The 45,142-nt window shown below is 48.3% G+C and carries 45 protein-coding genes and 2 pseudogenes; 29 read left to right on the forward strand and 18 right to left on the reverse strand.

The annotated features are described in order from the left end of the window. Nucleotides 1-109: 109 nt before the first annotated feature. A pseudogene (locus MJ769_RS14820) lies at nucleotides 110-312 on the reverse strand (adenylosuccinate lyase); the annotation flags it as partial. 88 nt (nucleotides 313-400) lie between these two features. Between MJ769_RS14820 and MJ769_RS13870 the strand changes: the two are divergent. From MJ769_RS13870 to MJ769_RS13890, 5 genes are all read left to right on the forward strand, one after another. Continuing rightward, a complete protein-coding gene (locus tag MJ769_RS13870) occupies nucleotides 401-2,065 on the forward strand; it encodes a CTP synthase (RefSeq protein ID WP_239237733.1) in 1,665 nt (554 codons plus the stop codon). Between the two features lie 8 nt (nucleotides 2,066-2,073). Further along, nucleotides 2,074-2,925 carry a 3-deoxy-8-phosphooctulonate synthase gene (gene kdsA, locus MJ769_RS13875; RefSeq protein WP_239237734.1) on the forward strand — a complete coding sequence of 284 codons (852 nt, stop codon included), beginning with the start codon at nucleotides 2,074-2,076 and terminating at the stop codon, nucleotides 2,923-2,925. A gap of 18 nt (nucleotides 2,926-2,943) precedes the next feature. Beyond that, entirely contained in the window at nucleotides 2,944-4,227 is a 1,284-nt protein-coding gene (eno, locus tag MJ769_RS13880) for a phosphopyruvate hydratase (protein ID WP_239237735.1), read from the forward strand. Nucleotides 4,228-4,270: 43 nt separating this feature from the next. Further along, nucleotides 4,271-4,594, forward strand: a complete 324-nt coding sequence (gene ftsB, locus MJ769_RS13885; protein ID WP_239237736.1) for a cell division protein FtsB — start codon at nucleotides 4,271-4,273, stop codon at nucleotides 4,592-4,594. An 890-nt stretch (nucleotides 4,595-5,484) separates the two neighbouring features. Continuing rightward, entirely contained in the window at nucleotides 5,485-7,317 is a 1,833-nt protein-coding gene (locus tag MJ769_RS13890; RefSeq protein WP_239237737.1) for a GGDEF domain-containing protein, read from the forward strand. Between the two features lie 519 nt (nucleotides 7,318-7,836). Here the strand turns inward: MJ769_RS13890 and lipA are convergent. From lipA to MJ769_RS13920, 6 genes are all read right to left on the reverse strand, one after another. After that, nucleotides 7,837-8,775 carry a lipoyl synthase gene (gene lipA / locus MJ769_RS13895; protein WP_239237738.1) on the reverse strand — a complete coding sequence of 313 codons (939 nt, stop codon included), beginning with the start codon at nucleotides 8,773-8,775 and terminating at the stop codon, nucleotides 7,837-7,839. A gap of 57 nt (nucleotides 8,776-8,832) precedes the next feature. Continuing rightward, nucleotides 8,833-9,462, reverse strand: coding sequence for a lipoyl(octanoyl) transferase LipB (gene lipB / locus MJ769_RS13900; protein ID WP_239237739.1), 630 nt, complete (start codon nucleotides 9,460-9,462; stop codon nucleotides 8,833-8,835). 4 nt (nucleotides 9,463-9,466) lie between these two features. Then, entirely contained in the window at nucleotides 9,467-9,733 is a 267-nt protein-coding gene (locus MJ769_RS13905; protein ID WP_239237740.1) for an HP0495 family protein, read from the reverse strand. A 120-nt stretch (nucleotides 9,734-9,853) separates the two neighbouring features. Beyond that, nucleotides 9,854-10,711 carry a D-amino acid aminotransferase gene (locus MJ769_RS13910; protein WP_239237741.1) on the reverse strand — a complete coding sequence of 286 codons (858 nt, stop codon included), beginning with the start codon at nucleotides 10,709-10,711 and terminating at the stop codon, nucleotides 9,854-9,856. 22 nt (nucleotides 10,712-10,733) lie between these two features. Beyond that, nucleotides 10,734-11,873, reverse strand: a complete 1,140-nt coding sequence (locus MJ769_RS13915) for a D-alanyl-D-alanine carboxypeptidase family protein (RefSeq protein WP_239237742.1) — start codon at nucleotides 11,871-11,873, stop codon at nucleotides 10,734-10,736. A gap of 106 nt (nucleotides 11,874-11,979) precedes the next feature. Further along, a complete protein-coding gene (locus tag MJ769_RS13920; protein WP_239237743.1) occupies nucleotides 11,980-12,864 on the reverse strand; it encodes an HDOD domain-containing protein in 885 nt (294 codons plus the stop codon). A gap of 762 nt (nucleotides 12,865-13,626) precedes the next feature. On the opposite strand from MJ769_RS13920, the gene MJ769_RS13925 reads away from it, so the two are divergent. From MJ769_RS13925 to MJ769_RS13965, 9 genes are all read left to right on the forward strand, one after another. Continuing rightward, a complete protein-coding gene (locus MJ769_RS13925; protein ID WP_239237744.1) occupies nucleotides 13,627-14,052 on the forward strand; it encodes a DUF1924 domain-containing protein in 426 nt (141 codons plus the stop codon). Nucleotides 14,053-14,066: 14 nt separating this feature from the next. Further along, entirely contained in the window at nucleotides 14,067-14,585 is a 519-nt protein-coding gene (locus MJ769_RS13930) for a diheme cytochrome c (protein WP_239237745.1), read from the forward strand. A 12-nt stretch (nucleotides 14,586-14,597) separates the two neighbouring features. Continuing rightward, nucleotides 14,598-15,263: a cytochrome b/b6 domain-containing protein gene (locus MJ769_RS13935; protein ID WP_239237746.1), complete on the forward strand. Its 666-nt coding sequence runs from the start codon at nucleotides 14,598-14,600 to the stop codon at nucleotides 15,261-15,263. A gap of 74 nt (nucleotides 15,264-15,337) precedes the next feature. Beyond that, nucleotides 15,338-16,018 (forward strand): response regulator, encoded by a 681-nt coding sequence (locus MJ769_RS13940; protein ID WP_239237747.1) that lies wholly within the window; start codon nucleotides 15,338-15,340, stop codon nucleotides 16,016-16,018. A 1-nt stretch (nucleotide 16,019) separates the two neighbouring features. Beyond that, entirely contained in the window at nucleotides 16,020-17,351 is a 1,332-nt protein-coding gene (locus tag MJ769_RS13945) for an ATP-binding protein (RefSeq protein WP_239237748.1), read from the forward strand. A 337-nt stretch (nucleotides 17,352-17,688) separates the two neighbouring features. Continuing rightward, nucleotides 17,689-18,669: an efflux RND transporter periplasmic adaptor subunit gene (locus MJ769_RS13950; protein WP_239237749.1), complete on the forward strand. Its 981-nt coding sequence runs from the start codon at nucleotides 17,689-17,691 to the stop codon at nucleotides 18,667-18,669. Further along, nucleotides 18,669-21,752: an efflux RND transporter permease subunit gene (locus MJ769_RS13955; protein WP_239237750.1), complete on the forward strand. Its 3,084-nt coding sequence runs from the start codon at nucleotides 18,669-18,671 to the stop codon at nucleotides 21,750-21,752. Before MJ769_RS13950 ends, MJ769_RS13955 begins: the two co-directional genes overlap by 1 nt. Further along, nucleotides 21,745-22,047 carry a DUF3240 family protein gene (locus MJ769_RS13960; RefSeq protein ID WP_239237751.1) on the forward strand — a complete coding sequence of 101 codons (303 nt, stop codon included), beginning with the start codon at nucleotides 21,745-21,747 and terminating at the stop codon, nucleotides 22,045-22,047. Before MJ769_RS13955 ends, MJ769_RS13960 begins: the two co-directional genes overlap by 8 nt. Next, entirely contained in the window at nucleotides 22,044-23,300 is a 1,257-nt protein-coding gene (locus tag MJ769_RS13965; protein ID WP_239237752.1) for a TolC family protein, read from the forward strand. Before MJ769_RS13960 ends, MJ769_RS13965 begins: the two co-directional genes overlap by 4 nt. Before the next feature lie 98 nt (nucleotides 23,301-23,398). On the opposite strand, the gene MJ769_RS13970 is transcribed toward MJ769_RS13965, so the two are convergent. Then, the gene (locus MJ769_RS13970) at nucleotides 23,399-23,752 is read right to left on the reverse strand and encodes a YajD family HNH nuclease (RefSeq protein ID WP_256445728.1); all 354 of its coding nucleotides are present in this window, start codon (nucleotides 23,750-23,752) and stop codon (nucleotides 23,399-23,401) included. A gap of 53 nt (nucleotides 23,753-23,805) precedes the next feature. Here MJ769_RS13970 and MJ769_RS13975 point away from each other — a divergent pair. Both MJ769_RS13975 and cysK read left to right on the forward strand, forming a co-directional pair. Continuing rightward, nucleotides 23,806-23,910, forward strand: a pseudogene (locus MJ769_RS13975) (IS5/IS1182 family transposase); the annotation flags it as partial. 273 nt (nucleotides 23,911-24,183) lie between these two features. Next, entirely contained in the window at nucleotides 24,184-25,119 is a 936-nt protein-coding gene (gene cysK, locus MJ769_RS13980) for a cysteine synthase A (protein ID WP_239237753.1), read from the forward strand. Between the two features lie 199 nt (nucleotides 25,120-25,318). Here cysK and xerD read toward each other — a convergent pair whose 3' ends face one another. The 7 genes from xerD to MJ769_RS14015 all read right to left on the reverse strand — a co-directional run bounded on the left by xerD (nucleotide 25,319) and on the right by MJ769_RS14015 (nucleotide 30,254). After that, the gene (gene xerD, locus MJ769_RS13985; RefSeq protein WP_239237754.1) at nucleotides 25,319-26,215 is read right to left on the reverse strand and encodes a site-specific tyrosine recombinase XerD; all 897 of its coding nucleotides are present in this window, start codon (nucleotides 26,213-26,215) and stop codon (nucleotides 25,319-25,321) included. A gap of 195 nt (nucleotides 26,216-26,410) precedes the next feature. Then, the gene (locus MJ769_RS13990; RefSeq protein WP_320412167.1) at nucleotides 26,411-26,914 is read right to left on the reverse strand and encodes a methylated-DNA--[protein]-cysteine S-methyltransferase; all 504 of its coding nucleotides are present in this window, start codon (nucleotides 26,912-26,914) and stop codon (nucleotides 26,411-26,413) included. A 499-nt stretch (nucleotides 26,915-27,413) separates the two neighbouring features. Further along, entirely contained in the window at nucleotides 27,414-27,794 is a 381-nt protein-coding gene (gene rplS, locus MJ769_RS13995; RefSeq protein ID WP_239237755.1) for a 50S ribosomal protein L19, read from the reverse strand. Further along, nucleotides 27,791-28,567: a tRNA (guanosine(37)-N1)-methyltransferase TrmD gene (gene trmD / locus MJ769_RS14000; RefSeq protein WP_239237756.1), complete on the reverse strand. Its 777-nt coding sequence runs from the start codon at nucleotides 28,565-28,567 to the stop codon at nucleotides 27,791-27,793. Before trmD ends, rplS begins: the two co-directional genes overlap by 4 nt. 9 nt (nucleotides 28,568-28,576) lie before the next feature. Then, nucleotides 28,577-29,098: a ribosome maturation factor RimM gene (rimM, locus tag MJ769_RS14005; RefSeq protein WP_239237757.1), complete on the reverse strand. Its 522-nt coding sequence runs from the start codon at nucleotides 29,096-29,098 to the stop codon at nucleotides 28,577-28,579. 13 nt (nucleotides 29,099-29,111) lie between these two features. Then, nucleotides 29,112-29,366 (reverse strand): 30S ribosomal protein S16, encoded by a 255-nt coding sequence (gene rpsP / locus MJ769_RS14010; RefSeq protein ID WP_239237758.1) that lies wholly within the window; start codon nucleotides 29,364-29,366, stop codon nucleotides 29,112-29,114. Between the two features lie 75 nt (nucleotides 29,367-29,441). Further along, nucleotides 29,442-30,254, reverse strand: a complete 813-nt coding sequence (locus MJ769_RS14015) for a cytochrome C assembly family protein (protein WP_239237759.1) — start codon at nucleotides 30,252-30,254, stop codon at nucleotides 29,442-29,444. 72 nt (nucleotides 30,255-30,326) lie between these two features. Between MJ769_RS14015 and ffh the strand changes: the two genes are divergently transcribed. Both ffh and MJ769_RS14025 read left to right on the forward strand, forming a co-directional pair. Continuing rightward, complete coding sequence (gene ffh, locus MJ769_RS14020; protein WP_239237760.1) at nucleotides 30,327-31,676, forward strand: signal recognition particle protein; 1,350 nt, start codon at nucleotides 30,327-30,329, stop codon at nucleotides 31,674-31,676. Between the two features lie 339 nt (nucleotides 31,677-32,015). Further along, nucleotides 32,016-32,594, forward strand: a complete 579-nt coding sequence (locus MJ769_RS14025) for a hypothetical protein (RefSeq protein WP_239237761.1) — start codon at nucleotides 32,016-32,018, stop codon at nucleotides 32,592-32,594. A gap of 131 nt (nucleotides 32,595-32,725) precedes the next feature. Here the strand turns inward: MJ769_RS14025 and MJ769_RS14030 are convergent, their stop codons facing one another. Then, nucleotides 32,726-32,965, reverse strand: coding sequence for a hypothetical protein (locus MJ769_RS14030; protein ID WP_239237762.1), 240 nt, complete (start codon nucleotides 32,963-32,965; stop codon nucleotides 32,726-32,728). Nucleotides 32,966-32,995: 30 nt separating this feature from the next. On the opposite strand from MJ769_RS14030, the gene MJ769_RS14035 reads away from it, so the two are divergent. From MJ769_RS14035 to MJ769_RS14080, 11 genes are all read left to right on the forward strand, one after another. Beyond that, entirely contained in the window at nucleotides 32,996-33,460 is a 465-nt protein-coding gene (locus MJ769_RS14035; RefSeq protein WP_239237763.1) for an MEKHLA domain-containing protein, read from the forward strand. Nucleotides 33,461-33,855: 395 nt separating this feature from the next. Continuing rightward, nucleotides 33,856-34,197, forward strand: a complete 342-nt coding sequence (locus tag MJ769_RS14040; protein WP_239237764.1) for a hypothetical protein — start codon at nucleotides 33,856-33,858, stop codon at nucleotides 34,195-34,197. Between the two features lie 312 nt (nucleotides 34,198-34,509). Next, the gene (locus MJ769_RS14045) at nucleotides 34,510-35,076 is read left to right on the forward strand and encodes a LemA family protein (protein ID WP_239237765.1); all 567 of its coding nucleotides are present in this window, start codon (nucleotides 34,510-34,512) and stop codon (nucleotides 35,074-35,076) included. 111 nt (nucleotides 35,077-35,187) lie between these two features. Beyond that, nucleotides 35,188-36,087, forward strand: coding sequence for an E3 ubiquitin ligase family protein (locus tag MJ769_RS14050; RefSeq protein ID WP_239237766.1), 900 nt, complete (start codon nucleotides 35,188-35,190; stop codon nucleotides 36,085-36,087). A 328-nt stretch (nucleotides 36,088-36,415) separates the two neighbouring features. Continuing rightward, nucleotides 36,416-36,550 (forward strand): hypothetical protein, encoded by a 135-nt coding sequence (locus tag MJ769_RS14475; protein WP_256445730.1) that lies wholly within the window; start codon nucleotides 36,416-36,418, stop codon nucleotides 36,548-36,550. Next, nucleotides 36,532-38,178, forward strand: coding sequence for a glycosyltransferase family 39 protein (locus MJ769_RS14055; RefSeq protein ID WP_239237767.1), 1,647 nt, complete (start codon nucleotides 36,532-36,534; stop codon nucleotides 38,176-38,178). Before MJ769_RS14475 ends, MJ769_RS14055 begins: the two co-directional genes overlap by 19 nt. Continuing rightward, nucleotides 38,175-38,546: a DMT family transporter gene (locus MJ769_RS14060; protein ID WP_239237768.1), complete on the forward strand. Its 372-nt coding sequence runs from the start codon at nucleotides 38,175-38,177 to the stop codon at nucleotides 38,544-38,546. Before MJ769_RS14055 ends, MJ769_RS14060 begins: the two co-directional genes overlap by 4 nt. Then, nucleotides 38,543-39,664 (forward strand): DegT/DnrJ/EryC1/StrS family aminotransferase, encoded by a 1,122-nt coding sequence (locus MJ769_RS14065; protein WP_239237769.1) that lies wholly within the window; start codon nucleotides 38,543-38,545, stop codon nucleotides 39,662-39,664. Before MJ769_RS14060 ends, MJ769_RS14065 begins: the two co-directional genes overlap by 4 nt. A 99-nt stretch (nucleotides 39,665-39,763) precedes the next feature. Beyond that, nucleotides 39,764-40,702, forward strand: a complete 939-nt coding sequence (locus MJ769_RS14070; RefSeq protein WP_239237770.1) for a glycosyltransferase — start codon at nucleotides 39,764-39,766, stop codon at nucleotides 40,700-40,702. Next, complete coding sequence (locus tag MJ769_RS14075; RefSeq protein WP_239237771.1) at nucleotides 40,699-41,625, forward strand: formyltransferase; 927 nt, start codon at nucleotides 40,699-40,701, stop codon at nucleotides 41,623-41,625. Before MJ769_RS14070 ends, MJ769_RS14075 begins: the two co-directional genes overlap by 4 nt. A 118-nt stretch (nucleotides 41,626-41,743) precedes the next feature. After that, on the forward strand, nucleotides 41,744-42,640 hold the full coding sequence (locus tag MJ769_RS14080; RefSeq protein ID WP_239237772.1) for a polysaccharide deacetylase family protein: 897 nt from the start codon (nucleotides 41,744-41,746) through the stop codon (nucleotides 42,638-42,640). A 249-nt stretch (nucleotides 42,641-42,889) separates the two neighbouring features. Here the strand turns inward: MJ769_RS14080 and MJ769_RS14085 are convergent, their stop codons facing one another. Then, a complete protein-coding gene (locus MJ769_RS14085; protein ID WP_239237773.1) occupies nucleotides 42,890-44,530 on the reverse strand; it encodes a diguanylate cyclase in 1,641 nt (546 codons plus the stop codon). Between the two features lie 450 nt (nucleotides 44,531-44,980). Then, nucleotides 44,981-45,142, reverse strand: a 162-nt coding sequence (locus tag MJ769_RS14825; RefSeq protein ID WP_445083101.1) for an Hpt domain-containing protein, incomplete at its 5' end; no start/stop codon positions are given.

Consider the following 45,142-nt stretch of genomic DNA (forward strand, 5'->3'; position numbering starts at 1 on the left):
CTCCTTACAAATAAAAAACCCTCTCCTTCGTGAGAGGGTTTTTTATTTGATGAAAGTACAGATGAAAATTTTTAGAATAAAACGTTTATATTTAGATATGCTTTGCTAATTATCCGGCCTTACCTGTATAGGTAGCTGGTGTGACCTTACATAAGCGTTGCTTTTTTGTTTCAAGAATGCCTAACGTGTGAATGCATGCAGGCTGTCGCGGCTGATGCTGCCTTTGCCGCGTGCCAGTTTTTTAAGTTCGTCGTAGATGTTTTCAATGCTATAACGCCACATTACAGTTTGGATTGGTTCAGCTAGTACTTCTCAGCTGTTGCTTAAATCTTTTAGACGGCAGCTCACAGTGAATTTATCGTTTTGTGAGCGTTAGGAATTTACGGTATCATTGTACCTCATGATTAAATACATTTTTATTACTGGTGGAGTGGTGTCCTCCTTAGGCAAGGGTATTGCAGCGGCGTCACTTGCGGCGATTCTTGAATCACGTGGCCTTAAAGTAACTTTACTTAAGCTAGATCCTTACATAAATGTTGATCCTGGTACCATGAGCCCATTCCAGCACGGCGAGGTGTTTGTTACAGAAGATGGTGCAGAAACTGACCTTGATTTAGGACATTATGAACGTTTCGTTTCAGCCAAAATGCGCAAGGCCAATAATTTTACAACTGGTCAGATATATGACAGCGTGATCCGCAAGGAGCGTCGCGGTGAATATCTCGGAAAGACGGTTCAGGTCATTCCGCATATAACTAATGAAATTAACGCGTTTATTGAACGTGGTGCAATGGCTTCATATGATGGCAATGCCGATGTGGCTATCGTTGAAATTGGTGGAACGGTAGGGGATATTGAGTCTTTGCCATTTTTGGAAGCAGCCCGGCAAATGGGATTGCGTCATGAGCGTAGTAATACGGCTTATGTGCATTTAACACTGGTGCCATACATTGCCAGTGCGGGTGAGTTAAAAACCAAGCCGACGCAACACAGTGTACAGAAACTTCGTGAGATTGGTATTTTTCCAACCGCTTTGTTATGTCGTGCAGATCGTCCGATTCCTGATGAGGAGCGTGCCAAAATTTCATTGTTTTCGAATGTACGTGAAGAAGCAGTGATTTCAATGTGGGATGTGGACAGCATCTATAAAGTTCCACAGATGTTGAATGAACAGGGTCTGGATCGCATAGTATGTGAGCAACTGGGGTGGTCACATCTTCCACCTGCTGATTTGTCAGTCTGGGCCAAACTTATTTGTTCACTGGATCATCCGCAGCATGAAGTTACCATCGGTATGGTAGGCAAATATGTTGAATTGACTGAGTCATATAAATCTTTAATTGAAGCTTTGCGACATGCGGGTATACACACTTCAACGCGTGTCAATATTGAATATATTGATTCAGAAATTCTCGAATGCGGTGGTATAGATGGTCTAAGTAGTCTCGACGCAGTTTTAGTTCCGGGGGGGTTTGGTAAGCGTGGCACCGAAGGAAAAATTGCCGCGATACGCTATGCCCGCGAAAATAATCTGCCTTTCCTTGGTATTTGCCTAGGCATGCAACTTGCAGTGATTGAATTTGCGCGTCATGTGGCAGGTATGATGGATGCAAACAGCACAGAGTTTAATCCAGAATCAGAACATCCGGTGGTGGCGCTTATTACAGAATGGCGCGACAGCGATGGCAAAGTTGAGAGTCGCAGTACTGATTCCGATCTGGGCGGTACCATGCGCTTGGGTGCACAGCGGTGCCCTATCAAACTACATACCTTGGCTGCGACAATCTACGGCGCTGAAGTCAATGAACGTCACCGCCATCGCTATGAGGTTAATAATTACTATGTGGCTGCGCTTGAAAAAGCCGGTCTGGTGATTTCTGCGCGCACGCCGAGTGAGGCTTTACCTGAGATAATGGAGTTACCGCAAGCTATGCACCCATGGTTTATTGGCGTACAGTTCCATCCTGAATTTACTTCTACGCCGCGCGGAGGCCATCCCCTTTTTAAAGCTTTTGTCGAAGCGGCTATTGAATGTCATATGTCATCCCTTTCTGCAAAAAAATAGCGGCCATTATGAAACTGTGTAATTTTGAAATCGGCTTGAATAAGCCATTATTCCTAATTGCAGGGCCTTGTGTAATTGAGTCCGAGCAATTGGCGTTGGACACAGCGGGGCAAATCAAAGAGATTTGTCTGAAGCTGGGTATCCCTTTTATTTACAAATCATCTTATGATAAGGCAAATCGCAGTTCTGATAAATCTTTTCGTGGCTTTGGAATAGATACGGGTCTGAAAATTTTAGACAAGGTGAAGACTCAAATTGGTGTGCCGGTGTTAACTGATGTGCATAGCATTGAGGAAATCGCGCTGGTTGCTGCAGTGGTTGATGTTCTGCAAACGCCTGCTTTTTTGTGCCGTCAGACCGATTTCATTCATGCCGTTGCAAGTTCTGGACGCCCCGTGAATATAAAGAAGGGGCAATTCCTTTCACCATGGGACATGCAAAACGTGGTCGCAAAGGCGCGTGAGGCTAGCTGTCAGGATAACATTATGGTATGTGAGCGCGGTGCATCATTTGGATATAACAATCTGGTGTCGGACATGCGTTCCTTAGCCGTAATGCGTAACACCGGCTGTCCGGTTGTATTTGATGCCACGCACTCTGTGCAGTTGCCTGGCGGGCAGGGTACAGTAAGCGGCGGACAGCGTGAATTCGTGCCAGTGCTGGCGCGAGCGGCTGTAGCGGCTGGCATTTCTGGGTTGTTCATGGAAACGCATCCCAATCCCGTGCAAGCATTGTCGGATGGGCCGAATGCTTTTCCACTTGGGTACCTGGAGGAACTGTTGCACACCTTGATAATTTTGGATGTTGCAGTTAAAGAACAAGGTTTAATCGAAGAAAGCATAGATTTGTGCAATGTATAGCGAATGAAGGAATAAGTGATGAGTGCAATTGTTGATGTTGTAGCGCGTGAGATTTTGGATTCCCGTGGAAACCCCACGGTCGAGGTAGATGTATTGTTGGAGTCAGGCGTTATTGGCCGTGCAGCTGTGCCTTCTGGTGCATCCACTGGTGACAAAGAAGCGGTTGAGCTTCGTGATGAAGACAAACAACGATACTATGGTAAAGGCGTGTTGAAAGCGGTGGAGAACGTTAACACCGAAATTGCCGAAGCTATAATCGGTTTGGATGCCGCAGAGCAAGCATATATTGATCAGACTATGATTGATCTGGATGGTACCGAAAATAAATCTCGACTCGGTGCAAATGCAATCTTAGCGGTATCCATGGCTGTGGCCAAAGCTGCTGCGGAAGAGTCTGGTCTGCCGTTGTACCGTTATCTGGGTGGCTCGGCGCGAATGGGAATGCCCGTACCCATGATGAACATCATCAACGGCGGTGCTCACGCCAACAATAACATTGACATGCAGGAATTCATGATTATTCCGGTTGGTGCAGCCAGCTTCCGTGAGGCGTTGCGTTGCGGAGCAGAAATATTCCACGCGTTAAAGGGTCTGATTGACGACAAGGGCATGCCAACTACTGTTGGTGACGAAGGTGGTTTCGCACCCAATTTGCCTAATAACGAAGCTGCATTGCAGTTGATTATTGAAGGTATAGAGGCAGCAGGTTACGTGCCTGGTATGGATGTAGTGATCGGTGTGGATTGCGCTAGTTCGGAGTTTTACAAGGACGGTCTGTACCATCTGGAATCAGAAGGTATCAAACTGACATCCGCGCAGTTTGTTGATTATCTAGCCAATTGGGTCGACAAATATCCATTAATTAGCATAGAAGATGGTATGAGCGAGCATGACTGGTGTGGCTGGAAGCTGCTAACCCAGCGCTTGGGAAAAAATGTGCAATTGGTAGGCGACGACGTCTTTGTAACTAATACCAAGATATTGCGCGAAGGAATTCGTCAGGGCCTGGCTAATTCTATTCTGATTAAAATTAACCAGATCGGCACGCTGACAGAAACTTTCGCCGCCATCGAGATGGCAAAGCGCGCAGGCTACACTGCAGTGATTTCGCACCGCTCCGGTGAGACGGAAGACACTATGATTGCCGATATTGCTGTTGGTGCCAACGTCCTGCAAATTAAAACCGGTTCACTGTCACGTTCTGATCGCATAGCGAAGTATAACCAGCTTCTGCGTATTGAAGAAGACATGGGCGACAGCGCGTATTATCCTGGACGTGATGCATATCACCAACTTGTATAGGCTTTGCGCTTGTTCTTAATTTAATATATATATGCGCTGGGTCTTGCTGTTATTGATATCTTTACTACTGCTATTGCAGTATCCGATGTGGCTTGGGAAGGGTGGCTGGTTGAAAGTCTGGGATCTTGATCGCCATGTTGATGAACAGAAATACATAAATAGAAAGACTCAAGCTCGCAATGCAGTGCTGGACGCCGAGGTACGCGATTTAAAGCAAGGTACGGGAGCCGTAGAAGAGCGCGCTCGTAGTGAGCTGGGCATGGTCAAGCGCGATGAAATATTCTTTCAGATAGCGGGTAACCATTCATTATTACCTGCCTCAGCAACGCTTGATTCCAAGGCGGCTAGTGGTGTGCCTCTGAAGTAACCGTACAAAAAGCTTTGATTTTCGCCAACCTGCCTTGTTCGTTATTGCCGCAATCTAGTGTTGCATTCTGATTTGAACTTAACCTATATTTACATCTAAATCTAAATCTAAATCTATATCATATCTATATAAGATATACATGGCTAGCGTGTACTAGTGTTGTTACGGTACATTTCGCTCGTTATTTTCCCGTCAATTGATCATTTTTTGATCCCGCTAAGCGTTGAACTGATTGCCGAAGTTTGGTATTGATCGCTTCAATTGTGTATTGCATTCTAACGAATAAGGTCAGACCCGGAACATGGTGGTTAAATTATTATGTGCAAAAATATAGCATGATACTGATTTAATACATGATTGCTTGGTATGAAAAACACTGTATGAAAAACACTGCGGGGTATTTGAATCAGAGTTATTTGTATGGACCGGCGTTCAAAAAAACGTAATTGAAGTTTATCAAATTATAATTTGATAAACTTCAATGCACTGTCAACATTTTTTGTTTAATTCTGTTTAAAATTTATGAAGTCCTTATTAATTTTGGGTTTGAATGTTTTTTTGATAACGAAATCTCTTCATCATCATATAATTGCCAAGAAAAAACGGATCGCTGTGACATAATCAAGATCAATTAATAAAGAGATAATGTTGATCACTTCTGTCCCGTTAAATTAAGTCTTGCCAATGTAAAGTTTAATTTAAAACGCGGATTCAACAACGAAGTGCAACTTTTTCTAACAGAATGATGGGGCGAGATGCCATAGTATCGGAACCCCATCAACGACAAAGCAGCAGGAGCACAAATGGAAAGCTACCAGCAACTAGGTTGACAATTACCGCCGGCAAAGCTGGGGAATACTTACTTTAGCAGGTTAACGCTCACTGAAAACATGAAAAACAATACACCAATAGAGTTTGCTCGGCAGGCATTGACGCAACTTTCCAATGACAAGATCCCACCAACGCCGGAGAATTATCGACGTGTTTATGACAGGATCGCAGGAATTGAGTCTGTTGATCATTCTGTAATTCTTAACAAGTCTCTGATAAAAATTTTAAACGAGATGGGTAGGGAATACCCCAAGTTTGCAACAGCTGCCGAATCCTTTCATAAATTATTTGAGAAATCGGATCCGATCGAATTGGAGGAGTTGCTTCGCAGCCTTCTTACAAAGGGTGGTGAAGACGCTGGAGTGAATTGGAACACGCTTTTACGCTCTCTTCTGAAGCAATTAGAAACAAATCATGGGAGTTTTAGTCTGCATCAAAAAATTGAAAAATTGAATGATACATTGATTAGGTTTACCAATGATCATAATCAGTTGGGCATGAAGATTCATGTCTTGATTACATCTTGGGAGAAAGGTCAGTTAAACCATCAAACTGCTGCAATAAATTACATCAACGAAAAAGAGAAAATACAAGAGCAAGCTGCGATTCAGGCAGTTGTTTTGTCATCCGGTTCAGGGTCTCAGGCTGATGATAGTCAGCCGGAACTGGCAATTATTTGGCGTGACATGTTAATCAGAACCATTGATCTAGCCGTTGCTCCACAGCTGGTTGACACTTCAGGTGCTACGTTGAGATTAGAAGCGTTGGTAAAGCGTATGAGCGAATCTTTGACAATAGAAGAAGTGAAAGTGTTGGGTGAGTCACTAAAATCTACTTTGCTCCGCGCGGAGTTGAAAAATGATTCGCAGCTTCGTATACAGGAAATGCTTGTTCAAATGTTACGCCTGCTGGTTTCCAGCATGGGTGAGATGACTGTCGAAGACAAATGGTTATTTGGTCAGATAGCAATCATTCAAGAGATAATTTCAAAGCCGATCAATGTCGATGCACTTTACAATGCAGAAAACAGTCTCAAAGAGCTAATCTATAAGCAATCACATATCAAGCCGACTCTCATTGAGGCTAAAGAAGCTATTAGGAAAATGGCAGCCACTTTCGCAAATAATTTGGCAGATATTACAGAGAGTACGGATAGCTATCAGCTTAAGATCAATAATTATCAGGAGCAAATTACATCGACACATGACATCACCAAGTTGATCGCCATACTTGGAAATTTGGTTGGAGACATTGGGAAGATGAATGTGGACGCGAAATGTAATCTTGCGGCATTTCAAGAAATCAAGAAAAAAGTGGAAGAAGCAGAGAATACAATTAACGAACTCACTACAAAGCTTGATTACATTAGTGAAGCTGCCCACCAAGATTTTTTAACAGGTGCTTTGAATAGGCGCGGCATGGAGGCAGCACTGGTGCAAGAATTCGAAAGGGCCGACAGGCACGGCACACCTTTAACGCTTGCAATGATCGATATTGACCATTTCAAAAAAATCAATGATACCCTTGGACACTCCGTTGGTGATGTTGCACTTGCACACTTGGCGAAAGTGGTTAAGAGCGTAATACGTAGTACAGATGTACTGGCCCGCTATGGAGGTGAAGAATTCACTATTATTCTTCCCGGCACAAAAGAGGTAGACGCAATAGAAGTTGTTAAAGGAGTGCAGCGCGATCTAACCAAGAATTTCTTTCTAAAAAATAACGAGCGTGTACTCATTACGTTTAGCGCTGGTGTGGCAGAGCGTTTTTTGGGAGAGCCGATCGATGAAGTATTGTCACGGGCTGATACTGCACTTTACCAGGCTAAACAGACTGGGCGCAATCGTGTTGTTGGCGCGTCAACGCCTACACAGATACCCAACATAAAATGAGTTAAGACACATGCAACTCTTCTGACTATACTCAGAGTGGGCAACCTGGATCGTTCATTGCTTTTCATACAAGCAGCTAGTCTTCCTGCATTATCAGAAAGTGCCGCCTGTATTTAGGATTGTGACCTAGCTTGCCTTGCTCCCGACGCGCTCGCTATGCACCACGTGAAATACGCCTTACTGTAGATGCCCACCATCCTAGACAAGCCAGCTGGAAAATGTGGCAAAATGTTTTAGTCGGCGATCCATAATTAACAATTAAATGAGTAATAAGAACAAACAGATAATTGTGATATAGCTATTTTTAACTGATATGGTTTTTCTTGAGGGTATCTCTGAAAATACGATTTTGCGAGCAGCCGCTTCGCAGCTTGCCTGCTTACTCCATTTCGTCACAATACTGCGTTACTCAAAAAAATACTACTTACAGATCAGGTGTTTGCCGCGCTCAAGTTTTTCACTCGCGTCTTGCCTTGCCTAGAAAATTGAATTTTCAGAGGTGCCCTTGAATTTTGAAAATTATATAGCGCCAGCTTGATGCGCCTGCTCGTCAGCATGGTAGCTGCTGCGCACCATCGGCCCGCAGGCTGCATGTGAGAATCCCATTTCAAGCGCGGACTGCTCGAAACTTTTAAATGTGTCCGGGTGGACATAACGTAACACCGGCAGATGACTGTTGGAGGGTTGTAAATATTGTCCCAGCGTGAGCATTTGTACATCATGTGCACGCATATCTCTCATTACCTGTAATACCTCCTCGTCAGTCTCGCCCAGTCCCAGCATCAGGCCGGATTTTGTTATCGTCTGTGGAAAGCGTGTTTTGAAATCTTTTAGTAATTTGAGCGAATGAGTGTAGTCTGCACCAGGACGTGCCAGTTTGTAGAGGCGGGGTACGGTTTCCATATTGTGGTTAAGTACGTCAGGCAGGCTATTCGCCAGAATGTCCAACGCGGTTTCCAGGCGGCCACGAAAATCCGGTACCAGTGTTTCCAGCTTGGTATGGGGTGAAGTAGCACGAATGGCAGTCAAACAATCGACGAAATGCTGTGCGCCACCATCCCGCAGATCGTCGCGATCCACGCTAGTAATAACTACATACTTAAGCTTGAGTATTGCAATGGACTTTGCCAGATGTGCCGGTTCGTTAGCATCTGGTGCCAGCGGTTTTCCGTGCCCTACGTCGCAGAAGGGGCAGCGCCGTGTGCAGAGGTCGCCTAGAATCATAAAAGTGGCCGTACCCTTGCTGAAGCATTCGCCAATGTTGGGGCAAGAGGCTTCTTCGCACACAGTGTGCAATTTGTGTTCGCGCAGCAGGCGCTTGACGTCGTGATAACCTTGCCCGCTGCCGGACTTAACTCGTATCCATTCTGGTTTGCGTAGTCGTTGCTCTAGTTGAACAATTTTGATTGGGTTACGTGTTGTTTTAGCTGCGCCAGTTTGCTTTTCTATAATAGTCATAATGATTTTTCCTTATTGCTGGTTTGCATGCAAGGCGAGCACTTACATAGGTAATAGTTAGGCGGATTTCTCTGCTTTATGCTGTTGTAATAACTCGATCAAATTCTGTGCAAGTTGCCGTTCCAGATTGGACTGCGGAGCGAAGATACCCAAGTCTTTCGCTTGGATAACGCGCAATCCGGCAAAGCCACATGGGTTAATGTAAGCGAATGGGGCAAGATCCATGTCTATATTAAACGCCAATCCGTGATAGCAGCATCCATTGCGGATTTTTAAGCCGAGTGCGGCAATTTTTGCGCCATCCACATACACACCCGGTGCTTCCTCCCTTCCCTGAGCTATTACGCCGAATGGTGCAAGCAAATCTATCACTGCCTGTTCCATTAGCCTTACCAGTCCGCGCACGTTAAGTTTCCAGCGACGTAAATCCAGCATAAGGTAGGCGACGATCTGGCCGGGGCCGTGGTAGGTAATCTGGCCGCCACGGTCGATCTTGACCACCGGAATGTCGCTTGCATGCAGAAGGTGTTCCGGTTTCCCTGCCAAGCCTTGGGTGTAGACTGGAAAATGATGTAATAGCCAGATTTCATCTCGCGTATCAGCGTTACGTGCATCGGTGAACTGTTTCATCGCTTGCCAGGTTTGCTGGTATTCGACCAGACCTAGATGCTTAATCAGCGGTACCATTTTACTAAAGCACCATCACTACTTGTGGGTGGTCGCACAATTCTTGATACAGCGCATTGAGTTGTTCGCGTGAAGTAGCACGTACGGTGCAGGTCAAACCGATGTAGCGTGCTCCACTACTGGGGCGCATTTCCATGGTGGCGGCGTTAAAGTCGTGATCATAACGCATTACCACTTCCGCCACTGTTTGCGCGAAGCCCTGATGTGATAGCCCTAACACCTTGATTGGGAAGTCGCACGGGTATTCGATAAGACTGTCAGTAAGCGCCATGGATACCTTGGTAAGTTTAGGGTCTTTAACCCCAGGGGGGCGGGGAATTGAAGTTGTATCAAATTTGTTACTCCCTGTATCTGCCAAACTGTTAGCTGATAGCACGGAAATGTCGAGCTTTTACGTCTTACGCATCACGTCGCGCTTATAGTCCTGATAATGTTTATGTAATTTGGCGAACATCACCCCGGGTTTACCATCGCCTACCGGCTTATTATCCAATGTGGTGATGGCAAGCACTTCTTTTGTGGAAGAGGTAAGTAATAGCTCGTCGGCGATGAATATTTCTTCCTTGGCAATCTTGCGAACTTCATACGGAATGCTGTTGGCCACGGCGATTTCCAGCAATACGTCGTAGGTAATTCCAGGCAGCATAAGATTATCTTTAGGCGGAGCGAGAAGGACGCCATTTTTTACTAGAAAAATGTTACTGGCTGAACCCTCAGTCATGAAATTATCATCACGGATCAAAATGGTTTCGGCACAGCCAGCATCTATCGCCATTTGACGTAGCAGCACGTTAGGTAAAAGTGAGATGGCCTTGATATCGCAATTGAGCCAGCGGTTGTCCGGCGCACTTATCGCACCCACACCGCTAGTTAGTAACGCGGCAGGTGGTGTAAAAAGCGGGTTGCTCATCATAAACACGGTCGGCTGAACCGCAGGGTTAGGGAAAGCATGGTCGCGTTTCGCTACCCCGCGTGTGATATGCAGATATAAATATTGATCTTCTGCTGTATTGCGCTCGATCAGATCCGAGATGAGCTCAGTCCATTCTTGGTCACTGTGCGGATTTGTCAGGCGTATGCCGTCCAAGCTGTATTGCAAGCGCCGGAGATGTTCGGCCAGTCGGAAAGCAAAGCGCGAATACACCGGAATTACTTCATATACGCCATCGCCGAAAATGAAGCCACGATCCAGCACAGGAATGCGTGCTTCGTCAATGGGCATGAATTGCCCGTTCAAATAGACTGTCATTTGATGATCCTTAAAGAAGACTTTATTTAAAAAGCATACGGATGCTGTCCCAGCCGCGCGAAAATACATTGGCCAGTGGCATAGACTCCAGAGCCACCAGCTTGTACTCGGCATACGGTTTGCCGCCCAGGGTAATTTTCATTATGCCTATTTTTTGTCCACTAGTAATAGGCGCTATAAGAGGTTGTTGCGTTTCCATGGTAGCCTTCAATTGTGCTATTTGTCCCGTAGGGATGGACAGGAACAGATCGCTGCGGAATCCAACTTTGACCTTGCTCTCGGTGCCTTTCCACAGAAGTATGCTGGCTACCGGTTTGTTCTTCTGATACAGCCGTACGGTTTCGAAATTTTGGAAGCCGTAATTTAGCAGTTTTTGGCTTTCGCTTGTTCGTAAATTGTCGGAGGCCGTGCCCAGCACCACTGATATTAGTCGCCGCTGGTTGCGCTTGGCCGAAGCCACTAAACAAAATCCAGCACTTTCTGTGTGTCCCGTTTTCATCCCATCCACATAGGGATCCATCCACAGTAAACGGTTGCGGTTGGCTTGATTAATATTATTGTACTGAAATTCGCGCAAGCTATAGAGCAGATAGTGCTCCGGAAATTCGCGCACTATGGCAGCGGCGAGTAACACTGTATCGTAGGCACTGGAATAGTGCTGTGGATGCGGCATTCCGGTGGCGTTGATGTAATGCGTGTTGCTCATGCCCAGTCGCTGTGCTTCCTGGTTCATTAGTTTGGCGAAATTTTCCTCGTTGCCAGCTATGGTGGTTGCCAACACACGTGCTGCGTCGTTACCAGACTGAACGATGAGACCACGAAGTAAGTCTGCAATCGACACAGGTGTGCGTTCGTCGAGAAACATGCGTGATTCTGTACCTTGGGCACGAAGTGCTTCTGTTGATGGGGTTACTTTCTGGTTCAGCGAAAGTTTGTTCAGCTTGAGGGCGCTGAAGGTCAAGTAGGCCGTCATCAGCTTAGTAATGGATGCGGGTTCATTGCGTTCATTACCGTTCTGGTCGACCAATATCTGATTGCTGGTAACGTCATATAGCAGATAGGATTTTGCTGCAAGCACAGGGTCGGACGGCAGGGTGGCTAGCTGCGCCTGAGCAAACAAAGGGAATATAAGAGCGATGAGAAACGACAGCGTAAATTTCATATTGATGCTACCAACCAAATCCGTAATTATAAACGTGTGAGATTGGTTGGGCTATGGGGAGAGTTTAATTGCATAGTTAAGATGCGCTGAAAACAGAGCATCTTAATCAATATACAGCTGCAGCTTGCTCCGCTTGTTCAGCTACTTGCACGCTAATTTCATCAGCCTTGCTAGGATCGATACCCAAAACCTCCCAATCCTCGTCGCTGATGTTGGCATCGACGTGTTCATTCATACCAAAGGAAGCTAGCAATTTTTCTGCCAAGTTAATCATGTGCACTATTGGTTGTCCCGCTGCTGCCTCGATTACATCCGGTGTATGGTGGTAGCGCAGCACGGTAACGATTTCATCCGGTAAATTCCAGTGGCGCGCTAGCTCAGCGCCCAATTCGTCGTGGCTTATTTCTAGCATTTCTTGTTCTATATTCAGCGCAGGATAATCAGGTTCTACTGCCAAACGGAAATGCAGCTGATCGCTCCGTTTTGGATCCAGAAAAGCGAGGGCGAGATAGCCGATGTCATGCAGTATGCCAGCCAAAAATACTTGGTCATCCTTAGGACGGATCTTTGCGGGCATGGCACGGGCGATGCCGAGCATGGCAAAAGCGATGCCGAAACTATGTAACCACAGATCCTGTGTCTTGAACTTACCAGCGGATACTTTGGTCGACAGGGACATGATGGCGATGCCAGTCGCAATCGATTTGACACGGTTCATGCCCAGCGATATCGCAGCCTCTTTTACGGATGTTGTTTTTCGCTTGGAGCCAAGCGTTGCTGAATTGGATAGCCCTATGATCTTAGCTGAGATTTGCGGATCTTGCTCGACCAGCATTAACAATTCCCGTTCGTTTTCGTCGGTATCTATCTTTAGTGCCAGTAGTTTTTGTGCAATGACCGGCAAGGCGGGCAGTGCATCAATATATTTGACAGCCTGTCTAAGATCGATATTTTCGTCGCTGGAAGTTATGTGTGTGCTATCGGTCGGCATGTTCATTCCTCGAGTTGGTTTTGTTCGTTATGGTTGAGTGTGAAATGCTTGCGGCTACCATTCTATCCAAATCTATCCAAATTGCCGACGTAAAAATGTTTATATTAAGCTAAATTGATATAGTAGATCGGCTTTCAGGATTCTATCCTAGGGCGGGGTATGCTGGCCACGGTAAATTTGTCCTCAGGGAATCTGGATCCCCGCGACCGTCGAGTTGAGAGTTATCTACAGATAGCCGAAGGCAAAACGTGTGCAGAAACTGAGTTTGCGCATTATCGCGGCGATGGATTGAACGGGCTTCTGAAAATACCTTAAGTATTCTGACCGCGATGCGGCGCAGACAGAAAAATTTTCTGGGCCGAAGCCGGTTTGGATTCAGCTACGATCTTAGTCGTAGTTCCAGTCGGTGATGTAGCGAATGCTTTAGATATTCCCTCGCAGTCAATCTATATTCTCGCCGTTATACTTGGTAGAACCTGCAAAATTGCATAGTTTTAAATATTGGTATGTGGTTCACAGCATCATGCAGCTATGAAAATATTTTTACAGCTTCGGGGACAATAAGTGCACTTTAAGATCTCGACAGGCTGCTTAAATTGTCGAAAGTGTTTGTTCTAAAAAGTTGAAAACGGACTTTCTCGCCAGCTATAGGCCGCTGTAATTATTTATTTCTGAAATCCTCCAAAATATATTTGTTCTTAAGCAACCCTTAAGCTTGGTCTTTTATTCTACGAACCTCTTAATGCAATACAGGAGGTAAAAATGTTTCGCAAATTTAACGTGTCGTTTGTTTTAGCGCTGGTGACTGTCGCTGAGTTAATTTCATACCCAACTTTCGCTCAAACGCCTGCAGAGGCGCTGGCTGCCATTCAAAGCGATGCGGCTAAGACTGCTGAGGGCTTTAAGGGATTTTCAGCTGCGCGCGGGGAAAGTTTTTTCAAGGCAAAGCACGGTAATGAATGGAGCTGCGCCTCTTGTCATACCGAAAATCCTGCGACGCCAGGCAAGCATGCAAAGACCGGCAAAGTCATACAGCCGTTTGCGCCAGCTGCCAATGCAGATAGGTTTACTGACCCGCGCAAGGTAGCAAAATGGTTCAAGCGCAACTGTAATGACGTGCTTGACCGCATCTGTTCACCGCAGGAAAAAGGCGATGTACTTACTTACCTGCTTACCGTTAAAAAATAATCAAGGAGATTGATATGTCGATATGTTATGGAAATTTCCCACGTGGACTTGTTTCGGTCTTGTTGGTTATGGGTGCATCAATGTCCATCGCAGAGGCAGGCGATCAAGCTGAAAAATATGGCGGCGAAAACCGTGGCAAACCAGTCCAACCTTCTCAAGTTAACGCAAAATTTCAGCAGGAATGCTCCTCCTGTCACATCGGATATTCGCCGGGGTTGCTGCCCGCAGCATCCTGGCGCAAGGTCATGGGTGGTTTAGATAAGCACTTCGGTTCGGATGCTTCGCTGACTGATCAAGAGAATAAGGAGATCACCACTTTTCTGGTGAACAATGCTTCTAACCGCTGGCGTGCTCCGACAGCGCCTTTGCGGATCACTGAGACTGCCTGGTTTAAGCGCAAGCACAATAGCCACGAAATTCCCCCGACTGTTTGGAAGAATCCGAAGGTGAAGAGTCCGGCTAATTGTGCGGCCTGCCACCAGCAGGCAGAGCGCGGTGATTTCAATGAAAATAATATAAAAATACCCAAGTAAAAGGAGAGCATCATGAGTCAACGTATTTTGGTTTGGGATGTGCCGACACGGGTTTTTCATTGGTTGTTTGCGCTGTCATTCACAGGCGCGTATCTAACTGCTGAAACGGAGCGTTATCGTGATATTCATGTGGTACTTGGTTACACCCTGTTGGGCTTAATCACGTTCAGGTTGCTGTGGGGATTTTTCGGTACACACTATGCGAAGTTTCGCTCGTTTTGGTTCAAACCCAGCGAAATTGTTGCTTATTCGCTATCGCTGCTCAAGGGCAAACCTAAGCACTATGTAGGACACAATCCGGCAGGAAGTGTGGCGATTTGGCTGCTGATAACCCTGGGCATCTTGTCCGGAGTGACTGGGGTGATATTGTTTCAAGACATCGGTGGTGATGTGTTGGAGGAATTACATGAGGTTACATCCAATGCCATGCTGGCTGTGGTATTTTTCCACATAGCCGGGGTGGTGGTGAGCAGCTTAATGCATCGCGAGAATCTGGTGCGCTCCATGGTCACCGGTTTCAAATCCGCAGAGCCGAATGAAGGCATCCGTCGTTCATACCGCTGGCTGGGTGTCATAATGCTGGTGGGTGTTGTGGCATTCTGGGTTGATTACCCAGCAACTGGTCTGGCGACAACAAGTGAAACTGTGGCGAAAGTTGGGCAGCACAGCCATGGCTAAACATTATTATTTGTTTTCAAAAAATAAGTTTGAACAAAGTCGCAACTGTTCTGCGTTATTGTTTAGGTGAAGGTATGCGCATTTTAGTAGTCGAAGACGATGCCCTGCTGGGCGATGCGATTCAAGCTGGTTTGAGGCAGTCTGGCTATGCCGTGGACTGGATGAAAGACGGGATCTCGGCAGAACAGGCACTCACTACTGAGCCCTACGCGGCAGTGGTTCTGGATTTGGGGCTGCCGCGTCTTTCCGGACTGGAAGTGCTGCACCGCCTGCGCAGCCGTAATATTCAAACAAATGCACAGATACCCGTGTTGATCCTGACCGCGATGGATGCGGTGGATGACCGCATTAAAGGACTGGATACCGGTGCAGATGACTATATGGTCAAGCCATTCGACATGGGGGAATTGGCGGCGCGCTTGCGTGCACTGGTGCGCCGTGCCAGCGGAAAGACCGATCCGTTATTGCAGGTTGCCGGCGTCAAGCTTGATCCTGCTGCGCATTATGTGCAGTATCAGGACAAATCGGTTGAGCTTTCGGCTAAGGAATTCGCGCTGCTGCACGCTCTGATGCTCAACTCGGGAAAAGTGCTATCGCGCGCTCAGCTTGAAGAACAGCTTTATGCTTGGGGCGATGAAGTCGAAAGCAACACGGTGGAAGTGCATATCCATCATCTGCGCCGCAAGCTTTTTCCTGAACTGATTGAAACTATTCGCGGTGTGGGCTACTTGATGCCGCGCGACAAGGTGGCCTGAAATGTGGCGACGCGCATCACTTAAGCGACGACTGCTTGTTTTGACGCTGACGACGATCACGTTAGTCTGGATCGGTTCGACCGCATTTACTTACCATAATGCGCGCGCGGAGTTCAACGAGGTGCTGGATGCGCACTTGGCACAGGCGGCTGCGCTGCTGGTTGTCCAATCATCGCATGAGCTGGATGAACTAGAAACAGACCACGCGCCACTGCTGCACAAATATGCCCGCCGGGTCGCGTTTCAGATATGGAATAAAGAACACAAGCTCCGCCTGCATTCCGCCAATGCGCCGTCACACCCTCTGGCAAATGAGGAGCGCGGTTTCAGCGACCACACCATCGACGGCCACCGCTGGCGCGTATTCAGCACTTGGAATGAATCCGCCGAATATTTGATCCAGGTGGCGGAACGTTCCGATGGTCGCGACGAACTGGCGCGTGGCATCGCAGGCAATATGCTCAAGCCGCTATTTATCTCTTTGCCGTTGCTGGCACTTCTGCTATGGATCGCAGTTGCGCGGGGATTGCGCCCGTTGGACAAGCTGACCCGCGAAGTGGAACAGCGTGAACCGGACAATCTTGCTGCGTTGGATGCTTCATCCGCCCCGCGCGAGGTGGTGCCGCTGATCGAACGGCTCAACCGGCTGTTCGCCCGTATCGAAGCTTCCATGCTAAAAGAGCGGCGCTTTACCGCAGACGCCGCGCATGAGTTACGCACCCCGGTTGCCGCAATCAGGGCGCAAGCGCAAGTGGCCAGAGCGGCTTGCAGCGAAGCGGAACGCATTCATGCGCTCGACAACGCAATTCTCGGTTGTGACAGAGCTGCCCATCTGATCGAACAATTGCTGACCCTGGCTCGTATCGATACATTGGGTAATGACGTGACTGAAGCCTGCCAACTCAGAGCTGTCGCCGCTGAGGTAATCGCCGCAATCGCCCCGTCTGCACTGAGCCAGCAAGTAAGACTCGAATTGAAGGAAGGCGCAGAAGTGGAGGTGCGCTGCAATCCGGTCTTATTGCGCATTCTATTACGCAATCTGATCGATAATGCCGTGCGTCACACACAGCCGGGAACATCGGTGTGGGTCAATATTATCAATCAGCAAGGGTTGGCTGGTCTGTCGGTGAATGATAATGGGCCCGGCATCCCGGAAGCGGAACTGACAAGGGTCTCGGAAAGGTTCTATCGCCCTCTTGGCACAAGCGCCAGCGGTAGTGGTCTGGGGCTGTCTATTGTCCATCGTATCGCCGAGATTCATGGTGCTTCCCTGCGAATCGCGTCACAGAGCGATGGTAAGGGATTGAGCGTAACGGTAATTTTTAAATCATAGTGCTGAGTAACAAGTGTTTCTAAAAATGGCACTTCATTTTTGACATGCCACTTTCGTGTTTTTTGGTGTGGCTGCGATTTTATTATTGACATTAACAGAGCAATTTGTGGATTTAGCACGATTCATTTTCCACGCCTCAATGAGCGCGGTGGCCGCGCTTGTTATGTCGGCAGGCAATAATATAAGGTTGATTATGAACAAAAGGAATCTACGTTTTTATTTGTGCGTTTGCGCCGTAGCAATGGCATACGCATTAACGGCTAACGCTCAAGCGACTAATCGGTCGGTCCAATTTATTGTTCCAAATAATCAGATTCAGGCATTGGGCATTAAGAGTGTGACATTACAGAGCCAAATCGATTTGATAAAGGCGCGTTTTCCTGCGGAGGTGGTCGCCTCCACAACAGCGAGACAGGTTGTCAGCTCGCCGGTAGCCGGTTTGGTGGCGCAATTACTTGTTCAGCAAAATCAGGAAGTGCGACCGGGCACACCGCTGGTACGCATTGTCAGCTCAGAACTGGGCCAATTGCAGTTGCAGCTGCTGCAAGCCACTGCCCGCGACAAACTTGCACGACAATCGGCACGGCGCGAACAAGCTTTGTTCGATGAAGGCATCATTCCGCAACGTCGGGTGCAAGAAGCTCAAGCAGCTTTGATGGAAGCTGAAGCCGTGCTCAACCAGGCTAAGGCGGCGCTCCGTTTAAGCGGCATGTCGGCCGCTACAATCCAGCGCATTGCAGTTTCCAGCAAGCTACAAGATAGCATTACGCTGACCGCGACGCAGGTCGGAATCGTGACCGAGATTACGGTCAAGCCAGGTCAACGGATCGATGCTGCAACCACTTTATTGCAGGTGACACAAACCGATTCCCTCAGGCTCTATATTCAGCTTCCGGTGTCGGAAAACACGAATTGGCCAGCTGGAACAAAGGTCAAAGTACTCGGCCGGGATGTCGCGGCGCGCATTTTGAGTGTCAGTCCGATCGTTTCTTCCAGTAGTCAGATGGTGCAGTTGCGAGCGGAAGTCGAGGGCAATACTGGTCAGATTCGATCTGGAGAGTTTGTGACGGTCGAATTGCCCCTGGCGGCCACGCCAGGCAGTTGGGATGTGCCGCTTTCCGCCGTGGCTCATGACGGTAACCAGGCGTATGTGTTTGTCCGTACTTCACAGGGCTTTGAAGCCAGAACTGTGAAGGTGGTGGTGAGCGCCGGGCAGCTGGTGCGCGTGCAAGGTTCAATTGAGGCTGGCGAACAGATTGCGGTCAGCGGCGTGGTTGTTCTCAAGGGCGCATGGCTTAATGCGATGGAGAGCAAATAATGCTTTCCCGTCTTGTCCAGATATCTTTATCGCAGCGCCTGTTCACATTGTTGGCGACACTGATAGTGGCGGGTGCAGGGTGGTATGCGTACCTGGGGTTGCCGATTGATGCTTTCCCTGATGTGTCGAGTGCTCAAGTTAAAATCATTATGCAAGCCCCCGGCATGACACCGGAGGAAGTCGAAAGTCGCATCACGGTGCCGGTTGAAGTGGAAATGCTCGGTATCCCTAAAACCAAAATTCTTCGTTCTGTCTCCAAGTATGGCCTGGTCGATGTGACGATCGACTTCGAGGACGGCACTGACCGCTACTGGGCGCGGCAGCAGGTCAGCGAACGCCTTGGCGGGTTGACGAATATTTTGCCGGTCGGCATCGCGGGCGGTATGGCGCCGGTCACGACACCGCTCGGGGAAATGTTCATGTTTACCGTCGAAGGAGGGGGGCTGTCTCTGGCCGAGCGACGAAGTCTGATTGATTGGGTCATCCGGCCGGTGCTCAGAACCGTGCCCGGCGTTGCCGATGTGAATGTGCTGGGTGGCGTCGTTCGCGCCTTCGAAGTCGTGCCTGATGCGCTCAAAATGGCCGCCAGCGGCGTGACAGTAGCTCAGCTCAAGGAGGCAGTCAGTGCCAATAACCGCAACGACGGTGCGGGTCGACTTGGCGAAGGAGACGAAGTGCTTCTGGTGCGTAGCGAGGGGAGGATCACGACTCTGGACGACCTGCGTGCGATTGTGGTAACGATAAAAGATGGCACACCGGTTCGCGTTGGCAATTTGGCCGAGGTCAAGATCGGTACGGTGACACGCAATGGTGCGGTGACCAAAAATGGCACGGGAGAGACCGTTCAGGGGCTGGTGTTGGGGCTGGCCGGCGCTAATGCGCAAAAAGTCGTCGAAGGCGTCCGAAAAAAACTGGTCGAACTACAGCCAACGCTCCCGCACGGCGTACAACTGGACGTTTTCTATGATCGCGCCTCCCTGGTCAGCAAGGCGGTTGGAGCAGTTTCGACCGCGCTGCTCGAAGCGACCATTTTGGTCATTATTTTACTTGGCTTGTTCCTGGGGAATATCCGGGCGGCATTGACAGTGGCCCTTGTGCTGCCTCTGGCTGCGCTGATTACCTTCATTCTGATGCGCGGTTTCGGCATGTCGGCGAACCTGATGAGTTTGGGCGGCTTGGCCATCGCGATCGGTATGCTGGTCGATGCCTCCATTGTGGTGGTCGAAAACATCGTGCAGCGTTTGGCGACCGATCCCACTGCCGGAAAATTGCCGCGGCTACACACAATATATCGCGCGGTGAGAGAGGTTGCGGTTCCGGTCACCTCCGGGGTATTGGTCATCATTACTGTGTTTTTGCCGCTCCTGACGCTTCAGGGTCTCGAAGGAAAGTTTTTTGTGCCGGTGGCGCTCACTATTGTATTCGCACTGACTGGATCCCTGGTGTTGTCGTTGACCGTCATTCCGGTATTGGCGTCTTATCTGCTGCGTGAGATCAAGCACGAAGAGCCGTGGCTACCCCGCAAGCTGCTGGCGCTTTACGAACCGACGCTTTCCTGGGCTCTGCGCCGGCAGCGCGTCGTAGCCGGAGTAGCAGTATTGATGTTGCTGGTGGCCGGTGTGATCTATACCCAGGTCGGCAAAACTTTTATGCCGACGATGGACGAAGGTGACTTGATTGTCGGCATTGAGAAGTTGCCTTCCATTAGCCTGGAACAAAGCACTGCGCTCGATCTAAAAATCCAACGCGCTATCATGCAGACTATCCCGGAAGTGCATGGAATCGTAGCCCGTGTCGGCTCCGATGAAATCGGTCTTGACCCGATGGGCCTCAATCAGACCGACACGTATTTGCTGTTGAAGCCGAAAGGTGAATGGCGCATGAAGAGCAAGGAAGCGCTGAAGGACGAAGTGCGCAAGGTGCTCGATCCCATGCCTGGTATTAAATACAGCTTCACACAGCCGATCGAAATGCGCGTGTCGGAAATGATCATAGGTGTGCGTGGCGATCTTGCGGTCAAAATTTTCGGCCCCGATCTCGATAAACTCAATGAGTATGCGAGTCGAGTTCAAGCACTACTCAAGACGGTTCCCGGCAATCAGGACGTGTATACGGTTCAAAATGATGGTGTGCAGTATTTGAGGGTCACGGTAAACCGCCTGCAAGCTGGCCGTCTGGGATTGAGCGTTGAAGAGATCCAGGATTCTCTACGCGCACAAATTGATGGTCAGCGAGCCGGTATTGTTATCGAGGGTAACCGCCGCACGCCGATCATATTGCGTGGCACTGAATCGGTTCGCATATCGCCAGCTGAATTTGGAGCCATGCGGATCACGACCAAGGATGGCAGCACGGTGCCATTGACTAGCGTCGCAAAACTAGAACGCGCAGCAGGTCCGGTGAAGATTGATCGCGAGATGGCTAGCCGCTACAGCGTAGTTATCGCCAATATCGGCGGTCGTGATCTGGTCGGTTTTGTCGAAGAAGCCAAAGCCCTTGTCGAGCAGAAGCTGCGTTTATCCACTGGCTACCACATCACCTGGGGCGGACAGTTCGAGAACCAGCAGCGCGCGGCTGCCCGTTTGACGGTTGTTGTGCCAATCGCCCTCGGGCTCATTTTCGTACTGTTGTTCTCGACCTTCGGCTCGGTCCGTCAGACTTTGTTGATTCTGAGCAATATTCCATTCGCGCTGGTCGGCGGTATCGTCGCCTTGTGGGTCACCGGCGAATACCTATCGGTGCCGGCGTCTGTAGGCTTTATTGCACTGCTAGGCATCGCCGTCCTGAACGGTGTGGTTCTGGTCAGCTATTTCAATCAACTGCAAAGCGAAGGCATGAAGTTAAGTGAAGTTGTCGTGCAAGGAGCAAAGCGGCGCTTACGCCCGGTGCTGATGACCGCCTCGATTACGACTTTCGGGCTGATGCCACTGCTGTTCGCATCAGGACCCGGCTCCGAAATCCAGCGTCCGTTGGCCATCGTCGTAATCGGTGGATTGGTTACCGCCACGGCGCTGACACTGATGCTATTGCCAATTTTATATTTACGTTTCGGTTTTTCGAAGCAGGAGGTTCCTCATGTCTGAACTATGTTTAACGCTACTGTGTCCGCCAACGATTGAGGAAAAGCTGCTTGATTTGCTGCTCATGTTGCCCAGCACTACTGTTTTTACCAGCACGCCCACCGCTGCACATGGCGTGGTTGTTTGGGATTTAAGTCAAACCGAGCAGGTAATGGGGCGGGCGCATGTCACCGAAATACAGGTAATTTTTGCTGCGGCCGATAAGGCTATATTGCTCGATACTATTCGCCAGAAATTGGCCGGCACAGGTCTGCGCTATTGGGTGACGACTGTCGTTGAAGCGGGAGAGATCGTATGATAGTTCGATTGTTCCTGATAGCTCTGTTGACCGTCTCAGGTTCCGGGCAGGCACTGCAGGCTGTGAATCCCCCGGGACTCTTGCCAGTCGAAATTGCACAGCAACTACTTCAGCAGGATCCTGGCGTTGCTGCCTTGCGGGCCAACCTAAACGTTGCTCTGCAAGAGGCTGGCATACTCGATAAATCGCCTTATGAATGGACCGCCACGGTTTCGGGTCAACGCCGGGTTCAGAATTACGGTTCCAACGATAGTTCAAATGGTAATCGAAAGGAGTGGCACGTAGGTATCGAGCGAAATTTTCGGCTGCCCGGCAAAGCTGTGGCCGATCGCAATATCGGCAAAGCAACCGTCGAAGAGTCCCAGGCACGCTATGGTGAGGCAATGCACGAAGCGGCTCGTGAACTGATGGCTTTATGGATAGATTGGCTAGCGGCGGAACGTGCCCGAGAGCTGGCCGAAAACAGTCTTCAGTTAACTCGGATTAGCCTTGCGGCTGTACAAAAGCGCGTCCGCGCCGGCGATGCCTCTAAATTAGATTTGAGCATCGCCCGTGCCGAATTGGCCGAGCAAAGACGCTTGGGTAATGACGCGAAGACGCAGGTTGCTGCGGCTTGGTCGCGTCTATCTATCCGCTTTCCCGGTATGAAGCGTCAGTTCATGGCGCTGCCCATGCCTTTGCCGATCGTGGAGGACGCGTCATTTTGGCGCGAACACATCCTGAATCAAAGCGATGAGTTCAAAGTTGCACAAACTCAAATGCAAAAAACAGAAGCCTATGCAGAACGAGCACGCGCCGACAAGACACCCGATCCCAGAGTGGGAATCTATCATGCTTCGGAGATCGATGGACGCGAGCGTATATCCGGATTAATGCTCAGCATTCCCATTCCAAGCGGCGTTCGCGACTCGCGCAGTGCCAAGGCAATCGCAGCAGTTGAAGTCTCACGCCAGGAAGTCGAACTCAAGAAACGTATGCTTGAGTCCGAGATTATGAGCGCCATCATGATTGCGCGCGGTGCCTATGCCAGCCTGCAAATTGCAAATGAAGGCGCATCAGCCATGCAGGAGAATGCCAGGCTGATGCAGCGCGCCTACACGCTTGGCGAAGCAGAATTGCAAGCCATGCTGTTGGCGCGTCGCCAAGCAACCGCTGCGATGACCAATGCGCTGCAAGCGCAAGTCACAGCCTTGACGGCTTATTACAAGCTGCTTGTCGATGCTCACCTGATTTGGGATTTAGAACATAGCTAAAACTGGGCTATGGTCGCATCAGTGGCAGCTTTTTAATCGTTAAATGGAATAAAATAATTACGACTGGTCACCGCCGTATGCACGGTAAATGCCATAAATTATTTCTTTAAAATATTTTTTAGGTCTGCAAAAGGATTAAAAGTGGCCAGCGATTCTGGATTTTGAACAGCGGAACGGCCTGCTGAGTCCTTAACTCGCGAGTGCTCATTCTCATGGCAATAGGTACATAAAAGCTCCCAATTACTACCATCTGTGGGGTTATAGTCATGGTTGTTATTCTTGTGATGAACTTCTAGTAATTGAAGATTTTCACGGGAAAAAGTACGAGCACAACGACCACAAACCCACGGATACATCTTGAGCGCTTGCTCTCGGTATCCCATAGCACGATTCTCTGCATTTTTCCGTGCATCAAGTACTATTTTGTCTAGCTTGCTATTTATGAGTGTCATAACTATCTAATTTAAATAATGGTTCATACATAATACGGTGAATTTAGTTTATTGCAATAGTCGAGCACATCTTTGCTGTCATTGAACAGATGTACGATAAATTGATTTTTACTACCAGTCAGGCACGAGCAAATTTTGCAATGCCCGTGATGGCTGCTAGTGAGCTGGAATTGAGGCCTTCTGACGTTCGCAGCAGGACAAATTTCCAAAAGTGCCTCAGCAGTTCAGGGTCTCAACGAAGCGGAGCCGCGCAAAAATATGCAATCCATCGAAAAATATGAATTTTCTTTGGCAGCGTTCATACGAATGAAGGCAGGAAGGTATGATATCTATTGGTTTTTAGAGGTGCCCAAGGTATTATTTGGCCAACGCAGTACACAGACTAATCCGTCGCTGTATGCTGCCATATGAATAGAAAAGAGAGAGTACAGATGAAGATTGCAAAAAATGTTTTAGAGCTGATAGGCAACACACCGTTAGTAAAATTAAACCGCGTGACCCAAGGCATAGATGCCACTATCCTCGCCAAGTTGGAATTTTTCAATCCCGCGCTCAGCGTCAAAGATCGTATCGCCGCGTCAATGATTGAAGCTGCTGAACGGGGAGACATGATAAAGCCAGACACAATTATTCTAGAGCCAACATCTGGAAATACCGGCATCGCCCTTGCTATGGTTTGCGCAGCCCGCGGATATAAGTGTGCTTTCGTTATGCCGGAAAACATGAGCCGTGAGCGCCGTTTGTTGATGAAAGCTTATGGTGCAGAACTGATTTTAACTCCAAGTGCAGGCGGCATGCCCGGAGCAATGAAGAAAGCAAAAGAAATGGCTTTGGCCGATTCTCGCTACCTTATCTTGCAACAATTCTCTAATCGTGCCAATCCTGGTATCCATCGTGCTACCACCGCCGAAGAAATCATGCGCGACACCGACGGTATGATAGATATCTTTGTTGCTGGTGTAGGAACTGGGGGCACTATCACTGGTGTGGGTGAAGCATTGAGAGAAGTCTATTCGGCCGTGCAAGTAATTGCCGTGGAACCTGATGCCTCGCCCGTACTTTCTGGTGGTCAGCGTGGCCCGCACGCCATTCAAGGTATTGGGCCAGGTTTTATACCTGAAGTACTCAACAGCAACATATTCCACGGAACAGTACGTGTTACAGATGAAGATGCACTCAATATGGCACGGCGCTTGGCAAAGGAAGAAGGCCTGCTGGTCGGTATTTCCTCGGGTGCAGCTGTTTGGGCAGCCCTTGAAGTTGCCAAGCGTCCGTTAAATGTTGGCAAGATGATCGTGGTGATGATCCCATCATTTGGTGAACGTTATTTGTCTACTCAATTGTTTGCTGACCTGGATGTGGATTAACCACCGTTGTGCAGGATGCGATGCATTGAAGTAGGTTGTCCGTGCATCCCAGTAGTATGATACAGCATAGCCTTGCATCAAGTGACTGGTTCTAAAAAGTTATAGTCAAAAGCATTACCAAAATCAAGAATGGATATCCAATAAGTAATTGATGTAAAAGTAGCGTCTCATACAACGAAAAGCTGTACGGTAAAATCAATTATCCCCTCGGGTGATGTTGCATATGCAGTTGCTTCAACCGTTCGCGTGCAACATGCGTGTAAATCTGTGTGGTAGAAATATCGGCATGGCCGAGCAGCAATTGCACTACGCGCAAATCTGCGCCGTGGTTAAGCAAGTGGGTGGCGAAGGCGTGGCGCAAGGTGTGCGGTGACAGAGGTTTGTGTAGGCCGCCATACTTTGCGTGACGCTTGATAAGATACCAGAACATTTGTCGCGTCATCGCTGTGCCACGCTGAGTAACAAATAGCGCTGCATTTAATTTATTGCCCAGCAAGGTGGGGCGTGCATCCATCAGATAACGGCGCAACCAATCTAGTGCCTCTTCCCCCAGCGGTACCAGACGTTCTTTATTACCCTTACCCATTACGCGCACTATGCCCATGTCGAGGCTGACTTGTGCGATGCTTAAGCTGATCAACTCGGACACGCGCAGACCGCTGGCATATAGTACTTCCAGCATAGTGCGATCACGCATACCTAGAGGTATATTGGTATCAGGCGCTTGCAACAGCATTTCCACATCCTGTTCGGTAAGCGTTTTGGGCAGGTTACGCGGCAGCTTGGGAGTAGCGATTTGCAGCGTGGGGTCCGTGACAATTCTGCTCTGTCGCAACAAATAACGGAACAGGCGTTTGAGGCTTGATATGGCGCGGCTGGTACTGGTGGCTTTAGCTTTTTGTTCGATGACCAAATAGGCGAGAAAGCCTTGGACATCTGCGTGAGTGGCCTCTAGTAAGGTAGAGCCACGCTGTTTTTCAATCCAGAGAATAAATTTGCACAGATCGCGTTTGTAGCTTTCCAGTGTGTTGCGCGACAAACCATCTTCCAGCCACAGGGAGTCGCAGAATTCATCCAGGATGTCAGTGTTGTTCATTCATCTTTGTCTCATTTAAGTGTGGTGAGAAATCTATATGGATCTTCACTGCGTGCGTAATGCCAGTTGTAGCCGCTTCCCGTTCGCTTATGAATAATAGTCATTAGCAGACTATCTGACCTTGAGATTTTGAAGGCATAACATATTGATATTTATAAATATACATATCAATAAATAATAGGGTTATTCATGTAATCAATTGGCTAAGTAAAAAACCTGACAGTCTTCTTGGTTTGATTGCTTTTCATGTTCCAACAACCAGAGTTTGATATCCAACGCATCTCCACTGCGCTGGCGTATAAAGCCGCCGATGCCAGATTTGCTCACCACACGATGGCAAGGAATGACTATCGGAATGGGATTTGCACCGCACGCCTGACCAACCGCGCGTGGGCAGGACGCTAGCACCTTAGCGATATCTCCATAGTTGCGCGTTTGACCGGGTGGAATTGCAGACATTGCTTGCCATACTTTTGTTTGATGGGCAGTGCCGTTTAGTTTGAGTGAAATATTGAAATGAAAATTAGGGTCAATGAAATAGGACTGCAATTGTTCGCACACCTCTCGAGCAAAAGCTTGGCTCGGTGCTTGTGGTGAAGCATCCTGCTCAAGAAAATCGATGTCGGTAAGTACATCCACCTCACAGCGGATACCAAGCATACCAAATGGTGTAGATAGCTTTGCCTGATAATTCATCATCTTCCTTATACACGAACATTTGGCTGCTTAATGAGATAAATCCCAGCTTCACCGAGTGGCTCACCAAGATTTGGACTGCATCTTGGTCGTATTAAAACTTACTTGCCTGTCAAAAGTAAGAGCTACAGGGTAGGAGAGTAGCAGGATCTAAGCCAGACAAGATAAAACCTGTAAACATCAAGTAGGTTATATCCCAAGCGACGAGAGCAGGCAATATTCGCGCATTGCGGAATCCATTTGTTCAGAGGAGGTAATTTTTGAATCGGCGTTACAAAGAAAGCGTAAGGTTGCTGATTGGTCATTGATGATTGACACATGTTTATGTGCGTTTAATCAGGTGTGGGAAGCCAAAAATTACAACAAAATAAATTTTGGCTTAGACGCTTTTAGATGAATTATGGGTTACCAGAACCTTTGATGTGCATGCAGCAGTAAACCTCCGGTTTTGCCGGAGGCAATAAATTTACCAATTCGAATTTATAAATAGAAATGGAAATGACTAACTGCTGACTTTAGCTGCTTTGCGGGCAGGGAGCTTTTCCTTGATACGTGCGGATTTTCCGGAACGGTCACGCAAGTAGTAGAGTTTGGCACGACGCACATCACCACGGCGCTTTACTTCAATACTGGCGATGGCTGTTGAATAGGTTTGAAAGGTACGTTCCACGCCCTCATTAGCGGAAATTTTCCGCACGATGAAAGACGAATTTAGACCGCGATTTCGCTTTGCAATCACTACGCCTTCATATGCCTGTAAACGTTTGCGTTCTCCTTCGACCACTTTTACACTGACGACAACAGTATCCCCGGGGGCGAAGTTTGGAATTACCTTTCCCAAACGGGCAATTTCTTCTTGTTCTAGTATTGCGATAAGATTCATTTTGTTTCCTCTTGTTGTACGGACGCTTGTTCCTGCTGGTACTCTGCCAGTAGCCGAGCTTCCTGTTTTGTTAACTGACGTTGTGCCAGCAAATCTGGGCGGCGTTGCCAGGTCCGTCCTAGCGCCTGCTTCAACCGCCACTTCTCTATCTCAGCGTGGTGTCCGGAAAGTAAAACCTCCGGTATTCCCTCGCCTTCAAAAATTTCTGGCCGAGTGTAATGCGGACAATCCAGCAAGCCCGCTACAAACGAGTCCTGCTGCGCTGATTCGGCATCCCCCAATACACCGGGCAAGAGCCGAACCAAGCTGTCTATCAGCACCATCGCTGCCAGTTCGCCACCGGATAACACATAGTCCCCGATGGAAAGCTCTTCATCCACTTGCTGTCGTATCAGGCGTTCATCTACACCTTCGTAACGGCTTGCCAGCAGAATCAATCCATTATTCCGCGCCAACAGCTCTTTCACCACTTCATGGGTTAGTTGTCGGCCTTGTGGTGACAGGTGGATTACACAACTTTTGACCACACCAGCTTGCGCTTGGCTTTGTTTCGCTGTTGCGATTGCCTGTGCTAGTGGCTCTGCCAACATTAACATTCCCGGACCGCCGCCATAAGGCCGATCATCCACGGAACGATGTTTGTCGCTCGTAAACTCACGCGGATTCCAAGTACGGAGCACAAACTTGCCTTGCTCCACCGCACGCCTCGTCACCCCATATTGGGTAATTGCGTCGAACATTTCCGGAAATAGCGTAATAGCATCAAAGCGCATCGCCTCTACTCAGTGCGTCGCTGCCCAATCGGCTGACCAATCGACATGTATCACTTTTTTCGTCAAGTCCACCTGCTTGATTGCGCTGGCGATAAACGGGATTAATAATTCCCCCCGTTTTTTTTCGGGCGAGCCTTCCTGTACACACAACACCTGATTAGCACCGGTATCCATAAGGTTGTCCACCACCCCTAGACATTTTCCAGCGAGATCAACTACCGTTAGACCGATTAGATCCGACCAATAATATTCACCCTCAGGCTGTTGAGGCAGGTTGCTGCGCGGCACCGCCACCAGCAAACCTTTGTATTTTTCGGCGGTGGTTCTGTCGTTGCTGTTGGGAAATTTGGCGACCAAGCCCTTGCTATGAACAGCAAAAGTTTCCAAGCTTACCTCGCGCCATGGATGCTTCTCGTCTCCCAGCCACCACACTGGGTAGTCGGCAAGACTATCAACGGATTCGGTGTATGTTTTAATCTTCACCCAACCGAGAATGCCCTGCGCACCAGCCACGCGCCCCATAACGATCATGGAGTCTGATTGGTTATGCTTTTGCTGCGGCACCAGCGTGCTTGACCAGCTTGGCGACAGCGTCGCTCAATTGCGCGCCTTTTTCTTGCCAGAAAGCCACGCGATCCAGTTGAATTCGCATGCCTTCAGGGCCGTCCGGGGCAACTGGATTATAAAAACCAACGCGCTCGATAAATCGACCATCTCGGCGATTACGTGAATCGGCCACAACTACATTATAAAATGGGCGATTCTTGGAGCCACCACGTGCAAATCGTATAATAACCATAGTTTCTACTTTATTGTGAGCAAATGCCAAAGGGCGCAGATTTTACGACACTTCACTGAGTAATGGCAAGTAACATTAGCGATGCAGCAACACTTCCAGCACAAATTGGGTGCCCAGATAGGCAAGCAGCAAAAAAATAAAGCCGCTCATTGTCCATCGTACCGCAGTACGTCCGCGCCAACCTTTATACTGATGGCCGAGTAACAACACTGCGAACACACACCACGAAATGAAACCGAACAACATTTTGTGATTGAAGTGCCACGGCTTGCCAAATAACTGATCGGAAAAGACAATGCCCGACGCCAATGTCATAGTGAGCAAAACAAAGCCTGCGCCAATGATGCGAAATAATAAGGTTTCCATAGTGAGCAATGGAGGAAAGCCTTGCAGCACGCGCGGCAGCGTAGCCTGATGGAGGCGTTTTTCCACCAATGACATCAAGCCCGCATGCAGCACCGCAATGGTGAACAGACTGTAGGCGGACATTGCTGCCAGTATATGTGCCTCAAGGACAAATGAAAGATTGTTCGTTAGCGGATGAACCGCAGGAAACAGCGCTGGCAGTAACACACCACCTGCTGCCAAAGGCAACACTAATGTTTGCAAGCTGGCAATCGGGTAAAAAAAACGTGCCAGCCAATATACCAGCATGGTCAGCCACAAAATCAACGATAGCGCATTAATTAACCCAAAGTTCAGATCGCCGCTACTAAATAAACTGCTATACAGCAAGTATGCATGGAGTGCTAGCGGCAGCAATACGGCATGACCAATCAATCCACGGTTTAAGACATCAACCTTTCCCGCAGATTGTGCACGCCAAAAATATGCCGCTAACACGCTGTACGCAAGAAAAGTGATTACATAGAACGTAAGATTCGACATTTTTAGTCAGGATGTTTTAGACTTCGCTGATTCTACACTATAGCCAATGCTGCGGAAAACAGGAGCAATACCATGCTAGACAATCTTACGCAACGCCTTTCAGGCGTTATAAAAAACCTGCGAGGACAAGCGCGCTTATCTGAAAGCAACATCCAGGATGCCTTGCGTGAAGTGCGCTTGGCTTTATTGGAAGCTGACGTGGCGCTGCCCGTGGTTAAAGAACTAACTTCCCAAGTGAAGCAGGCTGCGCTAGGACAAGAAGTGTTGGGCAGTCTGACGCCGGGGCAAGCATTAATTGGTATCGTGCATCGCGAGTTGACCACGCTGATGGGTAAGCACAACGATGCGTTGAATCTTACCACCGTGCCGCCAGCCGTGATTTTGATGGCTGGTTTGCAGGGTGCAGGCAAGACCACAACAAGTGGGAAACTTGCAAAACTGCTGCGCGAACAGATGAAGAAAAAAGTGCTGCTGGTTAGTTGTGACGTTTACCGTCCTGCTGCTATCGAGCAATTGCGCATCCTTGCGCAGCAACTGGAAATCGATTTTTTCGCCTCTGATGCCAGCCAGAAACCGCGCGATATAGCACTGTCGGCGCTTGATCACGCACGCAAACATCACCACGATGTGCTGATTGTGGACACTGCTGGTCGCCTTGCGATCAATGCCGCAATGATGGAAGAAATTCAGCAATTGCACGCTGCCCTTAATCCGATTGAAACCCTGTTCGTTGTAGACGCCATGACCGGACAGGACGCTGTGAATACCGCAAAGGCATTTGGCGAGGCGTTGCCGCTAAGCGGTATTATCCTCACCAAGCTGGATGGCGATGCACGGGGTGGTGCGGCCTTGTCGGTACGACACATTACCGGCAAACCGATCAAATTTGTTGGCGTAAGCGAGAAGCCCAATGGCCTGGAAGCCTTCCACCCAGAGCGCATGGCTTCGCGCGTATTAGGCATGGGCGATGTATTGTCGTTGATAGAAGATGTCCACCGTGAGGTTGATCAGGCCGAGGCTGAAAAGCTGGCCAAGAAAATCAAAAGTGGTCACGGATTTGATCTCAACGATTTCAAGATGCAAATCGTACAAATGCGCAAAATGGGCGGTATGTCTGCCCTGATGGATAAACTACCCGCACAACTCGGCCAGGCTGCGGCGGGTGCCAAGATGGACGACCGCGCCGTCAATCGCACTGAAGGCATCATTAATTCAATGACAATGCAAGAACGTTCCCACCCGGAACTCATTAAAGCTTCACGTAAACGCCGCATCGCTGCAGGATCGGGGGTTCAGGTAATGCATGTCAATCAATTGTTGAACCAGTTTGAACAAACGCAAAAGATGATGAAAATGTTCAGCAAAGGCGGTATAGGCAAATTGATGCGCGGCATGAAGGGCATGTTGCCTGGTAAACGTTAAGCTCTTGAAGTTCAAGGTTGTCAGCCATGCAAATTGTATTAACAATGAAAAAGCTTGTGGGTCATGCCTTCCAAATTACACAGCAGATGTAATATATGTGGCCTGACCTCGTACCACTTAACCGATCGAGTATTTTGGGAGAGTCCTTAAAAATAGCTTGAACTCCCATCCGCAGAATATTAGGTTGTCCTAAAATTAACGTCCAGCAAAATAAACGGCTAACATTATGAAAAATAATGGGGAGGTGGTAATTTTTGATAGCGTTTTCCGATATAGGCTACATTGCCAGCTCATGAAGCTGTTTTCTATATTACGTTGGGCGTCAAGGAGGCAATGTAAGTGATGGATCCAAAAGACTACGTTCTCGGTGCCGGCATATTGGTCACCTTTATCCTTGGCATCTGGAATGCCGTTGCAAATTGGCGATCAAGTCGTCGGACAGCTTTCATCAATACGGTGACTGCTGAGCGCGTAAAGTGGCTTGGCACGCTAAGGGAAAACATTTCGACGTTCTGCGGACTAACCCATACTTGGCGGTTTTCCGGGCTTGAGGGCAAACCCGAGGAGCACGAAACTCTCTTGCAGATCGACAAATTGCGCCATCTGATCCGACTTCAGTTGAATCCAGATGGTGATCACGACAAATCCATTGAGACTCTTGTTGCTCGAATTCCACAGCTTACCCATACTACACAAGAGACTGAACTGAAAGAAGCGTTGAACGAGCTTGTTGAGGTCAGCCAGAAGCTCTTGAAGGACGAATGGGAGAAAGTGAAAGAAGAGTCCAAACGGGGTGATCTGAAAGAACCTGAACATTGCTTGGCATTCGTGTTTAGATTACTTCATGCTCGGTGCTTGGAAGCTACTGCTCGCTGGCGAGAGGCAGGTAAGCCGTTAGATTCGCCGCCCAATGAGTAAGGTTAGATTGTGATCGCGAAGCGAGCCACAATCTGAACCGTTTGTTGTACAAGCCCGGTGAGGCTGCTGTGAATCTGCTTGTTATGGAAATATCTCTCTGATCGGTGCGGTGCCTTGGGTTCTGTTCCGCGTCAAACCCCAAATTCCACCGCTAAAAGTTGCCATTGCAGCAACCTGTTCCGCTCAACCGGCCATTCTTGATGCGTTTTACCTGATTTCACTCTTTTGCAGGGCGAGCGCGCCCCTGCCAGCCAAGTCCGGCAGGTTGGCGGTGCGTGTTGCGTTACATGGCCATCTCCCTGTTCGACGCGGAAGGCCGTAAGCGGCGGGTGGATGTTAAAAATAGGTAAAGTCAGTATTAGGTGTTGCACCTCGATCCTGAATCCGCCTATAGTTATCGTATGTCATACGATAATGAAATAACCTTCCTAACCCATCATGTTGAAATCCTGCGCTCCAGCTATTTACACTGGACTGGGAAACCCGATTTTGATGAAAGCATCAGTCAAGAAAATGCTGTTGAGACACTTTTTTTGGCACCGTTTGCGGTTCTTTCCCACGGTATCGGGGTAGATCCAATATTCAATTATGGTAACCAGCGAGCGCTGGATATGTTCGAAATGAGCTGGGAGGAGTTTACCGCTCTGCCATCACGTCTATCGGCTGAAACAGTAAATCAAAAAGAGCGGATTAAGCTGCTGGATGCGGTTACCAGACATGGATACATCAATAACTATTCTGGTATCCGTATCTCAAAGTCCGGTCGGCGTTTTATGATCCGTGACGCCACAGTATGGAATTTAATTACATCAGATGGTCAGTTTTATGGCCAAGCTGCACTCATCCGAGACTGGGAATACCTTTGATTTCTGCGATGGCACTATGAAATATTTCACAAGTTTTTTCAACATTGATAGCCATACTTGCATTGCCAACTGTATATTTTGCGGACTATCTTCCAATTTTCGTGACCACATCTCAATTTCAGAGTATGTAACGCTCTGAATCGAAGCAATCTCTACCAGAGAACCATCCGGCCGTGTACCTGCTTTAGGTGCTATTCAATTAGTATCTGAATTAAAGACTCACGCATGCAGTGTCTGTGACTGGGGAGTCTCCATACTCTATCCTTAAATTTTGTATGAAATATTCTTAGAGGTACCCTTTAAACTTTAAACACTTTTGACCGATAACAAGTTCGTGAATCTCGAACTTGAATTCAATTAGTAATGTTTAAACAATTAAGGTGCAAGGATTAAATATGGATACCAAAATTACATTTATCAAAACCAGTAAGGGTGAGGATGAAAGCAATAGGATAACTAATTATTTGTCCAATGATATTAAGCGTGCTTTCTGTTTGATTGATAACAAGTCTACGGTGAAAGTGCTGATGAAACGGGCTGCGCCCAGCTTAAGTGAATCACTAGAATATTTGCTACAGGAACTGATCAATGGGGGCTTTATTCAAGATAAAGACAAAGTGAGTTACGTCGCTAATATTGCGATTCCCTGCGACATGCGTGTGAGAAGCGATGACAAAATTTATATTGGCCGGGAGCGCGGAGGGCGAGACCGTCACAACCTACGGAGTACCAGATAAGTTCAAGGAAAATACAGCCTATTTAATATATGCAACAAAACCAATTTGAATGCCTGCCTGATAAAGCTGCTAAATTTTAAAAGCAATTAAAATCATGTAATTACAAATACAGAGATGGCATTCGTAATGTAGAACAAATTGTTTATTTTGATAGTCAGCTATGCAGTGCGTTTGCTGTTGTTCATATTTTTCGAGTTACTTTCAGCAAGCGGCCAGAAGCAGCCAATCAAGAATCTTCTTCGCATCTGACGAAAACTGTATGTGCTCCTAATGCTAGGGCTGCCCCGTCCAACATCAATGAAAGAAATCAACATGTCTATGCTTATTTTCTTAGGTATCGTTGCCATAGTATTGATCTATGGCATCAGCTTGTATAACAACTTGGTGAGTGTCAAAAATGTTGTTGCTAAAGCTTGGGCCAATATCGACGTGCTACTGAAACAGCGCCATGACGAGTTGCCAAAATTGGTTGAAGTGTGCAAACAATACAAGCAGTTTGAGCAATCCACCTTGCAAAAAGTTATCGAGGCACGTTCACAGGTGCAGTCTGCAGGGAACCGTCAAGACATCGACGCCCTTGGGCAGGCGGAAGGACTGCTACGCGCAGGTTTGGGCAGCATATTCGCCCTTGCAGAAGCTTACCCTGAGCTGAAAGCTAATGAAAATTTCATGCAGCTACAGAACCGTATCAGCACGCTTGAAAATGGAATTGCTGACCGCCGTGAATTTTATAACGACGCAGTGAACATCAATAACGTGCAAATCGAAGTCTTTCCCGCCAATTTTATTTCGAAGATGTTCGGTTTTGTTGAAAAGCCTTTGCTGGTATTTTCCACGAATGAAAAAGCCGATGTGGATATGAAGCAATTATTCAACTAACAGCTATGGCAAATATGTTTTGCCTGTTAATGAATCACCCATGCCTTTTTTCACTAACCGCTGGTTGATAAAGCACGTGCGACTCGCTGTGCGATATTCACGATAATCCCCATGCTGGATTGGCTACGACGCGAATATGCGCAACTTATTACCTCCGGTGCACAGTTGCTGCTACTGATCGTAGGTTTCCGTATACATTCCCGCAATGGCTGGTTGTATTGTCTTGCTGTAATTGCATTGATTAGCCTCTGTGCATGGTTGTCCTCGTTATATAGGCTGCGGACCTTACGCAACACACCCACATCAAAAATTGCTTCTGCTGCACAAGGCTATGTTGAATTGGTGGGAAGTGGTCAACCATTCTGTGACCCTCCCTTGTTTAGCACGCTTAGACGACGTCCTTGTTTGTGGTGTCGCTATAAAATCGAGCAGCGAGAGAAAAATGGATGGAGAACAATAGATAGTGGTGAAACCAGCGACTCTTTCTTACTGTGCGACGATACCGGTGAATGTGTGGTTGACCCGGAAAATGCGGAGATCATTACTCGGCGTTATGACCAGTGGCAAGAAAAAGGCTGTCGTTACACTGAATGGACCTTGATCAAGGGTGAAACACTCTATGTCATCGGTCGGTTTCGCACTCAAGGTGGTCGTAATCAAGATTTTGACAAGCGCGTTGAGTTGAGCGCATTGCTGACGGAATGGAAAAAAAATATGCCCGCGTTGCTCGCACGCTTCGATCTAAACAAAGATGGGGAGCTAAGCCTAGCGGAATGGGAACTTGCCAGGCAAGCGGCCAAGGATGAAGTGGAGAAAATGATGGCGGATGTTATGGCACATCCTAGCACCCATATCATCAGCCGTTCTCCCGATGGCCAACTCTTCCTTATCAGTAACCTATCAGGGGAAAGGTTGTCACGTCGCTACTTGCTCTGGGCTTGGGGGCATCTCATGATTTTATTTGGATCGCTCGGTGGGCTAGGGTGGGTGCTACAAAATATTAATTCATAACGTAAAATAGTAATATGTTACATAAAAGGCTGATGACGCAGAGAAAATATGTTACGTTCAGAATGTGTTGCGAAAGGTCTCTTCCGCAACACAGGGTATAAGTTCCCAGCAGTGTGCAACACTGCACTGGTACAAGACATAAGGGCATCTCTCAATATCCATTATTTGTCACAATACAGCGTTTAGAGTAAGAAATTTTGCTTGCATATCAAATATATGCTGCACTCAAATTTTTTACTCTCGCCTTGTCTTGTCTAGAAACTTGAATTTATAGAGACTCCTATTAATTGCTTTCTTAAGAAAACGCATCTGATGAGTGGAGTCACCATTGACCAGCGGCATTTTTGAAGTGGTAATGAAAATTGATCAATTGTTAGTAGTAGCCGGTATTCCTTTCGCGATTAATAGTCTGCTACTGCTAATGGCACGAAAGCTGGAGCATAAATGGAAAAAATTGAAGTAAAGCGCTGGTGGTGGCTATTACTGATGATCGTTGTGATTTGGTTTGGCACTTTAGAGTACCGTAAGCTGATAAAGCCGGATGAAGGACGCTACGCTGAAATTCCGCGCGAAATGGTAGTGAGTGGCGACTGGGTGACCCCGCGTCTGAACGATCTTAAATATTTCGAAAAACCCCCGCTTCAATATTGGGCGACTGCGACCGCGTATACCTTGTTGGGTGAGCATCAATGGACGTCACGTTTATGGCCTGCATTGACCGGCTTTTGCGGGTTATTATTGGTGTGGTTTGCCGGTACACGCTTGTTCGGGCGCGAAGCAGGACAGTATGCGGCCTTGATTCTAGGCAGCAGTTTGTTATATGTGCTGATCGGGCATATTAATACGCTCGATATGGGTGTGACGTTCTTCCTCACCCTTGGCATTGTCGGCCTGCTACTTGGTCAACAGGCCGAAGCCGATACGCGTACCCGGCGTAACTGGCTCTATTGTGCGTGGGCAGCTTTGGGTTTGGCAGTATTGAGCAAGGGGCTAATCGGACTTGTGCTGCCAGCTGCCGCATTGGTGATTTATTCTGTGTTGCAGCGCGATCTGACACCATGGAAACGTCTCAATCTGGTGACCGGGCTATTACTGTTTTTGCTTGTCACTGCGCCATGGTTCATTTTGGTGATGAATGCCAATCCAGAATTCTTCGAGCGTTTCTTCATCTATGAGCACTACACGCGATTTTCTACCAAGGATTTAGGACGTTATCAGCCTTGGTACTATTTTATTCCCATCCTGCTGGCAGGCATGTTGCCGTGGACGGTTTTAATGTTTGATACCTTGCTGCGCACTTGGAAAGGCGCCGCATATATCGGTAAGGCATTTAACCCGGAACGCTTTCTGCTGATATGGGTGGTGTTCATTTATGTATTCTTTTCGGTGTCCGGATCAAAACTTCCGTCCTATCTGCTGCCGATGTTTCCAGCTTTGGCATTGTTAATGGGCAAACGGCTGGCTGAGATACGCGAACGGGTATTGCTGTGGCAACTCGCTCCGGCCTTATTGGCGCCGGTGGCAACATTGGGATTCGCACCTTTTACAGCGCAACTGGCAAAAACACCCCTACAAATAGACATGTATCGTGATTACGCAACTTGGGCAGTGGTGGCTGCACTTGTAATTCTGTTTGGGCTGATCTCTGGCATGATGTTATTGACACGCAACAAAAAATCTCTGGCGGTGTTGGTGGTGGCATTAAGCTCTTTAATAGGGGCGCAAATTGTTTTATCCGGGCATAATACTGTGGCCAGATCGCGTTCTGCGTACCATATTGCCGAGTCAATCCGTCCCTATGTCAAGCCTGATATTCCATTGTATTCGGTGGGCACTTACGAGCAGACTCTGCCGTTTTACCTGAAGCGCACCTTCACCTTGGTTGCCTTTCAGAATGAAATGGCATTCGGTATTATGCAGGAGCCGCAGCGCTGGATACCAGACATCGCCAGCTTCGCGAAAATATGGGGTAAGCAACCAGCAGCCTTGGCGATCATGCCGGTTTATTTATATCCGCAACTTATACAGCAAAGTGTGGCAATGAAGATTATTTTCGAAGACACGCAACACATCGTCGTGAGTAAACCATGAACCTGATCAACTTCGGCCTGATTTTCGTTGGCGTGATGCTCAATGTTGCTGCGCAACTCATGATCAAGGCCGGAACTAACAGCATTGGTTATTTCGAGTTCAGTCGTAGCAACATTCTGCCTGTCGGTGTGCGTCTTGCCACCGAGCCTCACATTATTGGGGCAGTAGCCTGTTATGTGTTCAGCGTGGTGATATGGATACTGGCTTTATCACGCGTGCAAGTCAGTATTGCTTATCCGCTGTTGTCCATGGGGTATGTAGTAAATGCGGTGGCGGCGTGGTGGTTCTTTAATGAATCAATCAACCCGGCTAAAGTGGCCGGCATCAGCGTAATCATTCTGGGCGTTGTCATTATTTCTCGAGCATGAGCGAATTTCTTCCATTTTCTCGCCCATCAATTGATGAGGCTACTATTGCTTCTGTAGCGGAAACCCTGCGTTCCGGCTGGATTACCAGTGGCCCCAAGGTTCAGGAATTCGAGAAGCAGCTCTCTGATTATTTCGGTGGGCGTCTGGTGCGCACCTTCAACTCCGGCACTTGTACCATGGAAATCGCCCTGCGCATTGCGGGTATAGGGCAGGGTGACGAAGTCATCACCACGCCCATTTCATGGGTGGCCACCGCCAACGTCATACTCGAAATCGGCGCAACTCCGGTGTTTGCTGATGTTGATCCCGTTACAAGAAACATTGATCTAGACAAGGTTGAGGCGGCGATCACGCCGCGCACTAAAGCAATCATCCCGGTCTATCTGGCGGGCAAACCGGTGGATATGGATCGCCTCTACAAGATAGCTGCCAAGCACAAATTACGCTTGGTCGAAGATGCCGCGCAAGCTATTGGTTCCACATGGCAGGGCAAGCCCATCGGTTCGTTCGGTGATTTTGTTTCGTTCAGCTTTCAGGCCAACAAGAATATTACTACCTCGGAAGGTGGGTGTCTGGTGCTGAACAACCCAGAGGAAGCCGCACTCGCCGAAAAGTACCGGCTGCAAGGCGTCACGCGGAGCGGCTACGATGGCATCGAAGTGGACGTGCTGGGCGGCAAATTCAACATGACCGACATCGCTGCCGCCATAGGCTTAGGCCAGTTCGCGCAATTAAATGTGATCACCGCACAACGACGTAAATTGGCGCGGCATTATTTCGCGACACTCGGTAAAGATTTCGAAGCACAAACTGGAGCGCAATTACCCCCGGCTGATTTTGAAAACACCAACTGGCATTTGTTTCAGATAGTGCTGCCGGAGCGAATCACACGTGCTGATTTTATGGCGCGCATGAAAGACAAGAACATCGGCATCGGTTATCACTATGCGCCTATTCACCTATTCAAGCTGTATCGAGCATTGGGTTTTAAGGAAGGCATGTTCCCAATTGCAGAGCGCGTTGGGCGTCAGATCGTTTCCTTGCCAATGTTTGCGGCGATGAATGAAAGTGATGTTGAGCGCATGTGTGCGGAGATGCTTGCAGTATTGAAAAATTAGCGTGCGTATAACGCACGCTGTGCAGTTGGTCATACCTTAATTTTCTTATACTTACTTTCAATTTCGCTAACCTCACCCTCTGCGGTAAAATGCTGCACCATGAATATTCCCCAACTTTCCGTCGTCATTCCTGTTTATAACGAGGAAGTAGGTCTGCAAACCTTGTTCGATCGTTTATATCCAATACTGGATAATCTCGGTATGAGCTACGAGGTCGTGTTTATCAATGATGGCAGCCGAGACCGTTCGGCCGCCATCCTGCGCGAGCAATTTCAGCGCCGCCACGATGTAACAAGGGTGATTCTGTTTAATGGCAATTTTGGTCAGCATATGGCGATCACTGCGGGCTTTGAGCATGCGCGCGGTGCGCGCGTAGTGACGCTGGATGCCGACCTGCAAAATCCGCCGGAAGAGATAGCCAAGCTGCTCGCCAAGATGGATGAGGGTTACGATTACATTGGTTCCATCCGTAAGCAGCGTAACGATAGTTGGTGGCGGCATCTGGGTTCACGCGCTATGAACCGGCTGCGCGAACGTATTACGAATATTAAAATGACTGATCAGGGCTGCATGTTGCGCGCGTATGATCGCTCCCTCATTGATGCGATCAACAGTTGTCAGGAGGTGAGTACTTTTGTCCCGGCTCTGGCCTATACTTTTGCGCGCAACCCCACCGAGGTGACGGTAGAACATGAGGAACGTGCGCTGGGTGAATCAAAATATTCGTTATACAGTCTGATTCGTCTTAATTTTGACCTGATGACTGGATTTTCTGTAGTACCCCTGCAATGGTTCTCCATGGCTGGAATTGCAATTTCATTGATGTCTGCATTCTTAGTGGTCGTTCTACTGGTGCGTCGCCTGTTTGTCGGCCCCGAAGCGGAAGGGCTGTTCACCCTGTTCGCCATCGCTTTTTTCCTGATCGGTCTCACCCTGTTCGGTATCGGTCTGCTGGGGGAATATATCGGCCGCATTTATCTGCAAGTACGCCATCGTCCGCGCTATCTGATTCAAGCTATATTGGACAAGACTGTATGACACGCGTGGTCGTTTTTGCTTACCATAACGTGGGTGTTCGTTGCCTGTCTGTATTGCTGGCGCATGGCGTGGAGGTGGCGCTGGTGGTTACGCATCGTGACAACCCGAAAGAAAATATCTGGTTTGCCAGTGTGGCCGAGTTGGCTGCTCTGCATAGCATTCCGGTCATCACACCGGACAATCCCAATACGGTGGAAGTGCTTGAGCAGATTCGAGCGTTACAACCGGATTTTCTTTTTTCCTTCTATTATCGCGAAATGTTTAAGCGCGAGTTGCTGGAAATTCCTAGACATGGTGCGCTCAACATGCATGGCTCGCTGTTACCGAAATATCGAGGCCGGGTGCCGGTCAATTGGGCCATTATTAACGGCGAAACAGAGACTGGCGCGACTTTGCATTACATGACAGAAAAACCGGATAATGGTGCGGTGATAGCGCAGCAGGCCGTACCAATATTGTCTGATGACACTGCACTCGAAGTGTTTCAAAAAGTTACTGTGGCGGCTGAAATTACGCTGAATGCTTGCTTGCCCACGCTACTTGCCGGTACGGCAAAACCAGTATTGCAGGATTTGAGCCAAGGCGCATATTTCGGTGGACGTAAACCGGAGGATGGCATTATTGACTGGTTGCAAGATGCGCGCACCATTCACAACCTGGTGCGAGCTGTGGCACCGCCTTATCCGGGTGCGAGCACACAACTTTTGGGCAAATCCATGCGCATTCTGCAAACGTTGGTCACAACTTGCACTGCAACGGGCGAGACACCAGCCTTCTATGTCAAGGAAAGCAAGGCATACGCTATTTGTGGGCAAGGCGTACTGCGCGTAGTACGTTTTGAGTTGGATGACATAGAAATGAGCGCCACTGAGTTTTTTACCCAGTATGGCGCGGCAAGATTTGAATTTAATGTGTCTCAATAATGGTTAAAGAGTTCGCGAGTTATTTATCGAGTCGCCCAAATGGATTGATAGTGACCGTTATGGGCATCAGTATAAGTTCAGAGTTCATCATCCTTGCGCAGGCGGGAATACAATTTTAATGCCTCAGTTAGCTCTTAAAATTGATGTTGATACCTATCGCGGCACGCGCGAGGGAGTTCCGCGTTTAGTAGAAATGCTGAAGCGACACAATGTGCAAGCCACATTTTTCTTTACTCTCGGCCCGGATCACACAGGGCGCGCTATTCGGCGTGTATTCCGTCCTGGATTTTTAGGCAAGGTGTCGCGTACCTCAGTGCTGGAACACTACGGCATCAAGACGTTACTGTATGGCACCTTATTGCCTGGGCCAGATATTGGACGTCACTGTGTACAAATATTACGCTCGGTACGTGATGCAGGTTTTGAAGTCGGCATTCATTGCTATGACCATATCCGCTGGCAGGATTATGTCGCAGGCAAAGATGGCGAATGGACAAGGCGCGAGATGCAGCGTGCAGTGGATAGATTCATCGAGATTTTTGGCGAAGCGCCTAAGGCGCACGCTGCTGCTGGTTGGCAGATGAATCGGCATGCCCTGCGCCTGATGCAGGTATTAGGTTTTGATTACAGTTCTGACACACGCGGCATACATCCCTTTATCCCCACTTGGGATGCTGAGATTGTTGCCTGCCCACAGCTACCAACCACCTTGCCCACACTGGATGAAATCATCAATCGAGAGGGGGTCACGCTGGAAAATGTGGCGCAGCACATACTCCGACTGACTGCGCTCCCTCCTACGATGGGCCATGTATATACACTACATGCCGAGTTGGAAGGCGGCAAGTGGATGCCAGTATTCGAACAGCTCATCACGGGCTGGAAAGAACAGGGCTACGAGCTTGTTTCAATGCACCAGTATTTTGAAAAACTCAAAGGCACTCTGCCACTAAATGAGCTTGTGATAGGGACAGTGGATGGGCGTAGCGGAACGCTGGCCATGCAGGGAAAATAGGTTAGACATACTCCAATTTTCAGTTTAGAGGTGCCCTTTAGTTTTAATTCTGGTGGCTTGTCACAAGAGGAACTAGATGCGAGTGCGTGGAAACTGAATATCTACCCCCAAAGTCACTTGGGTTCAGGATTACGGCACAAGACAACAAAACCCTAAGCCGTTTATCTGAACCGCAATAGCTTCCCACATCCTCCAAAAAAACCTCAAAGCCAATAGTCGCTTAAGTTCCAAACAGAACGCCACACAGCACTAGGTTGCGCAGTGTGCTCGGTTGCGACCAGCACGCTTCGCTTCATAGAGCGTACTGTCGGCGCGGGCAAATACCGCTGTCGGTGTAGCATCGTCGGACTGCTTGCACTGCACGACACCGATACTTACCGTCACCGATATAATCTGGCCATTGACGATGTAGCGCATTTCATTTACCTGAGAACAGATGCGCTCTGCCGTTTTACGCGCCAGATCCACCGTTGCTTCAACCATGATAATGACAAATTCATCGCCACCATAGCGCGCAGCGTAATCTACACTGCGGATCGACTGGCCGAGTATCTTGGCCACGGCTACAATTACTTCATCACCCGCAATATGACCATGGCTGTCATTGAGAGTCTTGAAGTAATCAATATCCATCATGAGCACTGCAAAAGGTCGCTGGTTACGCTTGAATCGAGCGAGCTCATCTTTCAGGATTGCATCAAGTTTGCTGCGGTTATACAGACCGGTAAGACCATCGGTAATGGAAAGCGTCTCAAGTAGCTGATTTTGTTGCTGCATGGCTTCATTTGTAGCTACTATCTCGGCGTGACTATGACGCAGCTTGTTTGCCATCTTGTTAAATATCCGGGTGAGGTGGCCGAATTCATCATTTCGTGTCACAGGCAGTTGTACATCAAGATCGCCGTCGGCGATGCTGTTGGCTGCATCAATCAGATGCTGCAGTGGCGTGACAATTGAACGACCCATCCGAAAAGCCACCGCTGTTACTATCAACGCTAGTGTGCACACCAATGCCAGAAACAGATTGCGAAACTCTACCCAGGCGGCGTAGACCTCATCACGATCTTGTTCTGCCACTACCGTGACTGATAACGCAGCAGGCGTATCTGCCAGCCCAATAACTTCGCGATCCATTAGCCCTTGAAAGACCATGGACTCGCCAGTCTTTGCAAGCAGCTGGCGCAGCACCTTCGCATCCAGCGACGTTCGTTTGGTTGTACCAGCGCGGCTGCTAAGCAGTTCCCTGCCGTTTTGGTCCAGCAAGAGTACCTCGCCCAGCGGTGATTTCGTCGAGCTTTTCAGATAGGGTTGGGCGGTACGTAGATCAAGCTCGGCCACCAATGCACCCATTAGTACATTGCCGTACGACAATACAGGTACCGCAACGCTAAGCGTCGCGGTAGCACGCTGATTATTCCAGTGGGGTGGTACGAGCACGACTCCTTCGGTGAGCGCACTGTCCGGCCAGCTTTGAGGCAAAGTTACTGCGGAGGGTGCCACCGCGCTGCTAGCCACAATCTGCCCGGCAGCTCTGACCACGGTCAATTCCAATATTGTGTCAAGTTGTGACTGCACCGAACGCAGGTAGTGTGTCAAGGCCTGCGGAGTTATATTGGGCTTGCCTGCAAGTGGGTGAGTAGTCGCAGACAGTCCGTCTATGACTGCATTAGATGTGGACAGTGCCCGCACTGCGTGGATGTGCTTATTGATCCACAGTTCCAACTCGCGACTGGCCTGGCTTGCCAGGGCGCGCAGTTCTCGGGGTACATTGTCGCTTATCCGCGCCTCGTTCTGGCGGAACGACAGCAGCCCCAAGCCCAGCGATGGGATAAGCGTGGCCAGGATGGCGAAAACAAAAATTTTGCTTTTAATACTTTTCAAAAACACCATTGGTATGAATTTCCTTGCTGCAAAAACACTATCGAACGTTATGTGCCCGACCATAAGACAGCTGCCAGTAAAAGTGGTGCTGAACTTGGCCTAAATAGCTAAAATAAAAACCACAAGCCATCATTAAGGCTATCTCATAATTATCTAATTTAACTTGGTAACTATATAAATGGTAAATGATTTTTGTTGCACATAAAACACTCAAACCTATGCTAAAAAACATTTGGTAAGTTTTCAAATTTTGTTCAACAACTAATTGTGACATAGCCTAAATTAAAATGGATTTGCAACTATCTTGGAATAAAGATCCAATGCTAACTTGTAAAGTGATTTGCATCTCGACCGACTATGACACTGAATATTGAGGCAAGTCTGAGTCATGTTTGTATAAAAGCCGACACTATTATTTGTGCAAGTGCGGTATTAAATAGGGTTTTTATAAATATTGTTTTATAACAATATGTTACTTGATTTATCATGAATCTGCGCCAGCAATGTTCGCATTTGCACCACTATGTCCCGCGCTTGATCAATCTCTCCCTCCCCTTTGAGCTGCTCTAGCGTCATACACAATTCACCAAATCTCATTGCACCTACAGTTCTAGCCGATGA

This window comes from Candidatus Nitrotoga sp. BS (genome assembly GCF_927797785.1).
Taxonomy (GTDB): Bacteria; Pseudomonadota; Gammaproteobacteria; order Burkholderiales; family Gallionellaceae; genus Nitrotoga.

Bases quoted from the DNA above. Each gene is read 5' to 3' on its own strand.
- MJ769_RS13870 (WP_239237733.1), top strand. From the start codon at position 401: ATGATTAAATACATTTTTATTACTGGTGGAGTGGTGTCCTCCTTAGGC.
- kdsA (WP_239237734.1), top strand. From the start codon at position 2,074: ATGAAACTGTGTAATTTTGAAATCGGCTTGAATAAGCCATTATTCCTA.
- eno (WP_239237735.1), top strand. From the start codon at position 2,944: ATGAGTGCAATTGTTGATGTTGTAGCGCGTGAGATTTTGGATTCCCGT.
- MJ769_RS13890 (WP_239237737.1), top strand. From the start codon at position 5,485: ATGAAAAACAATACACCAATAGAGTTTGCTCGGCAGGCATTGACGCAA.
- lipA (WP_239237738.1), bottom strand. From the start codon at position 8,775: ATGACTATTATAGAAAAGCAAACTGGCGCAGCTAAAACAACACGTAAC.
- lipB (WP_239237739.1), bottom strand. From the start codon at position 9,462: ATGGTACCGCTGATTAAGCATCTAGGTCTGGTCGAATACCAGCAAACC.
- MJ769_RS13905 (WP_239237740.1), bottom strand. From the start codon at position 9,733: ATGGCGCTTACTGACAGTCTTATCGAATACCCGTGCGACTTCCCAATC.
- MJ769_RS13910 (WP_239237741.1), bottom strand. From the start codon at position 10,711: ATGACAGTCTATTTGAACGGGCAATTCATGCCCATTGACGAAGCACGC.
- MJ769_RS13915 (WP_239237742.1), bottom strand. From the start codon at position 11,873: ATGAAATTTACGCTGTCGTTTCTCATCGCTCTTATATTCCCTTTGTTT.
- MJ769_RS13920 (WP_239237743.1), bottom strand. From the start codon at position 12,864: ATGCCGACCGATAGCACACACATAACTTCCAGCGACGAAAATATCGAT.
- MJ769_RS13925 (WP_239237744.1), top strand. From the start codon at position 13,627: ATGTTTCGCAAATTTAACGTGTCGTTTGTTTTAGCGCTGGTGACTGTC.
- MJ769_RS13930 (WP_239237745.1), top strand. From the start codon at position 14,067: ATGTCGATATGTTATGGAAATTTCCCACGTGGACTTGTTTCGGTCTTG.
- MJ769_RS13935 (WP_239237746.1), top strand. From the start codon at position 14,598: ATGAGTCAACGTATTTTGGTTTGGGATGTGCCGACACGGGTTTTTCAT.
- MJ769_RS13940 (WP_239237747.1), top strand. From the start codon at position 15,338: ATGCGCATTTTAGTAGTCGAAGACGATGCCCTGCTGGGCGATGCGATT.
- MJ769_RS13945 (WP_239237748.1), top strand. From the start codon at position 16,020: ATGTGGCGACGCGCATCACTTAAGCGACGACTGCTTGTTTTGACGCTG.
- MJ769_RS13955 (WP_239237750.1), top strand. From the start codon at position 18,669: ATGCTTTCCCGTCTTGTCCAGATATCTTTATCGCAGCGCCTGTTCACA.
- MJ769_RS13960 (WP_239237751.1), top strand. From the start codon at position 21,745: ATGTCTGAACTATGTTTAACGCTACTGTGTCCGCCAACGATTGAGGAA.
- MJ769_RS13965 (WP_239237752.1), top strand. From the start codon at position 22,044: ATGATAGTTCGATTGTTCCTGATAGCTCTGTTGACCGTCTCAGGTTCC.
- MJ769_RS13970 (WP_256445728.1), bottom strand. From the start codon at position 23,752: ATGACACTCATAAATAGCAAGCTAGACAAAATAGTACTTGATGCACGG.
- cysK (WP_239237753.1), top strand. From the start codon at position 24,184: ATGAAGATTGCAAAAAATGTTTTAGAGCTGATAGGCAACACACCGTTA.
- xerD (WP_239237754.1), bottom strand. From the start codon at position 26,215: ATGAACAACACTGACATCCTGGATGAATTCTGCGACTCCCTGTGGCTG.
- MJ769_RS13990 (WP_320412167.1), bottom strand. From the start codon at position 26,914: ATGATGAATTATCAGGCAAAGCTATCTACACCATTTGGTATGCTTGGT.
- rplS (WP_239237755.1), bottom strand. From the start codon at position 27,794: ATGAATCTTATCGCAATACTAGAACAAGAAGAAATTGCCCGTTTGGGA.
- trmD (WP_239237756.1), bottom strand. From the start codon at position 28,567: ATGCGCTTTGATGCTATTACGCTATTTCCGGAAATGTTCGACGCAATT.
- rimM (WP_239237757.1), bottom strand. From the start codon at position 29,098: ATGATCGTTATGGGGCGCGTGGCTGGTGCGCAGGGCATTCTCGGTTGG.
- rpsP (WP_239237758.1), bottom strand. From the start codon at position 29,366: ATGGTTATTATACGATTTGCACGTGGTGGCTCCAAGAATCGCCCATTT.
- MJ769_RS14015 (WP_239237759.1), bottom strand. From the start codon at position 30,254: ATGTCGAATCTTACGTTCTATGTAATCACTTTTCTTGCGTACAGCGTG.
- ffh (WP_239237760.1), top strand. From the start codon at position 30,327: ATGCTAGACAATCTTACGCAACGCCTTTCAGGCGTTATAAAAAACCTG.
- MJ769_RS14035 (WP_239237763.1), top strand. From the start codon at position 32,996: ATGTCATACGATAATGAAATAACCTTCCTAACCCATCATGTTGAAATC.
- MJ769_RS14040 (WP_239237764.1), top strand. From the start codon at position 33,856: ATGGATACCAAAATTACATTTATCAAAACCAGTAAGGGTGAGGATGAA.
- MJ769_RS14045 (WP_239237765.1), top strand. From the start codon at position 34,510: ATGTCTATGCTTATTTTCTTAGGTATCGTTGCCATAGTATTGATCTAT.
- MJ769_RS14050 (WP_239237766.1), top strand. From the start codon at position 35,188: ATGCTGGATTGGCTACGACGCGAATATGCGCAACTTATTACCTCCGGT.
- MJ769_RS14055 (WP_239237767.1), top strand. From the start codon at position 36,532: ATGGAAAAAATTGAAGTAAAGCGCTGGTGGTGGCTATTACTGATGATC.
- MJ769_RS14060 (WP_239237768.1), top strand. From the start codon at position 38,175: ATGAACCTGATCAACTTCGGCCTGATTTTCGTTGGCGTGATGCTCAAT.
- MJ769_RS14065 (WP_239237769.1), top strand. From the start codon at position 38,543: ATGAGCGAATTTCTTCCATTTTCTCGCCCATCAATTGATGAGGCTACT.
- MJ769_RS14070 (WP_239237770.1), top strand. From the start codon at position 39,764: ATGAATATTCCCCAACTTTCCGTCGTCATTCCTGTTTATAACGAGGAA.
- MJ769_RS14075 (WP_239237771.1), top strand. From the start codon at position 40,699: ATGACACGCGTGGTCGTTTTTGCTTACCATAACGTGGGTGTTCGTTGC.
- MJ769_RS14080 (WP_239237772.1), top strand. From the start codon at position 41,744: ATGCCTCAGTTAGCTCTTAAAATTGATGTTGATACCTATCGCGGCACG.
- MJ769_RS14085 (WP_239237773.1), bottom strand. From the start codon at position 44,530: ATGGTGTTTTTGAAAAGTATTAAAAGCAAAATTTTTGTTTTCGCCATC.